This is a genomic window from Streptomyces lydicamycinicus, assembly GCF_000829715.2.
In the GTDB taxonomy this organism is placed as follows: domain Bacteria; phylum Actinomycetota; class Actinomycetes; order Streptomycetales; family Streptomycetaceae; genus Streptomyces; species Streptomyces lydicamycinicus.
In genome coordinates, this window is record NZ_BBNO01000003.1 from 230687 (window position 1) to 285003 (window position 54317).

Genomic DNA, 54317 nt, shown 5'->3' on the forward strand with positions numbered 1-54317 from the left:
CGATGACGGCGATCAGCCCGGACAGGCGGAGGACGAGGGACGGTGCGTCGCCGCCCACGATGGCGTCCACCACCCGGCCCGCGAGCAGCGGGGTGGCCACCGCGAGCATCGCGGTCACCGTGCTCAGGACGAGGAACCACACCAGGTGGCGGCGGTGCGGGCGGGCGAACGCCGTGATGCGGCGCAGGGTGCCGCGGGAGAAGCGGCGCCGTCCTTGCTGCGCGGTCATCGAACTGTGCAGGGCGTGCCAGGCGGTGACTTCCATGTCCATCGTGGCCTCCAGGGTGCCGGGGTCGCGTCACGGGATCGCCGTGAGTGACCGGCGACATAAAGGAACCTAGAACCTCAACCAATCTTGAGGTCAAGCCATTCCGGTGTACTCACCCGTCAGATGCCGGGGCCGGAGTGGCCGCCGAGCGGATGTTCCCAGGTCACGGGCGGGTGCGAGCCGTCCGGGGACCGCACCGTCAGCCGTACGCCCGGACGGCCGTCGGGCAGGGTGGCGGTGGTGTCCACGACGACCGACACCCGGGGCGGCAGCGACGGCGCCCCCACTGCCGTCAGCGCCCGGTCGAGCGCGGCCAGCAGCTCCCGGCCGGTCCGTTCGTCGACCCGCGCGTCGACCGGGCCGACGAACTGCACCGACGGGCGGCCGCCGAGCGCCGCGCCGGCCGCACGCAGCACCCGGGTGCGGAGGCCGGGCGGCGCCTCCGACGGCCCCTGCTGGAGCGCGATGATCGCCGTCCTGATCTCCTGGATCGTCGCGTCCAGCTCATCGATCGCCTCGCCGAGCCCCTCCCGCACCTCCGGCAACAGCGCCTTGCGCCGGGCGGTCTCCAGCACCATTCCGGTGGCGAACAGCCGCTGGATGACCAGATCGTGCAGATCGCGGGCGATCCTGTCGCGGTCCTCGAAGACGGCGAGCCGCTCGCGGTCCCGGTGCCGGTCGACGAGCATCAGCGCCACCGCGGCCTGGGCGGCGAACTGGGTTCCCAGCGTGCGTTCGGTATGGCTGAAGCGGCGGTCGCCGGACATCCGGCACAGCGCCAGGGCGCCCAGCACCCGGCCGTTGCTGCGCAGCGGCAGCAGCATCGTCGGGCCGTAGTGGCGCGACAGCGGGGAGACCGAGCGGGGGTCGGCGGCGAAGTCGTCGGAGAAGACCGCCAGCCCGGCGTCCAGCTGCTGGAGCACCGGGCTCGCGGGCGGTATCCAGCCGCGAAATGCCTCGGTCCGTACGTCCTCCGACAGCACGGTGGAGATCGCCACCACCTCCATACCGCCCTCGGCGTGCGGCAGCAGCACCGCTCCGGTCGCCGCCTCGGCCAGCTCCCGGCCCTGCTCCGCGACGACGGTGAGGGCGTGGGTGGCCGAGGAGCGGGTCCCGGGCTCGGCCAGCAGCGCCGTGGTTACGGAAGCCGCGCCCTCGATCCAGCGTCGTCGCTGCCGGGCGGCCGCGTGCATCCGGGCGTTGTTCAGGGCGAGCCCGGCCTCGGCGGCCAGCACCCGCGCCAGATGCCGGTCCCCGTCGCCGAACTCCTCGCCGTCGCCCTTCCCCGCGAGATACAGCGTGCCGCACACCTCCCCCTCCACCTGGATGGGCACCTCCAGCGAGGCTCCGGCGGGCGACCCGGCCCCGGGGGAGACGCCGTGGGTGATCAGCTCACCCGTCCCGCCGCCGTCCACGTCATGGAGGGCGACCGCGGCACGGTGCGCACCCGTGAGGGAGACGGCGGCCTCGGCGATACGGTCCAGCGCACGCCGAAGATCATGGTCGGAGCCGACCGCGCTCCGCTCTTCCCCCAGCTGCGGAAGCCCGGAGACCGGCCCCCCGGCCGGCGCGGGCAGGCGCTGCGCGGTCCGTTCGGGGAGATCTCCAGCGGGATCCGACGGCTTCAGGGCACACCTCACACTTTCCGGCGATTCGCCCAGTCTAATTCGCCCGAAAGCGTGCCATTAGGGCGGTCCGGGCGAGGCGTCCGGCGAGGCCCCGGGCGGGGTGCTCGGGCGGCGATCAGGGGCCGGTCGCGGGGGTGCCGGGCCGGACCGGACCGCCGTTCGGTCGCCGGGCCGGCGCGCGGCCCCGACGGCGCCGGTAGCCGCGATTTCCGGCCGCACGGTGTCCGCGGTCCTCGCGGGTGTACGTGGCGCGCCGCCCGGGCGAATGACCGGCGACCTGCGCGAAACCGCGGTCGGCCTTGCCCCGCCCCGGGGACCAGGCCCGAGGGCACTTATATCGGCCACACCCGCGAGGGTCGACTTTGAGACAACCTGTAGATGTCCCGGTCGCTGGGACTTGGAGGCCGCGGCCTGCGGGTAAGCCGTAGACAACTACGGACAGCAGCAGAAACGCAGGAACACAGCCGACACACCACCACACCACCTACGACCCGGAAACGGGCCGACCCGCCCGGAATGCGCCGGGCGCCCCCCACACCTACCGAACGTCTCCGCCGCAGACGCGTGGCCATATCCCGCGCCTCGGCACGAAAGTGGGCCGGGCCGATGGATGAAGGTCAGTACTACCCGAGACTTGTGGGACCCAGCCACGCGGCGGGCGGCACGACCGTCCTGGAACTCCGCGGTGAGCTGGACATCCTCGCCGTGTCGGTGCTGTCCGACCGGCTGGACGACCTCACCGGTGTCCAGGGCAGTGATCTCCTGCTCGATGTGCGCGCGGTGACGTTCATCGACTGCGCCGGTCTGTCGCTGCTCAGCCGCGCCCGCTACCGCACCCGGCAGCGCGGCGGCCGGCTGCGGCTGACCGGGGTCACCCACGGTGGAAGCGTCGCGCGGCTGTTGCGTATGACCGGGCTGAACGGCACCTTCGAGATCGTGTCCGACGAGGAGGCCGCCGAGGAACCGGCCGCCGGCACCGCCGGATCGGCTGAGGTCACGGACGGCGCCGGTACGGCCGTTGCCTGACCGGCGCCCTCCGGTACGCCGCCGCCCGCCCCCGCGGGACCGGCGGCGCGGTCATCGGATCAGCCCGGCAGGACCGCCTCGATGGCGGTGACCAGCTCCTCGGCCTCCGGCTCGGTCCGCGGCCGGAAGCGGCCCGCCACCGTGCCGTCGGCATCGATCAGAAACTTCTCGAAGTTCCACTGGACGTCGCCGGCCGTCCCCTCGGTGTCCTCGGTGCCCGTCAGCTCCGCATACAGCGGATGCCGGTCCGCGCCGTTGACCTCCGTCTTCTCGAACAGCGGGAAGCTCACGCCGTACGTCGCGGAGCAGAAGGTGGCGATTTCCTCGGCGGTGCCCGGTTCCTGGCCCGCGAACTGGTTGCTGGGGAAGCCCAGCACACTGAAGCCACGGTCCCCGTAACGCTGCTGGAGCCGCTCCAGGCCCGAATACTGCGGGGTCAGCCCGCACTTGGACGCCACATTCACCACCAGCAGGGCCTTGCCCCGGTAGTCGGCGAGTGAAGCGGGCTCACCGGTCAGGGTGCGCAGGGGGATGTCGTACAGACTCACGGTCATGCTCCTCGTCGCGGTTCCGCGGATAGGGACGGCCATCATCGGTCCCAACAGCGGAGCCCGCTCTGATCTTCCCCGGATCGTCCACCGGCCAGGACACCACCGGCCGCAGCTCCCCCGAGCGCCACTCCTTGAGCAGCTGGTCGAAGATCGGCGTGCCCTCCTCGGCCGGGCGGCGCGCCTGCGGAGCGGGCGGCGGCAGCGGCGGCGGCTGGCGGGGGAGCGCGATGCGCTGAAAGGGGTGCGCGGCGGGCTTCTTGGCGTCCATGCCCGGACTCAACCGGAAATCGCTTCCCCGAGTTGCGGGACGCGGCCGGGAGGGCCCTCAGATGCCCCTGCGGTGGTGACGGGCAGAAGATACGTTCGCGCGCCGACGGGACCGGCCGGACAACCGACGGAGGGGCCGGCGGATGTCCCGCCGGCCCCTCCATCCTCAGCAGCCTCGTGTGCCTCGCGGGCCGGCCCCTGCCCGTCGGTCCGGGCGGGGGCGGGCCGGTCCGGTCAGCTCCGGCACAGCAGCGAGGCGAGGACCTCCCGGAGCGCCGCCTCGGGGTCGGCCACCCGGCCCTCGGCCCGCCATGCGACGAAACCGTCGGGGCGCACCAGCACCGCGCCCTCCGGCGTCGTCCCGTGCTTCTCGGCCCAGTCGGCGCCCTCTTCGGGGGCCATGTCATCGTTCGGGCCGGTGCCGATCATGTAGCACTTGAGCCCCAGGGCGAACTCCTCGTTGGCGCCCTTGGCCGCGGTGCGCCACATCTCCCCGTCCGTGCCGGTCAGCAGGACGAAGGACTTCTCGTACAGATCGAGGGTCGAGCGGCGCTCGCCGGCCGCGTGCAGCCACATGTGCGGGGCGCGGGTGCCCGGTTCGCCGGTCAGCCGCATCTGGTCGGGCACCACCGGCAGCTCGGGATCGGCGCCGACGACCGCACCGTGCGGATAGCAGTACCCCAGGGCCACGGTGAGCACCCCGCGCTGCCGGCCGCCGCCCGCACCGGGCGCCGGGACGTACCCCGGGTGGCTGTGCTCGGCGGAGCGGGCCGAGGCGCGCGCACTGGTCTCCCGCGCCACCGGCTGCCGCTCCGCCTCGTACGACGCCAGCAGCTCGGGGCTCGCCCAGCCGTTCAGCACGGCGGCCAGCTTCCAGGCGAGGTTGTGCGCGTCCTGGATGCCGGTGTTGGAGCCGAACGCCCCGGTGGGGGACATCTCGTGGGCCGAGTCGCCGGCGAGGAAGACCCGGCCGGCCGCGTACCGTTCGGCGACCCGCTCCGCGGCGTGCCACGGCGCCTTGCCGGTGATCTCAACCGGCATGCCCGGTACGCCCGTTGCCCGGCGGATGTGGTCGATGCACCGCTCGTCGGTGAAGTCCTCCAGGGTCTCGCCCCGGTCCGGGTGCCACGGGGCGTGGAAGACCCACTCGGCCCGGTTGTCCACCGGCAGCAGGGCGCCGTCGGCCTCGGGGTTGGTCAAGTAGCAGGCGATGAAGCGGCGGTCGCCCACGGCGTCCGCGAGGGCCGGCGCGCGGAAGGTGATGCTCACGTTGTGGAACAGGTCGCCGGGCCCCGTCTGGCCGATGCCCAGCCGCTCCCGTACCGGGCTGCGCGGGCCGTCGGCCGCGATCAGGTAGTCCGCGCGGACGGTGCGCTGCTCACCGGTCTCCCGGTTCCTCAGGACCGCGGTCACGCCCTGCGCGTCCTGTTCGAAGGAGCTCAGCTCGGTGGAGAACCGCAGGTCACCACCGTGCTCACGGGCGCAGCGCACCAGCACCGGCTCCAGGTCGTTCTGGCTGCACAGGCACCAGGCGGACGGGCTGAACTTGGCCAGCCCGCCGCCCGGGTCGATCTCCTTGAACAGCCACTCCTGTTCGTCACCGGTGAGCGAACGCGCCTGGAGAATGCCGTGATTGTCGGCGAGCGTGGACGCGGCCTCGCGGATCCGCTGCTCCGCACCGGCCACCCGGTACAGCTCCATGGTGCGGACGTTGTTCCCCCGCCCGCGCGGGTGGCGGGAGGTGTCCGAGTGCTTCTCGACCAGCAGATGTCGGACACCCAGACGTCCCAGGAACAGCGAGGCGGACAGGCCGACCAGGGACCCGCCCACGATGAGTACCGGAACCCGGTCTTCGGCGGTGGGATTCATTGCGTGCTCCAGCTCCAGGGGCGTGTACGGCAGATGGAGCACGAATGCCCGGCTGAGGCCGTGTTCGATCACGGTTCACCTGCATGGCTCACAGATCTCGCGCCGCCCGTGGGTCCCGGCCACGATCGAATCCGGGACGCCCCCGGACACCGGGCGGGCCGCCCCCACCATCCGGCTCAGTCACCGGATCGCACCGGAACTGACGACGCACCACTGGGGCCGTCGGGCCCCGAAGGAGATGCGTAGACGATGACAACGCTGTCGGAACGAATATCCCAGTCAGCCTTCGACGGCTCACGGCTTCGGGTCGTGCTGCTCCTGGATCTCCACGAAGGGGCCCAGCAGGACTTCCTGGAAGCCTACGAGCACCTGCGCAACCAGGTCGCGTCCGTCCCCGGGCACATCACCGACCAGCTGTGCCAGTCCATCGAGAACCCCTCACAGTGGCTCATCACCAGCGAATGGGAGAGCGCGCCGCCGTTCCTGGCCTGGGTCAACAGCGAGGAACACGTCAAGATGGTGCAGCCGCTGCACGGCTGTGTCCGTGACACCAGGTCGCTGCGCTTCAGCGTGCTGCGCGAGACCTCGAACATCGCCAGCCTCGCGCCCGAGCCCCCCAAGGGACGGCTCCAGGCCAACCCCCGCGTCGGCGACGGAGTGGTCCGGCACGCGCTGACCTTCACCGTGAAGCCGGGCAGCGAATCGATGGTCGCGGAGATCCTCGCCGGCTACACCTCCCCGGAGGCCCGGGTCGACGACACCACCAGGCTCCGCCGCACCTCCCTCTTCATGCACGGCAACCGCGTCGTGCGCGCGGTCGAGGTGCAGGGCGACCTCGTCGCGGCGCTGCGGCACATCTCCCAGCAGCCCGAGGTCCGGGCCGTCGAGGAAGCCATCAACCCGTATCTGGAGCAGGACCGCGACCTCAGCGACCCGAACTCCGCCCGGGTGTTCTTCACCCGTGCCGCCCTGCCCGCGGTGCACCACGTCGCGGCGGGCGGACAGCAGCCCGACGGCATCCGCCGGCATGCGCTGTACTACCCCGCCAAAGAGGGCTGCGGCATGGCGCTGGCCCGGATGCTGGCCCGCCAGGACGAACTGGCCGCCGACGACCCGTCCTGTCCCGTCGCCGGCAGCACCATCTTCCAGCGCGACGACGTCGTGGTCCGGATGGTCGATCTCCGTATCCCCGTCGACAGCGACCCCATGCTGTCGCTCGGCGTGCGCGGCCCCCGCAAGACGGCCGTGCTGCGGCGCCTCATCGACACCGATGTGGCCGGCGGTCTGTCGAACGACCGCGAGATCGCGCACTTCCTGGAGCGCGCCGACATGGCCCTCATCACCGACCGCCGGGCACCGGGCGCCTGACGCCCCCGGCCGTAGGCAGGCCGCTCACCCCATTCAACCGCCGGCACCACGCCCCTGGAGGAACAGCCATGACCACGCACCGCCCACGCATCGTGGACCTCAGCGAGACCCAGCCCAACCGCCGGCGCGGAGGTGATCTGCGCGCCATGCTGACACCCAGCGCGGTGGGCGCCACGAGCGGCTTCATGGGCATGGCACTCGTGCAGCCCGGCGAGCGCATCGGCGAGCACTACCACCCGTACTCCGAGGAGTTCGTGTACGTCGTGCAGGGCATGCTCGAAGTCGACCTCGACGGGGAGCCGCACCCGCTGCGCCCGGACCAGGGTCTGCTGATCCCCCCGTACATGCGGCACCGCTTCCGCAATGTCGGGAAGGACGAGGCCCGGATGGTCTTCCACCTCGGCCCGCTGGCACCGCGCCCCGAGCTCGGCCATGTCGACACCGAGGGCACGGAAGAGAGCACACCGGCCGCGCCACCGGAACGCACGGAGCCGGTGTCATGACCCGCCGCGTGGCGGTCACCGGCGTCGGCATCGTCGCTCCGGGCGGCGTGGGTGTGCCCGCCTTCTGGGACCTGCTGTCCTCCGGTCGTACGGCGACCCGTGGCATCACCCTCTTCAACCCCGAGGGTTTCCGTTCACGTATCGCGGCCGAGTGCGACTTCGATCCCGCGGCGCACGGGCTGAGCGAGGAGCAGGTGGCCCGCTCGGACCGGTACATCCAGTTCGCCATGGTCGCGGCGGACGAGGCGCTGCGCAGCGCCGGCCTGGACACCGAGGCGGAGGACCCCTGGCGGGTCGGGGTGTCGCTGGGCACCGCGGTCGGCGGCACCACGCGGCTGGAGCACGACTATGTCGCCGTCAGCGGTCACGGTGCCCGCTGGGACGTCGACCACCGGCCGGCCGGCCGCCACCTGGAGCGGGCGTTCTCCCCGAGTTCGCTCGCCTCCGCGGTGGCGGAACGGATCGGCGCCCACGGGCCGGTGCAGACCGTCTCGACGGGCTGCACCTCCGGCCTCGACGCCATCGGGTACGCCTTCCAGTCCATCGAGGAGGGCCGGGTCGATGTGTGTGTCGCCGGTGCCTCGGACTCGCCGATCTCCCCGATCACCGTGGCCTGCTTCGACGCGATCAAGGCGACCTCGGCGAACAACGACGATCCCGCGCACGCCTCCCGCCCGTTCGACGCCCACCGCGACGGATTCGTGATGGGTGAGGGCGGCGCCGTGCTCGTCCTGGAGGAGCTGGAACACGCCCGCGCCCGCGGAGCGACCATCCACTGTGAGATACGTGGCTATGCCACCTTCGGCAACGCGTACCACATGACCGGCCTCACCCAGGAGGGCCTGGAGATGGCCGAGGCGATCAACCGCGCCCTCGGCCACGCCAGGGTTGACGCCACCCAGGTGGACTACGTCAACGCGCACGGCTCGGGCACACAGCAGAACGACCGGCACGAGACGGCCGCGGTCAAGCGGTCGTTGGGCGCCCACGCCCACAAGGTGCCGATGAGTTCCATCAAATCCATGGTGGGCCACTCGCTCGGCGCGATCGGCGCCATCGAGATCGTGGCCTGTGTGCTGGCACTCACCCACCAGGTGGTGCCGCCGACGGCCAATTACGAGACTCCGGACCCGGAGTGTGACCTCGACTATGTGCCCAAGACGGCCCGGGAGCTGCCGCTGCGTTCGGTGCTCTCGGTCGGCAGCGGCTTCGGTGGATTCCAGTCAGCGGTGGTACTGACCCGACAGGGTGGGAGGGCATCATGAGCTCCCCGGAAGAACGTCGTTCCGTCGTCACCGGCATCGGTGTCATCGCCCCCAACGGGGTGAGCACCGAGACCTTCTGGAAGGCGACGGTGGAGGGCATCAGCGTCCTCGACCGCGTCACCCGTGAGGGGTGTGAGCATCTGCCCCTCAAGGTCGCCGGTGAGGTCCGGGGCTTCGATCCGGCGGATCTGATCGAGGAGCGCTACCTCGTCCAGACCGACCGGTTCACCCACTTCGCCATGGCGGCGGCCAACCTCGCGCTGGACGACGCCCGGCTCGGCCGTGCCGACTACAACGACTCACCGTTCGCGGTGGGAGTCGTCACGGCCGCCGGATCGGGCGGTGGCGAGTTCGGCCAGCGGGAGCTGCAACGGCTCTGGGGCCAGGGCTCCCGCCATGTCGGCCCGTACCAGTCCATCGCCTGGTTCTACGCGGCGAGCACCGGACAGATCTCCATCCGCGGCGGCTTCAAGGGGCCGTGCGGAGTCGTGGCCAGCGACGAGGCGGGCGGTCTGGACGCCCTGGCGCACGCCGCCCGCACCATCCGGCGCGGCACCGACGCCGTCGTCGTAGGCGCCGCCGAGGCGCCGCTGGCCCCCTACTCGGTCGTCTGCCAGCTCGGCTACGACGATCTGAGCAAGCTCGACGATCCGGCCCGCGCCTACCGCCCGTTCACCAGCGGCGCGTGCGGATTCGTGCCCGCCGAGGGCGGCGCGATGCTGATCGTCGAGGAGGAAGCGGCGGCCGAGAGCCGCGGGGCGAGTGTCCGGGCCGTGCTGGCCGGGCATGCCGCGACCTTCACCGGGGCCTCCCTGTGGGAGGAGTCCCGGGCCGGGCTCGCCCATGCGATCCGCGGCGCGCTGGAGGACGCGCGGTGCGCCCCGGAGGAGGTCGATGTGGTGTTCGCGGACGCGCTCGGCGTTCCTGCGGCCGACCGGGCCGAGGCGCTGGCGCTGGCGGACGCCCTGGGCCGGCACGCCTCGCAGGTCCCGGTGACCGCTCCCAAGACGGGCACCGGCCGGGCGTATTGCGGCGCCCCCGTCCTGGACACCGCGGCCGCGGTGCTCGCGATGGAGTACGGCGTCGTGCCGCCCACCCCCAACGTCGTCGACGTCTGCCACGACCTTGACGTGGTGACCGGCCGGGCCCGCCCGGCCGAGTTGCGGACGGCGCTGGTGCTGAGCCGGGGACTGATGGGCTCGAACGCGGCGATGGTGCTGCGGAAGGGCTCCGGGTCCCCCTCATGAGAAGGAGAACCTCAGATGACCGCTCAACTGACGCTCAATGAGCTGGCCGCGCTGATGAAGTCCGCGGCCGGCCTCACCGTCGACCCCAAGGAGCTGGCGAACCGGCAGGACGCGACCTTCGCGGACTTCGGCCTCGACTCGCTCGGTCTCCTCGGCATCGTGGGCGAGCTGGAGAACCGTCAGGGCCGGCCGATGCCGACCGACGCGGAGCGCTGCAAGACGCCGCGCGACTTCCTCGCCCTCGTGAACACCGCCAATGACACCGTACCTACGACAGGAGCATGACATGCCCGGCCACACCGAGAACGACATCACCATCGCGGCGCCCCTCGACCTCGTCTGGGACATCACCAACGACATCGAGAACTGGCCGCAGCTGTTCAGTGAGTACGCCTCGGTCGAGGTGCTGTCCAGGGAAGGCGACAAGACCACCTTCCGGCTGACGATGCACCCGGACGACAACGGCACGGTCTGGAGCTGGGTCTCCGAGCGGGTCGTCGACCGCCAGAACCGCTCGGTCCGCGCCCGCCGCGTCGAGACCGGTCCGTTCGAGCACATGGACATCCACTGGAAGTACGCCGAGATCCCGGGCGGCACCTCGATGCACTGGACCCAGGACTTCGCGATGAAGCCCGACGCCCCGGTCGACGACAAGGGCATGACCGAGATGATCAACCGCAACTCCCGGATCCAGATGGAGCTCATCCGGGACCGGATCGAGCAGCGGGACCGCGAGCTCCGCTCCGCCACCGTCAGCTGACGGCCCACCAGGCCGCGTTCGGACCGCCTCCCGGCGGCAACGAAGGGACCCCTGATGCATCACGCTCTGATCGTCGCGCGCATGAAACCGGGTTCGGCTCCGGACATCGCCGAGGTCTTCAAGGCCTCCGACCGTACGGAACTGCCCCACCTGGTCGGCGTCTCGCGGCGGACCCTCTTCCAGTTCGGTGAGGTGTATCTGCACCTCATCGAATCCGACCGGCCGCCCGGCCCGGAGATCGCCAAGGTGACGGAACACCCCGAATTCCGCGCCGTCAGCGACAAGCTGTCCGCCTTCGTCAGTGCTTATGACCCGGAGACCTGGCGGAGCCCCAAGGACGCGATGGCCCAGCAGTTCTACAGCTGGCAGCGCGACGGCAGCAGCTGACGCGCACGCGGAGCCGAGGTGATCCCCCGGCTCTCGCGCATCCCCGGGCAGGGGCAAGGTCGCCCGGCGAGGAGCGGTCTCCTCACCGGGCGACCTGCCGTGCCCGGACCGGCTCATTCAGGGACGGTGCACTCGAAGGCGTGCAGATACGGATTGACGACCAGGATCTCGCCGACCTTCAGGCCGGCTTCGGCCATCCGGCTGACCAGGCTCGCCTTGGTGTGCTTGGCGCCACCGACATTGAGCAGCAGCAGCAGATCCATGGCGGTGGTGAACTTCATGGAGGGGCTGTCATCGACGAGATTCTCGATGATGACGACCCGGGCGCCGGGACGGGCGGCCTTGACGACGTTCCGCAGTGTTCTGCGGGTGCTCTCGTCGTCCCACTCCAGGATGTTCTTGATGATGTAGACATCGGCCTGGACCGGGATGTCGTCGCGGCAGTCGCCGGGCACGATCCGTACCCGTGCGGCCAGCGCGCCGCCGTCCCCCAGCCGCGGGTCCGGGTTCGCCACGACCTTGGGCAGATCGAGCAGAGTGCCCTGGAGCGTGGGGTACTTCTCCAGCAGGCTGGCCAGGACATGGCCCTGGCCACCGCCGATGTCCGCCACCGAGGACGCCCCGGTCAGATCGAGCAGCCCCGCGATGTCCTGCGCCGACTGCTTGCTGGACGTGGTCATCGCCCGGTTGAAGACCTCGGCGGACTCCCGTGCGTCCTCGTGCAGGTAGTCGAAGAACCCCTTGCCGTACAGGTCGTCGAAGACGCTGCGGCCGGAGCGCACCGCGTCGTCCAGCCGCGGCCAGGCCTCCCAGGTCCACGGCTCCGTGCACCACAGGGAGATGTAGCGCAGGCTGTTCGGGGTGTCCTCCCGCAGCAGCCGGGACATCTCCGTGTGGACGTACTTCCCGTCGTCGGTCTGGGCGAAGATCCCGTAGCAGGCCAGCGTGCGCAGCAGCCGGTCCAGCGGCCGCGGCTCGGTCTGCACCGCGGCGGCCAGCTCCTCCGCCGTGGTGGGCCGGTCGCCGAGGGCATCGGCGACACCGAGGCGCGCCGCGGCCCGTACAGCCGCCGCACAAGCGGCTCCGAAGATCAGCTCCCGGAGCCGCATCGCGGGTGGGGGAGTGGGACTTACGGTGGTCATTGCGCCTCTATTCAGTCGTCGCCGACGGGTTCAGCCCGTCCCGGTGCAGCCGACGGCACAGCCCGTCCGGCTCCGAGGTCCGGCAGACGTTGCGGATGAACCGGTTCCCCTTGCCGGGGAGGTCCCGGTTGGCCAGGTCCACCGGCTTGTTGTGCAGCACGATGTTGTGGCTGATGACGTTGTGGTGGTTGAGCACCTTCACGAAGCTGTGGAAGAGCACGACACCACCGGAGAGCGGGGACTTGCCGTGGTGGTCCCGGATCACGTTGCGCCGCACCAGGACGTGTTCGGCGCCGGTGAGCACGACGCCGGAGCCCTGGATGTCCGGCAGCCGGCTGTTGCCGCGGCAGAACTTGTTGTTCTTGTAGATGGAGTTGTTCCGTACCGTCAGCGCCCCGGCCTGGGGACGGGACTCGTCACCGACGACGAACACCCCACCGCAGTTCCTGGTGATGGTGTTGTAGCCGACCGTCAGGTTCCTGACCCGCCGGATCGTGACGCCGATCCGGTTCCCCGCGAGGTAGTTGTCGCTGATCACGGCGCCCCGGGTGTCGGCGCCGCCGCCCTCTTCCCTGGTCTTGTTCGCGAGGAAGATGCCCGCGTCACCGTTGTCGATGGCGGAGTTGTCGCGGAACACACCCCGGATGGACTTCTCCTGCGCGATGCCCCAGACACCGTTCTTCCGCACGGTCACGTGGACCACCGAGAGCCGGTCGGTCCCGGAGGCGAAGATCCCGTTCTTCTTGAAGCCCCTGACGGTCAGCGAGCGGATCGTGACGTCCCGCAGCGTCCTGCCCTTTCCGACGACGCAGATGCCGTTGCCGTCCTTCCCGCAGGCGTTCGCGGCCCGCCTGTTCGACGGAGTGATCACCGTCTTGCGGCCCGCGCCCACCAGGCGCAGCCGTGACTTGTTGATCAGCACGCTCTCCCGGTAGACGCCGGGCCGGAGGACGATGGTGTCGCCCGGCCGCGCCTTGTCCACCGCGCGCTGGATCGATTCGCCTGCGTGGACGACGTGGCGTCCCGACGCGTCGCACGGTGACGCGGCACCGATGCCGCCGATCATCATCGCGGCGACGCAGCCCATGTATTTCATCTGTCGTAGCACCATGAGGCGAAGCTATGGGTGATCACTCCGGCTCGCCACACGTGGTGAGCCGAACGTCACGGTGTGTGCAGCCGCCAGCTTTCGACACGCCGTCAGCTCCATTGCCCGGCCTGCCGCCGGGCCCGCCATCAGGGCCGGTCAGCGGGCTTGTCCGGGTCCCTGTCGGGGGAGCCGGCGGTGTCCGGGCGCGAGGAGCAATCGGTCGGCCCGGAATCAGCTGACCGGGTATCGGAGGGGGTGCCGGACGGCGTATCCGACGGTCCGTCGGATCCGGTGTCGGGCCGGGCATCCGACGGGGCATCAGCCGGCCCGTCCGGCCACGCCTCGGTCAGGAAAGCCGCGAGGCTGGTCGGCAGAAACCACGGACGGGCGCGGAAAACGGTCACGGAAGACCAACGCGCCAAGCCCGGCCGACGACACCGGCCCGGGCGCAGCGAGCCCCCTTGATCACCCCAACGGCCGCGGGAAAGCGGGCCGCCAGGGTGGCGCCCCCCTCAACGGCCCTGATGGATGGCCGCCTCGATGCCGTCCAGGATGACGGTGAGTCCGATGTCGAAGGTGCTCCTCGCCTCGCGTTCCAGATAGGGGACCGAGTCGCCCGGATCCGGGGCGGCGCCCTCGGTCTCCAGCCGGACCAGCAGCGGAAAGCGCTCCGCGAAATCGGGGACCATCTCGGTCAGCATGCCGGAACGGGCCTGCCACCACTCCTCGTCGGACACCCCCGTCGAGGCCGCGGCCTGCCGCGACTCGGTCACGGTCTGCGCGGCGCCGCGGATGAAGTGGAACAGCGCCCCGACCACCCGCCGCAGCACCGCCGAGCTCAGCTCGGTCGCGTACAGCAGGCGGAGCAGCGTCTCCAGGGCGCGGTATTCGTTGGGGCCGAGCACCGGACGTGCCTGGGAGACCTGGAGCACCCAGGGGTGGCGGAGGTAGAACTCCCAGGTGTCCTCGGCCCAGGAGGTCACCGCGGCGCGCCAGCCCGGCGTGAGGTCGTAGTCGGTGGGCAGCTCGGCCAGCACCTGGTCGTACATCAGGTCCACCAGCTCGCTCTTGCCGGGGACGTAGGTGTAGAGCGCCATCGCGGTACGCCCCAGCCGCTCGCCGACCGCGCGCATGGACAGCGCCGCCATGCCGTCGGCGTCCGCGACCGCCACCCCGGCGTCGACGATCGCCGCCACGCTCAGCGCCGGTTTCGGCCCCGGCCACCGCCTCGTCCGCGCTCCGGCGGTGCCTTCCGCACGCCACAGCAGCGCCATCGAACGACGGGCGTCACCCTGGCCCGCGAAAACCACCACTTGCGACTCCTTACGGCATAAAGTAACGTCCCGATCGAACTCTTTACGGCGTAAAGATAGCAGAGGGGTGGCAGCGCACATGGGGGACCGGCAGACCCGCCGAGGGCCGGACAACGGGGAAACATCCGCCGCGGACAGTCACGACCTGATCCAGGTCCGCGGCGCCAGGGAGAACAATCTCGCCGATATCTCGCTCGACATTCCCAAGCGCCGGCTCACCGTCTTCACCGGTGTTTCCGGCTCGGGGAAGTCCTCCCTGGTTTTCGGCACCATCGCCGCCGAATCGCAGCGGCTCATCAACGAGACCTATACGGCCTTCATCCAGTCCTTCATGCCGAGCCAGGGCCGGCCCGATGTCGACGCGCTGCGCAACCTGAGCGCGGCGATCGTCGTGGACCAGGAACGGATGGGCGCCAACTCCCGCTCCACGGTCGGCACCGCGACCGACGCACAGACCATGCTGCGGATCATCTTCAGCCGCCTCGGCACCCCGCACGCCGGTACCTCCACCGCCTTCAGCTTCAACAGCGCCGAGGGCATGTGCCAGGAATGTGAGGGGCTCGGCCAGGTCTCGGCGATCGACACCGGCGAGCTGCTGGACACCGAACTCTCCCTCAACGAGGGGGCGATCACCGCTCCCGGCTTCACCGTCGGCTCGTGGTACTGGCAGACCCTCGCCCACTCCGGATTCCTCGACCCGGACGTCAAGCTCAAGGACTTCACCCCCGCCCAGTGGGACGACTTCCTGCACAAGCCCCCGACCAAGATCAAGGTGGGCACCTCCACCATCAACTACGAAGGCCTGCTGGTACGGCTCCAGCGCACCTACCTCGCCAAGGACCGCGCCGCCATGCAGCCGCACATCCGGGCCTTCGTCGACCGGGCGGTGACCTTCACCGCCTGCGGTGCCTGCGGCGGAGCCCGCCTCAACCCCGCCGCGCTCGGCTCCCGGATCGCCGGCCGCAATATCGCCGAATGCGCCGCCCTCCAGATCAGCGACCTGGTCACCTTCGTCCGGGGCATCGACGACCCCGCCGTGGCCCCGCTGGTCGCCACCCTCTGCCACACCCTCGACTCGCTCGTCGAGATCGGTCTGGGCTATCTGAGCCTGGACCGGGAGTCCGCCACGCTCTCCGGCGGTGAGGCCCAGCGGGTGAAGATGGTCCGGCACCTCGGCTCCAGCCTGACCGATGTCACCTATGTCTTCGACGAGCCGACCGTGGGCCTGCACCCGCATGACATCCAGCGGATGAACGACCTGCTGCTGAGGCTGCGCGACAAGGGCAACACGGTCCTGGTCGTCGAGCACAAGCCCGAGACGATCGCGATCGCCGACCATGTCGTCGACCTCGGCCCGGGAGCCGGATCCGCCGGGGGAGAGATCTGCTTCACCGGCGACGTCGCCGCGCTCCGCGCATCCGGCACCCTGACCGGACGTCACCTCGACCACCGCGCCAGGCTGCGCGAGCGGGTCCGGCAGCCGGTGGGGGAACTGTCCATCAGCGGCGCGAACACCCACAACCTCAAGGACGTCAGCGTCGGTATCCCGCTCGGGGTGCTCACCGTCGTCACCGGCGTCGCGGGCTCGGGCAAGAGTTCCCTGATCCATGGGTCACTGCCCGGACGGGACGGCGTGATCGTCGCCGACCAGTCCCCGATCCGGGGTTCCCGGCGGTCCAACCCGGCCACCTACACGGGGCTGCTCGGTCCGATCCGTACGGCGTTCGCCAAGGCCAATGGCGTCAAGGCCGCCCTGTTCAGCGCGAACTCCGAAGGGGCGTGCCCCACCTGCAAGGGCATCGGCCTGGTCTACACCGACCTCGCGATGATGGCGGGGGTGGCCTCGGTGTGCGAGGAGTGCGAGGGCAAGCGCTTCACCCCGAAGGTCCTCACCTACACCCTGCGCGGCAAGAACATCAGCGAGGTCCTCGCCATGTCGGTGGCCGAGGCCCGGGAGTTCTTCCCCACCGGGCAGGCCCGCACCGTCCTCGACCGCCTCGCCGAGGTGGGGCTGGGCTATCTCGGCCTGGGCCAGCCGCTCACCACCCTCTCCGGCGGCGAACGCCAGCGCCTCAAACTCGCCCTCCACATGGCGGAGCGGGGCGCCGTCTATGTCCTCGACGAGCCGACCACCGGACTCCACCTCGCCGATGTGGACCAGCTGCTGGGCCTGCTGGACCGGCTGGTCGACGACGGCAACACCGTCATCGTCATCGAGCACCACCAAGCCGTGATGGCGCACGCGGACTGGATCGTCGACCTCGGCCCCGGCGCCGGCCAGGACGGCGGGCGGGTGGTCTTCACCGGCACCCCCGCCGATCTCGTCGCCACCGGCGACTCGCTGACGGCCCGCCACCTGCGGAGCTACCTCACGACGCACACCGTATAAGCCACCGCCCGCACCCCTGCTGCCCCATGGAGGACCCGATGACGGCCGTGCCCGTCGCGCTCATAGAGGTCACCGACGTCCGGCGGATCACCCCGCACATGGTCCGCGTCACCTTCGCCGGTGATGGCCTCGACGACTTCCCGACCTGGCCCGACCAGCAGCTCAAGCTGCTCTTCCCCAAGCCGGGCCGGCGCGCGCCCCGGCTGCCCGACGCCGCCGCGGACGGCGACGCGATGAGCTGGTACCAGGCGTTCCTCGCCCTCCCCGAAGACGAACGGCCGTGGATGCGCAGTTATACGGTGCGCGCCTACGACCCTGTCCGGCACCGGATCACCGTGGACTTCGTGCTTCATGGCACACCGGCGACGGCCGGCCCGGCGACCCGGTGGGCGGCCTCCGCCGCCGTGGGCGACCTCCTCGCCCGGTACGGCCCGGCCGCCGAGTACGCCAAGCCGCTGCCGCTCGACCGGGCCGACTGGCTGCTGCTGGCCGGCGATGCGACCGCACTGCCGGCCATCGGCTCCCTCGTCGAGGCGCTGCCGGCCGGCACCCGCGCGCTGGCCTGCGTCGAGGTGGCCGGTCCGGCCGACGAGCAGCACTTCACGACCCGGGCGGAGCTCACCGTGCGGTGGGTGCACACGGACGGCCGCCACGACGCCCTACCGGCCGCCGTACGTGCCCTCACCTTCCCGCCCGGGCAGGTCTTCGCCTGGCTGGCCGGGGAGGCGGGCGCGGTCCGTGCGCTCCGGCGTCATCTGGTCGACGAGCGCCGTATCGACAAGGGCCGGATCGACTTCAGCGGCTACTGGCGCCGTACGCTCACCCAGGACGACGCCCCGACCGAGGAGGACCTCGCCGAGGCCCGGGCGCGCCTCGCGGCCGCCCGGCCCCCGCAGGGCTGAGGCGGGTTCAGCCCGACCGCTCCGCCGCGCTGCGCTCCACACAGAACTCATTGCCCTCGATATCGGCCAGCGTCACCCACCCGGTCCCGTCCGTGCGCCGGTGGTCGGCCACCAGGGTCGCGCCGAGCGCCAGCAGCCGCTCGACCTCCTCGTCCCGGCCCCGGTCCTGCGGCTGGAGATCCAGGTGCACCCGGTTCTTCCCGGTCTTGGCCTCGGGCACCGTGACGAACAGCAGCGCACTGCCCGCGGCCGTGACCGTGGCCTCCGGATCACCCGGCAGATCGTCCTCGGCCAGCGAGCCGTCCAGCACCTCCGCCCAGAAGCGCGCCAGGCGATAGGCGTCGGCGCAGTCGATGGTCAGATGGCGAACCAGTGAAGTCATGGGCGTCACTATGTGGTTGGGCGGTGGGGCTGTCCACCGGAAGGGCCGTGGGCGGGGCACCGGCCGCGCGGGCACCCGCGGCAGGTGCGGGTCCGGCGTCGACGCACCTCGGGCCGGCCGGCCCGGCAACTGCGCGTGGCCGCTGTTGAGTTCGTGCGGAAAGCGGCGGGCCGGGTGGTGAGCGGGCGGACGGGGGCGCACTCCCGGCCGCCCCCGTACCGCGCCCGCCCCCGGTTTGTCCGCGACACCCATTCAAGTCGCCCGCCCCCGTCGTCTACAGTTGCAGAATTCCGCAATTCAACAGATGACGCGATGGCCGTGCGGCCTGAACGCGGAGGACATGCGTGGGCGGTTTCGCCGAATCGGCAGGGGAACGGGTGTGTGCGGCGTGGTCCGCGGCCGGTCCCGGGAGCGGGGCGCGGACATGAACGGTGCGTGGCTTCCGGTCTGTCAGGCCAAGGCCGATTTCTTCCGGATGCTGGGCCATCCGGTCCGTATCCGGGTGCTGGAACTGCTCCAGAGCGGACCGATGCCGGTGAGCGGTCTGCTCGCCGCGATCGGGGTGGAGCCGTCCGCGCTCTCCCAGCAGCTGGCGGTGCTGCGCCGCTCGGGCATGGTGACGGCCACCCGCAGCGGTTCCACCGTCGTCTACGAGCTGGCCGGCGGCGAGGTCACCGAGCTGCTGGGAGTCGCCCGCCGGGCCCTCACCGAGGTGCTCGCCGGGCAGCATGCCCTGCTCACCGAACTCCGGCAGGCCGAGCCCGGCGCCCGGCCGGCGGCCGCCGGGGTGCCGACGCCCGGCGCAGTGGGGGCGGTCTCGTGATCCGCCCGCCGCGCTCCATGGACGCCGGCCGGACGGGCACGGTCCGTATGAGCACCGGAACAGGGTGATCGCGGATGTCCGGCGCACCACGGCGTAAGGGGCCGCCGCCCTGGCGGGCGGTCCGCTCCCGCACCTGCATACCCACACTCTCCGGCCCGGGCACCGTACGGCCCTGCCGGGGACGCCCGCCCGGACGCGGGGCGGTCCGTACGGCACGCGGACACGGCGGGGTCTGCCCGGAGGGCGCGGCCCGCCCGCACACCTCGGCGCGCTGCGGCGTCCGGCGGCCCCGGGCGACCGCGATCCGCCCGGGGACCCAGCTGGCGCGGCTGCCCGGCGCGGTCCTGTTCACCCACCGGGCTCCCCGGCGCAGCCTGTGGCGACGGGTGTTCCTCTACTTCGTCGTCAGCCATCTGCTGCTGGTCTTCCTGGCGCTCGTCATCTATCTGGGCCGGCACGCCGGGACATAGCGGCCAGGCTCGCCTCGGCCCGGTCCCGGTCAGCTACCGCAGCCGGGCCGCCCGCGAGCGCCCGGACCCGCCACAGCCAGCCGACATCACGCCCGAAGGACCATACGAGCAGGGCCAGCGCCGCGCTCACCGCGAGGGCCGCCGCGGGGTGCGGCAGCACGCCGGCACCGGCCACGACCAGCACGACGCCCTGAAGCGCCGCCACGGTCTTGCGGGCCATGCTGTGCGGCAGTGCGCCACTCAGCCACGGCCAGACCCAGGACGCCGCGACGAAGACGTACCGCATCAGGCCGATGCACAGCACCCACGGGCCCAGAGGCTCCACGAGATACACACAGAGCACCAGGATGAGGAAGGCGTCGACCTCCATGTCGAAGCGCGCTCCCAGCGGCGTCACGGTGCCGGTGCGCCGGGCCACCTGCCCGTCCACCGCGTCCAGGACCAGCGCCACGGCGGCCAGCGCGACCAGCACCGCGACCGGCGTCCGCCGCTCGAAGGAGTCCGCGACCAGCGCCGTCACCCCGCCGACCAGGATGGTGCGGGCCAGGGTGACGCGGTTGGCCATGCCGAACGACGGGGTCCACGACCGGCGCAGCGCGACGGTGAGCACCACCCAGGTGGCCACGGCGAACACGCAGCCCGTCAGCCACCCCGCGGTGCTCAGACCGACGACCCGGCGGAGCGCTTCCAGCATGAGCAGCTGCACTCCCGTGCCCGCCGTAATGTCCGGTCCGAACGGCCTTGTGTCGTAACGCTCTTGTACGGCCACCATGCCTCCCGGATGTGTGGCGGAGTCGAGAGGTGCCGCGTATGGTGACGGCGTTCTCATGATCCCCAGCATCGACGAATCATCGCCGGAGCGTCCAGGAGGATTCACGATGCCGCGCGTTGCTTGTGCGTTTTGGATAACCGCTCCAGGTCAGGGTGAAATCCGGGAGGTACCCCTACGGAACCCTGATCCCGACGAGGTTCTGGTGCGCACGCTCTGCTCCGGAGTGAGCCGTGGAACGGAGACCCTGGTCTTCCGTGGCGGCGTCCCCGTGAGCCAGCATTCCGTGATGCGGGCGCCCTTCCAGGAAGGCGATTTCCCCGCGCCCCTCAAATACGGCTACCTCAATGTCGGTGTCGTCGAGGAAGGGCCGTCCGCCTTGCTGGGCCGCACGGTCTTCTGCCTCTACCCGCACCAGACGCACTATGTGGTCCCGGCGAGCGCGGTCACTCCGGTACCCGACTCGGTGCCCGCCCCACGGGCCGTACTGGCGGGCACCGTGGAGACCGCGGTGAACGCCCTGTGGGACGCCGCGCCGCTGGTCGGCGACCGGATCGCGGTGATCGGTGCGGGCATGGTGGGCTGCGGTGTCGCCGCGGTCCTCGCCCGCTACCCCGCGGTCCGGGTGCAGCTGGTGGACGCCGATCCCGCGCGGGCGGCGACCGCCAGGGCACTGGGCGTGGACTTCGCCCTGCCGCAGGACGCCCTGGGCGACTGCGACCTCGTCGTCCACGCCAGCGCCACCGAGGAGGGGCTGGCGCGCTCGCTCGAACTGCTCGCCCCGGAAGGCACCGTCATCGAGCTGAGCTGGTACGGAGACCGGCAGGTCAGCCTGCCGCTGGGGGAGGCATTCCACTCCCGCCGGCTGGTCGTCCGCAGCAGTCAGGTCGGCGCGGTCTCCCCGGCCCGCCGCGCCCGGCGTACCTTCGCCGACCGGCTCGCGCTCGCCCTGGACCTGCTCGCCGACCCCGCCTTCGACGCGCTGATCACCGGCGAGTCCGCCTTCGAGGAGCTGCCGGAGGTCCTGCCCCGGCTCGTCTCCGGCGATCTGCCGGCGCTGTGCCACCGCATCCGCTACCCGCCGGCGGACGGCTGACCGCCCCACGAAACCGCCCTGAATTCGTCCCCGGCGACCCCGCCACTGAGACCGACATCACACCGGAGGAACGGCCTTGTTCAGCATCACCGTCCGCGATCACCTGATGGTCGCCCACAGCTTCCGCGGCGCGGTCTTCGGCCCCGCGCAGCGTCTGCACGGCGCGACCTTCATCGTGGACGCGACCTTCCGCCGTGCGGAGCTCGACGCCGACAACATCGTCGTCGACATCGGCCTGGCCACCCAGGAACTCGGCGGTGTGGTCGCGGAGCTGAACTACCGCAACCTCGACGACGAGCCCGCCTTCGCCGGTATCAACACCTCGACGGAGGCCCTGGCCAAGGTCATCGCCGACCGGCTCGCCGACCGCATCGAGGCGGGCAACCTCGGCGAGGGCGCCCGCGAGCTGGCCGGGATATCGGTCACCTTGCACGAGTCACACATCGCCTGGGCGACGTACGAGCGCACTCTGTGACCCGCACCGGCGCCACCCCGGCGGAGCGGGTGGTGCACTTCGTCCTGCCCGGTGACATCGATGACCCGGCAGCACCCAGCGGCGGCAACACCTACGACCGCCGGGTGTGCCGCGATCTCCCGGCCGCGGGCTGGCAGGTACGCCCGTACGCGCTGCCCGGCAGCTGGCCGCGGCCGGACGCCACCGCCTGCGCGGAGCTGACGCGGCGGCTGGCGGCACTGCCGGACGGCGCCGTGGTCCTCCTCGACGGCCTGGTCGCCTGCGGCGTCCCCGAAATCCTCGCCCCCGAGGCGGAACGGCTGCGCCTCGTCGTCCTGGTGCATCTCCCGCTGGGCGACGAGACCGGCCTCGACCCGGCTCTGGCCGCGGAGCTGGACGCTCGCGAACACCGCACCCTGCACGCCGTGGCGGCCGTCGTGGCCACCAGCGACTGGGCCGCCCACCGGCTCGTCACCCACCACGGACTGGCGCCCGAGCGGGTCCACGCGGTCCGGCCCGGCGCCGACCCGGCGCCCCTCGCACCCGGCACCGACGGCGTCACCGGGCTGCTGTGCGTCGCCGCGGTCACCCCACGTAAGGGACAGCACCGCCTGATTGACGCGCTGGCGACGGTCAAAGACCTGCCGTGGAGCTGCGCATGCGTCGGCGGGCTCGGCCGCGACCCCGGATATGTCGCCCAACTCCGCGGCGCGGTGGCCGGGTTCGGCCTCGACGACCGGATCACCTTCACCGGGCCCCGCATGGGCGCGGACCTGGAGGCGAGCTATGCCGCCGCCGACCTGCTGGTGCTCACCTCGTACGCGGAGACCTACGGCATGGTCGTCACCGAGGCACTGGCCCGCGGGATTCCGGTGCTCGCGACGGCGGTGGACGGCGTACCCGAAGCGGTGGGGCAGGCCCCCGACGGCAGTGTGCCCGGCGTGCTCGTACCGCCCGGCCGGCCGGCGGCGCTCGCCGACGCGCTGCGCGGCTGGCTCGGCGATCCACAACTGCGTGACGGGGTCAGAAGTTCGGCGCGCGCCCGGCGTGCCATGCTGGAGAGGTGGGAGATGACGTCGCACAGTCTGGCCGGAGTGCTGGAACGGGTTCGGCACAAGCCCCGGAGCACGCGATGAGCGCGCCCGAGAGACCCCGATTCGCCCCGCGGTGGCTGGAGTTGCGGGAGCGCGCCGACGCCGCGGCCCGGGCCCCCGAGCTGCTGCGCCCGCTGCTGGCGTGGCTCGAAGCACAGCCCGCCCCCGAGGGCCCGCCCGGCGGTCCCCGCGGTCTGGTGATCCGTGATCTCGGCTGTGGCATCGGCTCGATGGGGCGCTGGCTCGGCGTCCGGCTGCCCGGACCGCAGCAGTGGGTCCTGCACGACCTGGACCCCGCGCTGCTCGCCCTCGCCGGGGCGCGGATGCCGGTAACGGCCGCCGACGGCACCCCCGTTACCGCCACCACCGCGCGCGGTGATCTGGCCGCCCTCACCGCCGACGACCTCGCCGGCACCTCGCTGGTCACCGCCTCCGCACTGCTGGATCTGCTCACCCACGACGAGGTGGAAGACCTCGCCGAGGCCTGTATGGGCGCGGGCAGCCCGGCGCTGCTGGCGCTCTCCGTCGCCGGACGGGTCGAGCTGACCCCGGCCGATCCGTTCGACGCCGAGATCGCCGACGCCTTCAACGACCATCAGCGCCGCACGGACCAGGGCCGCGCACTGCTCGGTCCGGACGCGATCGCGGCGGCGGTCGCGGCCTTCGAACGGCGCGGGGCGACGGTGCTGGTGCAGTCCAGCCCGTGGCGGCTGGGCTGTGCGGAATCCGCGCTGACCGCCGAATGGCTGCGCGGCTGGGTCGGTGCCGCGCACGCCCAGCGGCCGGAGCTGGCGCCCGAGGCCGTCGCCTACCTCCGCCGCCGGCTGGAGGAGTGCGCGGCGGGGGAGCTGACGGTCGCGGTGTACCACACCGATCTGCTGGCGCTGCCCCGGCAGCGGACCGGGAGCGTGGGATGACGCGGTCCCGCTGGGTGGCATGGCTCAGGATGCTCGCGGGACTGGGCATCCTGGTGGCGCTGGTGTGGCATCTGGGTTCGCAGGCCTTCCTGGACGGGCTGCGCCGGATCGATGCCGCCACCCTGCTGGCCGCGCTCGCCATCGGCGTGCTGACCACGGTGTTCAGCGCCTGGCGCTGGTGTCTGGTGGCCCGCGGCCTCGGCCTGCGGCTGCCGCTCGGCCGGGCCGTCGCCGACTACTACCGGGCGCTGTTCCTCAACGCGGCGCTGCCCGGTGGCGTGCTGGGCGATGTGCACCGCGCCGTGGACCACGGCCGCACCTCCGGCAACCTCGGCCGGGGCGTCCGCGCGGTGGCCCTGGAACGGACCGCCGGCCAGGTCGTGCTGCTCGTCACCGGGGCGGTGGTACTGCTCGTCCGGCCGTCGCCGGTCCTGGCGCCGGTCGCCCGTTTCCTCGCCTCACCCGCCGTGGCGCTGGCCGTCGCCGTGGTGGGCCTGCTGGTGGTGGCGGTCGCCGTCCGGTTGCGCCGCCGCCGGGGCGCCTCCCGGGGTGAACGCGCCCTGCGCACCGTGGTGGCCGAAGCCCGCCAGGGCCTGCTGGCCCGCGGCGTCTGGCCCGGGGTCGCGCTCTCGTCCGTGGCGGTCCTGGCGGGCTACCTCGGGATGTTCGTCCTGGCCGCCCGGGTCGCGGGCGTCACCGCACCGACCGCCGAGCTGGTGCCGCTGGTGGTGCTGGCGCTGCTCGCGATGGCGCTGCCGGTGAACGTGGGCGGCTGGGGACCCCGCGAAGGCGTCGCCGCCTGGGCCTTCGGCGCCGCCGGACTGGGTGCGACGCAGGGACTCACCACCGCGGTGATCTACGGCGTACTCGCCTTCGTCGCAAGCCTCCCCGGGGCCGCCGTGCTGCTGGGACCCGCCCTGCGCCGCGCCGCTCCGCTCCCCGCGGAGCAGCCTGCGGCGTCCGCCACCGTGCCTCGCCCGGCGGACGGGCACCCCCGTACCGGGAGTACGGGGATGGTCCGGCAGCGCGGTGCGGAGGTCCCGTCGGCGGTGGGCGGGGGAGCGCGGTACCAGGCGCGGACGCACGGCGAGCGGAGAGAGACGCCCTGGTCCGCCGGTCCGTCCTGACCGCTAGTCGACCGGCCCGCCCGAAGGCTCACCGGCCGACCGCAGGGCGAACTCGAAGAGCGTGTCCTCGCCGAGCAGCGCGCGCCGCAGCGGCGGGCGCAGCGCCTCCCGCATCACCGGCGTCCCGGGAAAACGGAGGCCGGGGATACCGTCGCCGAGCAGGACCGGGGCCACGGTGACATAGAGCCGGTGCAGCGCCCGTTCGTGCAGGAACCGCGACACGGTGACCCCGCCGCCCTCGATCAGCACCCGGCCCAGCCCGCGCCGCGCCAGCGCCGCGAGCAGCCGCTCCGGGGCGAACGCGGCCGCATCCGGCAGCACCAGGACGTCGACTCCGGCGCCCGGGTCCGCGGGGGCGGCATCCGGCCCCACCACCCACAGCGTCGGCGCGGCGCCGTCCGTGAACACCCCGCTGCTCCGCGGCACCCGGCCCCGCGGATCGAGCACCACCCGTACCGGGTTGTCGCCCGCACAGGCGCGTACGGTCAGCCGCGGATCGTCCGCCACGGCGGTGCCGGCCCCGACGAGCACCGCATCGGACAGGGCGCGCAGCCGGTGCAGATGGCAGCGGTCCTCCGGGCCCGTGACGAAGTCGGCATCGCCGGTACGGGTCGCGATGAAGCCGTCCAGGCTCTGCCCGAGCTGGGCGAACGAGACCTCTGGCCCGGCCAGGCAGAGCGGCAGATAGCGGCCGGCGAGCTCCGCCGCCTCGGGAGTGGCGGGCCTTCCCCAGCGCAGTCCGCCGTCTCCGTCCGGCACCATCCCGGCGGCCCTCGCCTCGTCCGTCGTGCGGATACGCCGCAGCAGGTCCCAGGCGGCCGACGCGTCGAGCAGCTCAGGCATCGGCTGCCGCCCGGTCGGCGAACAGCGCGACATATTCACCGAATGCCTCGGTGAGCCCGGCCAGCAATTCCCGCCCCTTCCGGGCGGATGCCAGCGACGGCCGCCCGATGACACCGGATTCGGTATAGGCCGACATGCCGAGCGTCAGCAGCTGCTTCCGGTCATCAGCGACGCAATCCGCCGATTCATAGCCTTCCTTGACCAATTCGGGATGGGCATGCAGCAGAATGGACGTCTCGACCTCTCCCGCATGCATATCGGTGTGCGACGGTGTCTCCACCCCCGCCCGGGTGCGCGCCGCGTCCCAGTCGGCCGAGCCGGGGAACAGTGCCATCCGCACCCCGCGCCCGGCGGATTCCTGAACGACATTGCGCAGGACGTAATTTCCGCCGTGCCCGTTGATGAGAATCAGGGTGCCGATACCGGACCGGTGGAGCGAATCGGCGATGTCCGTGACGACCGCGTGCAGGGTGCGGGCGGAAATGCTCACGGTCCCCGGCCAGTCGGCGTGCTCGTGCGAACAGGACACCGTCAGCGGCGGCAGCACCTGGACCGGCCGGCCGGCGGCCACCTCCCGGGCGATGGTGCAGGCGATGACGGTGTCGGTGGTCAACGGCAGGAAGGCGCCGTGCTGTTCGAAGCTGCCGATGGGCAGCACGGCCAGCGTCGGCCGCCGGGCCCGTACGTCCTCCGTGGTGTCCGCCGGCAGCGGTCCGGTAGCCGAAGTCGGGTGTCCCGAAGCGCTCATGGGATGCTGCGGCCTTTCGTCGCCGACTCGCGGAGTCGTGGTTGTCCCGGCATCGTTTGTCACGGCGTCGCAGCATACTTGTTGTCATGGTGAGTGAGTTCTGCCGATCATTTACCCGCGCGGGTACGATCGCCGCCATGATGGACCCCGAGGACTCCGCCGGCCCCGACCTCCGTGTCGCAATCGATGATGCCTTCGGCCAAAGGCCGGGCGTGGAACAGGTGGTGACGGTCAGGCTGCCCACGACCTACGGTGAATTTCTCGCCGTGGGCTATCTGGACCGCCGGAGCGGTATCGAGCAAGTGGCCCTGGTCCACGGCGATGTCGTGGGGGAGTCGGTGCTGACCCGGGTGCATTCGGAATGCCTGACCGGTGATGCCTTCGCGTCCACCCACTGTGAATGCGGCGACCAATTGTCCGAGGCGCTGCGCGCGATCGTGGCGGAAGGCCGCGGCATTCTGGTCTATCTCCAGGGCCATGAGGGCCGCGGTATCGGGCTGCTGGGAAAGCTCCGCGCGATGAAGCTCCAGGAGGGCGGGCTGGACACCGTCGAGGCGAATATCGCGCTCGGGCTGCCGGTCGATGCCCGTGACTACGGCGCCGCGGCGGAGATTCTCCAGGACCTCGGCGTCCGGTCCGTGCGGCTGCTGTCGAACAATCCGCGCAAGCGCGAGGCCCTGCTGCGGCACGGTATCCCCGTCGACGAGCAGGTCCCGCTGCTGATGCAGCCCCGTGCGGAGAACATCCGCTACCTCCGCGCCAAACGGGAGCGCCTCGACCACGATCTGCCGCATCTGGACAGCGTCCCCGGTCTGTAGGCCTGCGCGGCCGGACGGCGCCCACCCTGCCCACTACGCGTCGAGGGAGGGCTCGCGACGCGAAGTCGCGGACCCTCCCTCGGTGGTTGCGGCCGGCCGGCTCAGGAGACGGCGGCTGCCGCCTCGGCCGCGGGGGCCTCCTGACGGGCCGGTACGACGCGCTCCGCGAGGTGGCCGAAGAGCAGCCCGAAGGCGGTCCACAGCACCAGTTGGATGGCGAGCGCCGACAGCCGGAACTGCCAGAGCAGCGTCCCGGGGAAGCCCTCGGGCACATTGTCGTAGGCCGGCAGGAACGCATAGGCGAGGCCGATGGCGACCACGAACGCGGCGCCGGCCGCCACCGTGGCGTTCCAGTTGCCCAGCTTCGGAGCCAGCCGCCGGCCGAGGAGCGTGGCGGCGACGGCCAGCAGGATGCCGAGCAGCATCATCAGGAAGAACAGGGCGGTGCGGGTGCCGATCGTGTCGGGGTCACCGACGGCGGGCGGGTTGGCCGGGTACTTCAGGAACGGTACGAGGTACACGGCCACCAGCGCGGAGCCGGAGAGCAGCGCCGCCGTGGTGCGGGCACCGAACCGGCCGATCCGCCCCAGAGCGAAGCAGAAGACCAGTGCGGCGATCCCGCCGAGTGCCACCCCGTAGACCAGTACGCCGGTCGCCAGCCCCGCCGTGGACTGCACACCGCGGCTGACGACCTCCATCCCGTGTTCGTGGCTGTGCGCATCCTCGAACGCGATGGCGGCGTCCACCTTCGGTTCGCCCAGCAGGTAGGCGACGACGAGGGCCAGGACACCGGCGGCCAGACCGGCGAGCATCCCGCGCACCAGAAGGGTTCTGATGGTGACGGAGTTCATGGGTGCGGGGTCCGATCAGTGGCAGGGGAAGCCGAGAAGGTGGCGCCCGTCGTGGACCCACTCGTGGACCTCCGTGCCCGAGAGCAGCGAAGTGGCGCCCTGCTCGGCGCCGATGAAGTACAGCAGAACCAGCATCAGGACGCCGAAGAACAGCGCCCACGGAGCGATGGCCTTGAGGGGGATCGGAGCCGGGGTGACGGCGCCGGTGGCCGGGGGTGCGATGGTCTGAGCCATGGCCAGGACCTCCTGTGCGGGGGAACTCGCGTCCCTGTTCGTTGGAGTGCGTAACGACATGCCGGGTCTGGCTCGCCCGGTCCCGGCCCTGGGGGGCTGGTAAATAACCGGACATACAGTGGCGCGACCGCGCCGGGATCCCACCGGCTTCCGTCATGTCGTCGTCAATATCATCGGGAAGGTACCGCGAACCGACCCCCCGGCCAAGGCCACGGAGGGGGCGGAGAGGCGCAGGACGGGGCGCGCCGTCCGGGCAACTCCCTTGAGCGGGCGAGGGGTTACCGCCCCTGCGCGGAGTGAGAGAAGAGGACATGACAACTCGGGTGATGTTGGTCTCACCGGCCGCCGGCGAGGCGCAGCGCGAGGCGCGTTTCGATGACGACGGCCCGCTGAGCGAGGCCGGGCTGCGCCGTGTCCGGGCCGCCGCCGGAGCACTGCCGCCCGCCGACCGGACCTTTGCCTCACCCTCCGTCCGGTGCCGCCGCACGGCCGAGGAGCTCGGGCTTTCGGTGCTGCCCTCGGGGGAGCTGGCGGGCTGCGGGATGGGCGGCTGGCGTGGGCGGACCCTGGCCGAGGTGGCCGACGCCGAGCCGGTCGCGGTGGCGGCCTGGCTCTCGGACCCGGACTTCACCGGGCACGGCGGGGAGTCGCTGCGGCAGCTGTGCGACCGGATCGCGGGCTGGCTGGCGCGGATGGCCCTGGACGCGGGCCGGGTGCTGGCCGTCGTCGAGCCGGATGTCGTGCGTGCCGCGGCGGTGTGCGCCCTGCGGGCCGCCCCGGACGCGTTCTGGCGGCTGGATGTGCCGCCGCTGACCGTGACCGAGCTGAGTGGTCGCGGTGGGCGCTGGAATCTGGGGCTGGGGCGGGAGCTGGGCCGCAGGTGACGGCGCCACGACGGGAGAGCTTTAAAATTCACCTGGTCCGCCATCTACACATAAAGGCGACATAAGCGCAGAATAAAGATGCGTGGTTCGATGCCACGTGGAACGGCCAGGCTTGCGAACGAAGGAGGCGAGTCGCATGGCCGACGTCTCACACCACAGGGGAGATCTCGCAGGTCACCCCGACGCTTCTGAGATGCAGGCACGGTATGAGCGAGTGCTCGGCGGGCGGGATGTCGTACTCGTCGACGGCCCGGTGCTCCTGGTCGGCCTGTACTGCGCCGTCTCGCCGTGGATTCTCCACTTCTCCGGCGCGCAGTCGGCACTGATGGTGCACAACCTCATTCTCGGTGTCGCGATCGCCCTGATGGCGGTCGGGTTCACCGTGGCCCCTGACCGGATGTACGGGCTCAGCGGCGCGATGTGCGCGATCGGCGTGTGGATGATCATCTCGCCGTGGATCGTCGGCAGCTCCCCGGACGCCGGCGTGATCTGGAACAACATCGTCATCGGTGCCCTGACCTTCCTGCTCGGTGCCATGTGTGTCGCCGCGGCGTCGAAGAGCCGCCGCGCCACCTGACCGCGCCCCCACGGGGGCGTGAAAAAGCCGCCGGCCGCTTGCCTCACATGGGGGCAAGTGCCCGGCGGCTCACTTATCGGGGCGCGGCATACGGCGTGGCCGGTCCGGCGCCCCCTAGCGGTGCCGGTCGCGGCCGTACGCGGAGAGCTGTCCCAGCAGCCCGGCCAGCACCAGCCCGGTGGCGAGGAGCAGGCCGTGGGCCAGCACGACACCGGCGGCCAGTATGCCCGCCGCGGCGGCCGGCGCCAGCCAGGCGAAGCGGTGGTGCGGACGGGGTCGGGCCGGCCCGCGTAAGGCCGGGCGGGGGCGGCGGGCGGCGCCGTGCCGGAACGGCTCGGTGAGCTCGCCGAAGGCGCGGTCGTGATGCGGGGACAGGGGCGTCCCTCCTCTCCCGGTCGTACGGACGGCCGAGCCGTGGAGGCAGGGCGAAGGGCAGGGGCATCGCTCCGGTGAGCGCGCGACGTCAGGGCTGTCTGACCAAGGCGTCAACGGCGCAGTGCCGCCTGCGTTGTTGTGCCCTCTCGCGCCCTGCCCGTAACGCCGTTGGGCGGAGCGGACGGTGACGGCGCGCGGACCGCGGACGAACGGGCGGCGGAGTGTGAAGTCCGGCCGCTTCGGTGCCGTCGGGGCCGCGCCGGCTGTGAGGTGTCAGTGGGGTACCCGCGGGGCGGTCCCGGCGGATGCCCGCACGCATGCGACAACCCGGCACATTGGGTTAAATCAGTGACATGGGTCTTCCGACTGTGGCCCGCCGCCCCGGAGAGGTAGCGCCCCGTGACCGCTGTACCCGTGGATGACCACGAAGACTTCGCCGACGCCGACCGTGGCTTCATCGCCGCGCTCGATCCGCCGCAGGTCACCGCGGACGACGGCCGGGTGATCTGGGACGCCGAGGCCTATGCCTTCCTGGCCGGAAACTGCCCCGACACCGCGCACGAGGGCCTGTGGCGGCAGGGCCGGCTGGTGAGCCGGCAGGGCCTGTACGAGGTCACCGACGGTATCTACCAGGCGCGTGGTCTGGACCTCTCCCATATGACGCTGGTCGAAGGTGACCACGGCGTCATCGTCATCGACCCGCTGCTCTCCACCGAGACCGCCGCCGCGGCCCTGGAGCTCTACCGCAAATACCGCGGCGACCGGCCCGTCACCGGCCTGATCTACACCCACTCGCACCGCGCGCACTTCGGCGGCGGCCGCGGTGTGCTGCCGCCCGGCCATCACCCCGTGCCGGTGCTCGCACCGGCCGGCTTCCTGGAGCACGCGGTCAGCGAGGGCGTCTACGCCCGCACCGCGATGACCCGGCGCGACGTCTACATGTACGGCTCGGAGCTCCCCAAGGGGCCGGACGGCCAGATCGGCTGCGGCCTGGGCGCCGCCCGCTCCACCGGCACCACCACCCTCATTCCGCCGACCGTCGACATCACCCGCACCGGCCAGGAGGAGATCGTCGACGGCATCCGCCTCGTCTTCCAGCTCACCCCGGGCACCGAGGCACCCGCGGAGATGAACTTCTGCTTCCCGGTGCACAAAGCCCTCTGCCTGGCCGAGAACGTCACCCACACCATGCACAGCCTCCTGACCCTGCGCGGCGGTGCCGTCCGCGACGCCCGGGCCTGGTCCCACCACCTGGGCGAGGCGCTCGCCCTCTTCGGCGACGAGACCGAGGTCGCCTTCGCCTCCCACCACTGGCCGACCTGGGGCAAGGACCGCGTCAAGACCCTGCTGGCCGACCAGCGTGATCTGTACGCCTATCTGCACGACCAGACGGTCCGGCTGCTCAACGAGGGGCTCTCCGGCGCCGAGATCGCCGAGGAGCTGCGGCTGCCGCCGGGCCTGGAGCAGGTCTGGGCCCACCACGGCTACTACGGCTCGCTCAGCGACAACGTCAAAGCGGTCTACCAGCGTTACCTGGGCTGGTTCGACGGCAACCCCGCCCATCTGTGGGAGCATCCGCCGGCCGAACAGGCCCGGCGCTACGTGGACACCATGGGCGGCGTCGAGGCGACGGTGGACGCGGGCAAGCGCTACGCCGCCGACGGCGATCTGCGGTTCGCCGCCACCCTCCTCAACCATGCCGTCTTCGCCGCCCCGAAGAACCTCCGCGCCCGCCGCGAACTGGCCCTCGTCTACGAACGGCTGGGCTACGGCTGCGAGAACGGCACCTGGCGCAACTTCTACCTCACCGGCGCCATGGAACTGCGCGGCAGCCTCGCCGAGGCCGCACCGGACACCGTCCACCCCGACCTCGCGGTGGCCCTGCCCGTAGACCACCTCATCGACTCGCTCGCCATCCGTATCGACGGCCCCCGTGCCTGGTCCAGCGCCCTCGCCCTCGACCTCTACCTCCCCGACGAGGACCGCACCTGGCAGCTGACGCTCTCCCACGGGGCCCTCACCTACGTCAGTACACCCGGTGTCCCCACCCCGTCCGAGGAACGCACCCCGGACCTCACCCTCACCCTCACCAAACCCCAGCTGCTCGGCCTGCTCACCGGAAAGGGACCGGGAGAGGCCGCGCAAAACGGTGAGACGGGGGCACTGCACCAGTTCCTGGGCCTGCTCAGCACGCCGCATCCCACCTTTCCCGTCGTCACGCCCTGACGGAGAAGCCGCCGTCCGGCCGGCCGCCGTCAACCTCGCGCCCCGGCCCGCTGCCACCACCGGACCGCAGGACGCCGCGGCTGGGGCAAACTGGGCCGGTGGCGAGCAACATTCCCGAGGAGTCGACCAGCTTCGTCGGCCGGCAGGCCGAACTGCGGCGGATCGATGACGAGTTGACGGAGCACCGGCTGATCACGCTGACCGGGGCCGGTGGTGTGGGCAAGACCCGGATCGCGATGCGGGCCGCCCGTGCGGCGGCGGCCCGGTTTCCCGACGGCGTCTGCTGGGCCGATCTGTGGCCCTTGCAGGGGGACGGGCTGCTGGTGGCCAGCGTCTGCGATGCCGTCGGGCTGGCCGACCACACGGCGCGGACCCCGGTGGCCGCGCTGTGCGAATGGCTCGCCGACAAGCGGCTGCTGCTGGTGCTGGACTCCTGCGAACACCTCGTCGACGCCTGCCGCGACCTCCTCGGGGATCTGCTGACCGCGGCCCCCGCCGTGACCGTGCTGGTCACCAGCAGACAGCCGCTGGACATCGTCGGCGAGTGGACCACCGAGATCGGCCCGCTGCCGTGCACCGGCGACAACGACGCGCTGGCCCTGTTCACCCAACGGGCCGGCACCGCGGCCCCCGGACTGCGGCTCACCACCCCGCTGCATGCCCAGGCCGCCGCCGTCATCTGCCGCCGCCTCGAAGGCATCCCGCTGGCCCTGGAGCTGGCCGGTGCCCAGCTGGCGCACAGCTCCGTCGAGAGCATCGCCGAGCGGCTCACCTCCCGCTTCGACACCCTCGACCCCGCCGACGGCCCGGTACGGCTGCCGCGGCACCGGACCCTGCGCTGCGCCATCGGCTGGAGCCATGAGCTGTGCGCACCGCTGGAACGGCTGCTGTGGGCCCGGCTGTCCGTCTTCCGCGGGACCTTCGACGAGGAGTCCGCCAGCGCCGTGTGCGCCGGGGGACCGCTCACCGGACCAGAAGTACGCAGCACCCTGGCCGCCCTGGCCGCCAAGTCGGTGCTCACCCGCGAGGGCACCCGCTTCCGCATGCTCGACACCCTGCGCGAGTACGGCCGGATGTGGCTGGCCGAACTGGACGAGGTGACCGCCCTCGCCGACCGGCACGCCGCGCACTTCGCCGACTTCGGCCGCCGCGCCGAACTGGGCTGGCTGGGCCCCGAACAGGTCAGCTGGTACCGCCGGGTCGCCGACGCCCATGTCGACCTGTGCACCGCACTGGACCACCTCCTGGTCACCGACCCGGAACGCGCCCAGCAGCTCAGCGCCTCGATCGGCCTCTTCTGGAGCTGCTGCGGCCATCTGCACGAGGCCCGCGAATACGTGGCCCGGTCCCTCGCCGCCCAGCCGGAGCCGAGCCCGGCCCGCACCCGGGCGCTGTGGGCGCTCGGCGTCGCCGTACTGCTCCAGGGCGATCTGGCGCTGGCCGACGCCCTGGGCCTGGAGTGCGCCCGCGCGGCGCGGGCGTTCGACGACGCGGAGGCGGTACTGGCGGCCGGCTACCTCATCGGCCTCACCCATCTGATCGCCGGCCGCCCGATGTCCGCGCACACCGTCGCGGAACAGGTGCTGGGCCCGCCGCCCTACGACCCGTTCGACTCTCCCGGGCGGTTGCGCTGCCAGCTCGTACAGATCTTCGCGCTCACCGGACTGGGTGAGCTGTCCCGGGCCCGTGCCGAGGCGACCGCACTGCGCCGCGGCTGTGTGGAGCGCGGCGAATACTGGACCCGCTCCTACACCGACTACCAGCTCTCGCTGATCTCGCTGCTCCAGGGCCGCCCCGAGGAATCGGCGGAGCACGCCCGCGCGATGCTCTCGGCCAAGCAGGGCATCGGTGACAAATTCGGGATCGCGCTCGGTCTGGATCTGCTCGCGGCCGCGGTCGCCGCCCAGGGCGACGGTGCCGCGGCCGCCCGCGTCTACGGAAGCGGCCAGGCCATCTGGCGCACCGTCGGGCATCCGCAGCGCGGCACCCCGGAACTGCGCGCGGTACGCGAGGAGTGCGAGCAGCGGGCCCGCGCGGCGATCGGCGACGCGGCGTACGCGGAGCTCTTCCACCGGGCCAGCGAGGAACGCCCCGGGACCTCGCTCGCCCGGATTCTGGCGGGCGACCTCTGACCGGTGGCGTTCCCCGTTCAGGGCGCGGGGTCGGCGGCCAGCGCGTACAGCAGCTCGTAGGCGGTGCTGATCATGTGGCAGGTGCGGCCGCGGCGGGTGGCCAGCGCGACCAGGCCGGTCTGCGTCGCCGGGTGGTAGCCGAGGAACGCCTGCTGGCCGAAGGTCGCCCCGACATGGAAGAGCAGCGGGCCGCGGGCGGCCGGATGCTGGTACCACGTCAGGGTATGGGTGTCGCGCTTGCGCAGGCCGCGGCGCAGCAGCGGCACCTGCACGTCGCGCAGCGGCCCGGCCAGCGGTGTGTCCTCGGGGGAGAGGTGCGCTTCGAGGTAGCTGAGCAGATCGCCGGGGGTGGCACGGACCGAGCCGGCGGCGATGAAGGCCCCCATGTCGGCGCTGCGCACCGGCGTCACCCCGTTCGTCCGGTGGCCGATGGCGTCGGTTCCGGTGGTGCCGGGGCCCAGGGCCGTGTCCTTGAGGTCGAGCGGTTTCAGCACCCGGTCGGTGAGCAGGGTGGCGTAGCCGGCGCCCGCGGCACGGGACATGGCCGGGCCGAGCAGTGCCAGCCCGAAGTTGGAGTAACGCCAGCGGGTGCCCGGCCGGTGCCGCGGCCGGGTCCGGGCGAAGGTGCGCAGCAGCCGCTCCGTGTCGTAGCGGGCATAGCCGTTGGCGTACGGGTGCACCAGCGCCCCGGCGATCAGATCGGCGGGGATCCGGGGCAGTCCCGAGGTGTGGGTGGCCAGATGCCGCAGGGTGATCCGGCGGGAGTTCGGATGCGGCAGCGGCAGCTCCGGCAGATGCGCGGCGAGCGGATCGTCCAGGGACAGCACACCGGACCGGGCCAGATCGGCCAGCAGCAGCACGGTGAAGGTCTTGGACAGCGACCCCAGCTCGTAGCGCAGGGCATGCCGGGGGGTGGGCGGTGCCATGGCCGAACCGCCGGTCATCACGGTCCGCCGGCCGCGCCGGGTCACGGCCACCACGATGTCCGGGGCGTCGATCAGGGAGACCGCGTCCGCGAGACGGTCGGCGAGCCCGGCTCCGGGGCGCTCGGGGCTCATCCGACGGCGGACAGGGCCCGGGACGTGGCCATCGCGGAGGCGAACGCGGCGACCAGGGTGGGGTGGTGGACCAGGTCGAAGACCCGCGCCGCGTCGCCCTGCGGCATCCGGCGCTGGATGGGCATCGCGCCGGTGGCGGACTGCGCGGCGGCGTAGCGCTCCCACAGCTCCGCGTCCAGGGTCGGCCGCGGCAGACAGGCGTCGACGACCAGGAGTTCGCCGAGCAGATCCCAGTGTTCGAGGTCCGCCCAGTCCTCCATCCAGGCGGGCAGATACCGCATCAGATAGTCGGCGATGGCCGGCGGGATCTGCTCGGGGGCCTCGCCCCAGTTGGTGAGGTGGAAGACGGTGTGGGTGAGGTCGTAGGCGATGTGCAGCTGCACCGTCCACGGCTCCGGCAGCTGTCCCAGCCAGGTGCGCGCCACCGCCTGGTCGAAGTCGCTGCTGGGCGGCAGGCCGAGCTTGCGTTCCGCGTTGAGCACGCCGAGCCGCCGGTTGGGCATCATCTCCAGCGCCGTCCAGGTGCTGGTGCGCCGGCACACCTCCAGCGCGGACTCCAGCCCCGGATGACGGTGGCCCAGTTCGTGGAAGGTGGCGTAGACCTCCAGGGGCACCGGGGAGAGCGGCTCGTCGTGCTGGAGCCGGGCCAGTACGTTGCCGCCGTCCAGCAGCTCCCGCCAGGTGAAGTCCAGCAGCTTCCCGGCCCGCTCCTTCTGCCGTGAACCGGCCACGCCCTCGCGGAACAGCACGTGCATATTGAGTGCCAGCTCCCCGATGGGCTTGAGCCGCTCGACGACCGCACCGTTGTTGGCGAAGTCCTCAGGGGTCAGCCGGAAGTGCTCACGGTGGTCGTCGAGCCAGGTCAGGGCCCGGTCGCCGACGCGGTGCAGCAGGGCGGGGGATGCGGCCGTCACGGTCACGGGGCAGTCTCGCTTTCGCAGGGGGTCCGCCCGCCCGCCGTCGCCGCGTTCCCGGCCGGGGGACCGGCCTCGGCCTCGTCGGAGGCGATACGCGCGAGGGTGGCGGCGAACGCGGTCACCAGGGTGGAGTGGTAGCAGGCCGTGAACGCCTCGGCCCGGTCGCCCGTGGACGGTGCGGCACCCAGCTCGGGCACACTGCCGTCGGCCGCCTGTGCGCCGGCCAGCCGCTGCCAGGCCTCCGCATCGTAGGGAGCCGCGGGCAGACAGGCCGTCACGGCCAGCAACTCACCGACCAGGTCCCACAGTTGCTCCTCCAGCCAGTTCTCCATCCAGGAGGGGACCCACAGCCGCAGGTAGTCGGCGAGTTCGGGGGCCAGCCGCTGCCGGTTGCGCCCCCAGTCGGTGAGGTGGAAGACGTCATGGGTGATGCCGTACGCCGCCTTGCGGTCCAGCGCCCAGGGCTCCGGGAGCCGGCCGAGGCCGGTCAGGGCGAGCACGGCGCCGAAGTCGGCGTGCTGGCGCAGCCCGATCCGCCGCTCCGCGTTGAGCACACCGAGCGTGCGGGTGTGGTCCTCGCGGGCCACCCGCCAGCCGCGCAGCCGCGTCGTGGTCCGCGTCAGCGCATCGGCCTCGGCATGGCGCAGCCCGGCCTGGGCGAAGACGCCGTAGAGCTCCACCGGATAGGTGGCGAACGGCTCACCGCGGATCAGCTCGGCGAACAGCTCACCGTCGCGGGTCTCGTTCCAGGCGAACGCGAAGAGACCGCGGGCCGTCTGCCGGATGTCGTCCCGCGGGTGCAGTACTCCGATCAGCTGAGTGAGTTCGGCCAGCTCACCCAGGGGTTTGAGGGTCAGATTGGGATCGGCGTCCGTGGTCACGTTCGAGGGCAGGCGGAAGAACGGGCGTGCCTCGTCCAGCCACCCCAGGCTGTCGCGGACCATCCGGTCCAACAGCCCGGGGTCGCCGCCCCGGTCCCCGGTCACCAACCCCGTCCGTAGAAACGCTGGGCGGCCGCGACATGCAGCGCCACCCGGGGGTCACCGCCACCCATCTGGCGGACGAACGCCAGCCCGCTGTCGAGCCCCAGGCTCTGTGGCGCCTCGGGCAGCCGTGCCAGCCAGCGGCCCAGGCCGGCCGCCTGAAGCCAGTCCCGGCGGCGGACCGCCCGGACGAAGCCGCGGGCCAGATCGTCGGTGCGGGTGGCCAGCTGCTCGGTGAGACCGGGCGCCAGCCCGGGCAGTGCGAGCGCGGCCACTTGGGACACCCGGTGCGAAAGCTTGGGCCAAGGATCGTGGTCGACCCAGCCGGCGGCGGCCTCGGGCGGCGACGGCCAGTGCTGTGCGCCTCCGGGGAGAAACGCGTGCGAGGCCTCGACCAGGCCCCGGTAGCTCCACACCGAGACCTCCGAGGCATCCGCTCCCGGCGGATAGGCCGCCAGCGCCTGCCGGACCACCGCTTCGTCGTCCGCGCCGATGGGCGCGCCGAGCTGGTCCATTGCGTACGGCGCGAGCGCGTCGGCGCCGAGCACCCGGATGGCGGCCGGAGTCAGCGCATCGCTCTGCCGAAGAATGCCGGACAACGCATAAGGGTCGCCCTCACCCCGCAGGGCGAGGGCGACCCCGGTTGCGGCATCGGCAATCACAGCGCTCAGCGGGACTGCTCCCTGCGTCTGTTCAGCCAACGCTTTCCCCTCAGCCTTAGCGAATGTCAGTCTTGGGCCGGGGGGTGGGGGGCGAGATCAGGAGCAGCGCGGCCAGCAGCAGCGCACCTCCACACTCGCGGGTATCGCGGAAAACACCGTCGGCCTCGGCGGGTTCAAGCAGTCCCTCGACCTCGGCGGCCAGGGCGGCCGTCTCGACCGGCGCTGTGCGATCCGTAACCATGCGATCAACTCCTTCGACGAATGGGATACCAGATTCACATCGACATAATTCGGGCGCAAGGGGAGAAATGGTGCAAATCGTAATCTTTCGGGTTGGTGTGATGGGTGTTCAGCGAGCCGCGCGCGCACCAACTCCCTTGATCCGCACAGCAGATAGCGACTCATCGGGCTCGGCAGCCGGGGGTATGGCGCGCTTGCGCCAAGAGTGAGGAAGACCCGCTGATGGCGGATCGGACTGCTCTGTTCGGATGTCCGCACGCGACACGGACGGCCCCCCGAGGGCGGCGCCGGGGCGGGCCCCCGGGCGACGGAATCGGGCCCGTCGCTCTCCGACTGCCGGACGGCGGCCGCCTCCCCCTCGCACCCCCCTGCGTCTGATGCAGGCCGCCTTCCTCCGCACGGGTGACCCGGCCCCGTCCTGCGAGGGATGTCCCGGGCCACGGGCGGCAGCGACCGTGGGAGAGCACAGGCACTGACCGCTCCCGGATCGGAGCAAGCACACGCACTCCGCGCCGACCCGCGCGAGGACGAGGAGATTCCCCATGCCCGCTCGCACCATCCTCACCACGCTGCACGGCCGGACGGTGCCGGGCGTGCCCCGCTGGGCAGAGCGGACCGCCTACGCCATCACCCTGCTCGCACTGCCCTCCTGCGTCTGGCGCATCGCGGCAATCAACCTCAACGCACCGCTGCTGGACCACGACGCGACGGCCCCGGCCGGCCCGGAGCCGTTCGACGGCGAGTGGTGGTACCTCATCGGGCTCAGCGTGTTCAGCGAGGCACTGGCGTTCCTGGCGGTCGGGCTGGTCGCCCGGTGGGGCGAGGTGTGGCCGCGCTGGGTCCCCGTCCTGCACGGGCGCCCCGTGCCGGTCCTGGCAGCCGCCCTCCCCGCCGGCCTCGGCTCGGTGGCGTTGCTGGTCTTCCCCTACGCCATGGTCATGTCCGCCCTCGGCCTGAAGATCACCGGCGAACCCGAAGGGATGGCCGCCCACGGCTGGCAGGTCGTCGCCTTCTGGATCGCCTACTTGCCGCTCACCGCCTGGGGCCCGCTGCTCGGCATCCTGACGGTGCACTATTACCGGCGCCGCCGCTCCGCCCCCAGCGGCCAGGTGGATGTCGCGACAAGGACGCCCCTGCGTCCGGTCAACCGTCGCGCGGGCACTGAGGGGTCGTCCCGGCCGCTGCCCTAGAGTGCGGGGGTGCCCACGTACAGCATTGGTCAGGCAGCGGGGCTGCTGGGTGTGAGTTCGGAGACGGTCCGGCGCTGGGCCGATGGCGGTCAGCTGCGGATGGAACGGGACGGTGTCGGAAACCGGGTGCTCGACGGGGTGAGCCTGGCGGCGTTCGCCAAGGAGCGAGCCGCGGGCCTGCACGCGGTGCCCGGCGAGGTGCTGACCTCCGTGCGGAACGCGTTCGCGGGGATCGTCACCCGGGTGACCCTCGACGATGTGATCGCCCAGGTCGAGATCCAGTCCGGACCGCACCGGGTGGTGTCCGTGGTCAGCCGGGAGGCGGTCGAGGATCTGGGGATCGAGGTCGGGGCGACGGCCACCGCCCGGGTGAAGTCCACCCATGTGCATATCGACCTGACGGACAACCGGCGCTGAGCCGTCCATCCGTGCGCCGACGGGCGCCCGGCCCACCGCGCGGCGCTCAGCGGCAGAGCAGCGCCGCTTGTAGATCGAGTTTGTGCTCCAGCCGGGACAGGTCGCGGCCGGTGAGCACCTCGATGCGCTGGATGCGGTAGTGCACCGAGTTCACATGCAGCTGGAGCGCCGCGGCCGTCCGCGCCCAGGACCCGTGATGCGCGAGGAAGACCTCCAGCGTCTCCAGCAGCATCCGGTGCGAGCCGTCGCGCGCCAGCGGCCCCAGCACCCGGCTCCTGAAGGCCGTACGGACCTCCTCCGGAACTCCGGCGAGCAGGGCACCCAGGGTGCTGAGTTCCTCGACAGCGGTCACCCGGGCCTTCTCCGGGGCCTGCGCGCGCGCCGCCGCCAGCGCGTAACGTGCTTGTCCCAACGCGGAGTTGAGGCGCTCCGGGCTGCGCACCGGGCCGCTGACCCCGGCGTGCAGCGGTATCTGCGGCCGGCGGGCATACAGCGCCGGCCACAGCTCGGCGAGCGACAGCCGCGGCTCGGTGTCGGGCTCCGCCGGGACGATGGCGACTGCCTCACCGTTCGGGAGCCGCCCGGTCGCACCCGGCTCACCGGGGGAGTGCCGTAGCGCCTCCGCCAGCGCATTCGCCGCCCGGTCGCTCTCCTCGTCGACCGTCGTGGCCACCACGACCCGGTACGGACCGGAGACGGGCAGCCTCCAGGCGCGCAGCGCGGCATCGAGCGCCGCGCCATCGGCCGGGTGTGCCGCGGCGAGCGCCCCGAACGAGTCGAGCTGGAGGAGGTCGTGGACGTGCATGTGCGGGCTCCTTGGGCGGCTGCCGGGCGCGGTCCCGGCACCTCACATTCACCAGGGGAAAGCGAGTTCCCACATGGTAAATGCCAGACGATCAAGGTCATAGTCCTGCTTGGGTGACCACCCGGAGCCGGGGTGGGGGACGAGGTGTTTCCGGCAGGCCGCGCCGGGCCCCGCCTTCGACGCCCGGCGGCGCGAGGACCGCTCCCGCTGTCCGGTGCCCGAGCTGTCCTCCGGTGAGCTGGTGGACAGCTCCTGATCCCCCGTCACCGCAGGGCGTCCATAGGTGCCGGGCTCAGGAGGCGGCGAGTGCGATCTCGGTCGACTTGATCAGTGCGATGACCTCGGAGCCGGCGGCCAGGCCGAGGTCCTCGGCCGCGTCCCTGGTGATGGCCGCGGTCAGCTCGCCGCCCGCGACGGCCACCTTGACGCCCGCCATCGCGCCGCCGGTGGCCACCTCGGTGACGGTGCCGGGGATCTGGTTGCGGATGCTGAGGCCCTCGACCGCGCCGGTGGCGAGCGCGACCTCGGTGGACTTGATCAGCGTGCGCACCGCGGAACCCGCCTCGATGCCCAGCTCCCGCACCGCCTCCCGGGTGATGGCGGCGGTGATCTCCTGGCCGCCGGCCAGCCGGACCCTGACGGCCGCCATGACCTCGCCGGGGGTGACGGAGGCGACGGTGCCGGGAATCTGGTTACGGATGCTCAGGCTCATGGCCATGCCTCACCGGGGAGTGGGAATGTGAACGTAGTGGGGGAGACGCGGGCGTAACTCCCGCTCTGGTCCGCACTGTAGTCACGGTTCGCGTGGCCGCCGGGATGCCTTGCGGCGCCGGACGGGTGTCCGTGGGCGTCGGCCGGAACGGAGCAAGTGAGCCCCCAACGGGGGGCCGGGCCCGGCTGCCGGTCCTCGTTCTTTCCTCTAAGGTGACTGGTATTTGCTACAGAGCTGCGCCCTATTGGTTGCAGATGCGAGCCAATGTTGCCTACCTTGGCGCACATGCAGTCCTATACGATCGGCCAGGCGGCGCGGCTGCTGGGCGTCAGCCCCGACACCGCGCGCCGCTGGGCGGACGCCGGCAAGGTCGCGACCCATCGCGACGACGGCGGCCGCCGTCTCATCGACGGCCGTGATCTGGCCGCCTTCTCCATCGAGGTGGCGCAGAACGGCACGGGTGAGGACGACGCCTCGTACACCTCCGCGCGCAATGCCTTCCCGGGCATCGTCACCGCCGTCACCCTCGGCGATGTCGCCGCCCAGGTCGAGATCCAGGCCGGTCCGCACCGGCTGGTCTCCCTGCTGACCCGGGAAGCGGTGGAGGAACTGGGCCTGGAGGTCGGCATGCAGGCCACCGCCCGCGTGAAGTCCACCAGCGTGCACATCGACCGCACCTGACACACCGCGGTAGCACCACAGCCGATCCGCGACCACCGTCCCCCACCGGCCGGCTGCCTCATCTCAGCGGCGTCGCCCGTCCACGGCGCGGCTTTTCCCATCCGCTAGGACGACCCCCGTCGTCCTGGGTCCCAAGGAGTCCCGCCTCATGTCCCAGCTCTTCACCGCGCGCCGCGCCACCGCCGGGCTCGTCACCGCCGCCCTGCTCTTTCCCCTCACCGCCTGCGGTGGCCACGACGACGGCACGAAGGACAAGGACGCCGAGAAGTCCGGCAGCGCCGTCCCCAAGGCGGAGCTCACCGTGCTCGCCGCGTCCTCGCTGACCGATGTCTTCAAGAAGGCCGGTGCGGTGTACGAGAAGGAACACGCCGGCACCAAGGTGAACTTCTCGTTCGCCGGGTCCCAGGAGCTGGCCGCCCAGGTCCGGGAGGGGGCCCCCGCCGACGCCGTGGTCACCGCCGACACCAAGACCATGGACGGGATCAAGGTGGACGTCGGCAAGCCCACCGTCATCGCCAGGAACCGCCTGGTCATTGTCACCGGTGAGGGCAACCCCAAGAAGATCGGAAACCTCAGGGACCTCGCCAACAGCAAGCTGAAGGTCGTACTCGCCGCCTCCCAGGTGCCGGTCGGCCGCTACAGCCAGCAGGTCCTGGACGCGCAGAAGCTGCACATCAAGCCGGTCTCCCAGGAGCCCAATGTGCGGGCGGTGCTCAGCAAGGTCGAGCTCGGTGAGGCCGACGCCGGGCTCGTCTACAAGACGGACGCCGCCACCGCACCGAAGAAGGTCGATGCCGTCGGCATCCCCGACGCGCAGAACGCTGTCGCCGCCTACCCGGCCGCGACCCTGAAGGCGTCCCAGCACGCCGCTGCCGCCGCCGCGTTCGTGAAGTGGCTGAGCACGCCCGAGGCGCAGCAGATCCTTCAGCGGGCGGGTTTCCAGAAGCCGTAATCCGGCCGGGCGCGCACGGGACTGTCCAGCTCGGGGGAGCGGACAGCCCCGGGCGCGCGCCACCGCACCCGCCCCGAGCCGAGGAACCCCGATGAGACGCACCCTCACCCCGCCTCCGGCAGGCAGGTTTCGCGCGCCCGGTGCCCGCACCCCGGTCGTGCTGGCCGTGCCCGCGCTGGTCGCCGTCGCCTTTCTGCTGCTGCCGCTCCTCGGCATCCTTGCCCGCACCAACTGGAGCGACCTCGGCACCCACCTCACCAGTCCGGGTGTCCTCGAAGCGCTCCGGCTGTCGCTGCTGGTGTCCTTCTGGGCGCTCGGGCTCGCGCTGCTGCTGGGCGTTCCGCTGGCCTGGCTGCTGGCACGGGTCAGCTTCCGCGGCAAGGCGCTGGTCCGCTCGCTGGTGCTGCTGCCGATGGTGCTGCCGCCGACCGTCGGCGGTGTCGCGCTGCTTCTCGGCTTCGGCCGCCGTGGCCTGCTCGGTCCCTGGCTGGAGGACACCTTCGGCATCGTGCTGCCGTTCCACACCTCCGGCGCGGTGGTCGCGGCCACCTTCGTCGCGATGCCGTTCCTCGTCATCAGCCTGGAGGGCACGCTCGCCGGACTCCGCCCGAGTTACGAGGAGACCGCGGCCTCCCTGGGCGCCTCCCCCGTACGGGTCTTCTGCACCGTCACCCTCCCCATGGTCGCCCCCGGCCTCGTCGCCGGCGCCGCGCTGACCTGGGCCCGTGCGCTCGGCGAATTCGGCGCGACGATCACCTTCGCCGGGAATCTGCCCGGCACCACCCAGACCCTGCCGCTCCAGGTCTATCTGCTGCTCCAGGACTCCCCGGAAGCCGCCACCTCGGTCTCGTTGCTGCTGCTGGTCATCGCCATGGCCGTGCTGGTCTGTCTGCGCGGCCGCTGGACCGGCGCCACCGGCACCGACCGCGCGGCTCGCCGGGTACCCGCCGCCGACACCGGGGCCCCGCCCCCGCGCCCGGCCGCCGAGGAGCCCGGCCCACCGTCCGCGGCGCACCGGGAGCGCTGGCCGCTGCACGCCGAGGTCACCGGCTTCAACCGGCTGACCCTCGACGCCGACCCGGGGACCACCATCGCCGTCGTCGGCCCCAACGGCGCCGGCAAGACCACTCTGCTGCGCGCCCTGCTCGGCCTCACCCCGCGCGCCCGCGCCGCGCTCCGCCTCGGCGACACGGACGTCACCGCGCTGCCCCCGCACCGCCGCGGCGTCGCCTGGGTCCCCCAGGACGGTGCGCTCTTTCCGCATCTGAACGCCCTGCACAACACTGCTTACGGGCTGCGCGCGCACGGCACCCCGCGCGGTGAGGCCCGCCGCACGGCACAGCAGTGGCTCGACCGGCTCGGCGTCGGCCACCTCGCGCACCGCAAGCCCGCTCAGCTCTCCGGAGGTCAGGCCCAACGCGTCGCCCTGGCACGGGCGTTGGCCGCCCGACCCCGTCTGCTGCTGCTCGATGAGCCGCTCGCGGCGCTCGACCAGACCACCCGTGCCCGGGTCCGGCACACCCTGCGCAGCCATCTCGCGGAGTTCGGCGGAGTCTGTCTGATCGTCACCCATGACCCGGTCGAAGCGGTCTCCCTCGCCGACCGGGTCCTCGTCCTCGACGGCGGGCGAGCCCTCCAGGACGCCCCGCCCGCCGAGGTCACCCGGCACCCGCGCTCGCCCTGGGTCGCCCGGATGCTCGGCCGTAACGCCTGGCCGGGCACCGTCACCGGCGACGCCCTCGCCCTCACCGACGGCGGCCGGCTGGTCATCGCCGACCCGCTCCCCGACGGTGCCCGAGCGCTGGCGATCATCGCCCCCGAGGCCGTGTCCGTACACCTCGACCGGCCCACGGGCAGCCCCCGCAACGTCTGGCCGGGCACCGTCCGCGAACTCACCTCAGCGGGCAGCCGGCTGCGGGTCCTGATCACCTCGACCGAGGCGCCCGACCTGGTGGCCGAGATCACCCCCTCGGCGGCACTGGAACTCGGCCTGGCCGACGGTGTGTCCGTATGGGCCAGCGTCAAGGCCACCGAGGTCTCCCTGGTGACCCTCTGAGCATGCAGGCGGCAGGTCAGTGTGCCGTAGCCGCCGGTTCCAGCACGAAGACCGGGATCTGCCGCTCCGTCTTCTTCTGGTAGTCGTCGTAATCGGGGAAGGCCTCGACGGCCCGCCCCCACCACAGCGCCTTCTCCGCCCCGGTGACCTCACGGGCCGTCATGTCCTGGCGCACCGGGCCGTCCTGGAGCTCCACCCGCGGATCGGCCACGAGGTTGTGGTACCAGACGGGGGGCCGGGGCGCACCGCCCATGGAGGCCACCGCCGCATACGCCCCGTCATGCTCCACCCGCATCAGCGGGCTCTTGCGGATCTTGCCGCTTTTGGCGCCCCGGGTGGTCAGGATGACAACCGGCATCCCGCGCATCGTCGTGCCTTCCCGACCGCCGGAGGTCTCGTACTGCTCGACCTGATCGCGTACCCACTGCGCCGGGCTCGGCTCGTACTCACCCTGAAGAGGCATGCGGTCCGTCCCATCTCCGTAGACAACGTGACATCGCCGGTGTCCGGGGGGCGTCGGCGCCGCCCGGCACGGCCCTGACAATCCCTCAACAACCGGGGCGGGTGCAATATTCCGGGCTCCACCGTCGTGTCCGTGCGAGCCCCTGGTGTGCCTCCCGCGCGGTCTACCGTATGAGCCGCGCCACGCCTACGTTCTCGCGCATGAGCACCCCGCCGGCCACCGCCGACACCCCCGCGCCGGACACCGCACACACCCTCGGACGGAATGCCGTCGGCGCCGGTGACCTGGTGTTCTTCGTGGTGGCCGCGGCTGCCCCGCTGACCGTGACGGCCGGCGCGGCGCCGGTGGCGATCGGGATGGCCGGCCAGGCGGCACCGCTCGGCTATCTCCTCTCCGGGCTGCTGATGATCGTCTTCGCCGCGGGCTTCACCGCGATGAGCCGTCACGTCCGCAACGCCGGTGCGTTCTACGCCTGCATCGGGCGCGGACTCGGCCGGGTGACGGGGGCCGGCTCGGCGTATGTGGCCGTGCTCTCGTACAACGCCATCGAAGTCGGGCTGCTGGCGGTCTTCGGCTGGTTCACCGAGTCCGGCTTCCGGAACCTCACCGGTGTTCATGTGCCCTGGGGGGCCTGGGCGACGGCCGGGATCGTCGCGATCGGTGTCCTCGGGTGTCTCAAAGTAGCCCTCAGCGCCAAGGTGCTCGCCCTCGCGCTCGCCCTCGAAGTGCTGATCCTGCTGGTGTTCGAGACCGCGGTGTACGCGCACGGGGGCGGGCCGGAGGGCCCGCAGTTCGGCGCGCTCTCCCCGGCGCACCTCGGCACCGCGGGCGCCGGCGGTATGTTCGTGCTCTCGGTCGGCGCGTTCATCGGCTTCGAGGCCACCGCGGTCTACGCGGAGGAGGTGCGGCGGCCGGAGCGCTCGGTGCCGCGCGCGACCTACATCGCCGTCGGCTTTCTCGCGCTCTTCTACACCTTCACGGTCTGGACGGTGCTCAACGCCTATGGGGCGGACCGCGCGCAGACGGTCGCGCAGGGCCCCGCCGGCAACGGAATGGTCTTCGCCGCCACCGCACGGTTCGCCGGGGCCTGGGCCGCCGACGCCATGCACCTCCTCATCATCACCAGCGCCTTCGCCGCTACCCTGGCCTTTCACAACGGCGCCACCCGCTACTTCTACGCCCTCGGCCGGGAACGCCTGCTGCCGCACCGCCTCGGCACCGTCACCGCCCGGCACCGGTCCCCGGTCACCGCCGTCGCCCTCCAGTCGGGCATCGCCCTCGCCGTGGTGCTCGCCACGAGCATCTCCGGCCGGGACCCGTACGCCGTCACCTTCCTGTGGAGCAACGGCACCGGCATCGTCGGCATCATGCTGCTCCAGGCGCTCGCCGCCCTCGCCGTCCACCGCTTCTTCCGGCGCGACCGCCGGGGGCTGCCCGCCCGGCGGGTGGTGGCCGCACCGCTGACGGCCTGCGCCGGTCTGGCCGTCCTCCTCGTGCTGGTCTGCCGCAACTTCGGCCTGCTGACCGGGGCATCGACGGGTGTCAACCTCGCACTGCTCGCGCCACTGCCGCTCGCCTTCGCCCTCGGGGCCGCCGTGGCACTGCGCCTGCGCCACCGCGCACCGCGGACATACGCACGGCTGACGACGGTGGACGCGGAACGCGGCTGAGCCCCGGCCGTCGGTGGCGGCACGGCGCCGGCCACCGGCGGCTGCCCCGGGACGCCTCATCGGCGGGTACGGGAACAGCCGGACCGGTGGCCGGCGCACGGGGTCAGGGCTGCCCGCCCGCCAGCCGGCGGCACGGGCAGACCGGTGGTCAGGACACCAGTTCCACCTCACGGGCGCTCCGACGGTGCTGCTCGGCCCAGTTCGTGAGCGCGGAGCCACAGGCGTGGTCGAGATGGCGCAGCCCGCTCAGGTCGAGCTCCACGTCCCGGTCCGCGGGCAGCGTCTCCAACTGGTCGAGGATCTTCGGCAGCCGCAGGAAGGTGGCGTTGCCGACGGCCCGCACCAGCACCGGCTCCGCGGTGTCGTCCGGCACGTCGATCTCCAGGTGGACATGGGAGGTCTCCCAGGCCGTCTTCGCGACGGCCATCAGCAGACCGATGAGCACGCCCTCGAACATATTGACCGTCACGATCGCGATCGCGGTGACCAGGAGCACCACGGCCTCGCCGCGGTGCTCGCGCCACAGCGGCCCCATTGCACGCACCGGGATGAGCTTGCAGCCCGCGTGCACCAGGACACCCGCCAGCGCGGCCACCGGAACGACACCCAGCGCGGCCGGGAACGCCGCGGCGAACACCAGCAGCCAGACACCGTGCAGCACCCGTGACGCCTTGGTTTTCGCGCCCGCCTGCACATTGGCGGCGCTACGGACGATGACGGCGGTCATCGGCAGGGCACCCAGGACACCGCAGACGGCGTTGCCCGCACCCTGGGCCATCAGCTCCTTGTCGTAGTCGGTCTTCGGCCCGTCGTGCAGCCGGTCGACCGCGGCGGCGCTGAAGAGGGACTCGGCGGACGCGATCAGCGCGAAGGCGAGGACCGTACCCAGCACACCGACGCTGCCGAGCCGGCCGAGGTCGTTGAGGCCGGGCGGCTGAATCGCGTCCAGCAGCCCGCTGACCTGGACCCGGGCGACGGGCATGTCCAGCGCCCACACCGCGGTGGTGGCGAGCGCCACCGCGGCCAGCGGCGCGGGGAGGACCCGTGCGGCCGGCCGCCAGCGCGGCCACAGCACCAGGACGGCGATGGTGCCGGCGCCGATGGCGAGCGCGGCCAGCGCGTCCTGCGACCCCGCGGTGGAGGTGACCAGGCCGGGGAACCCGCCGATGTTGGCGAGCCCGCTGCCCGGTGCCTTGGCGTCCGTGAGGGCGTAGAGCTGCCCGGCGATCAGGACCAGGCCGATACCGGCCAGCATGCCCTGGACCACGGCGACCGAGATCGCCCGGAACCAGCGCCCCAACTTCAGTGCACCCATGACCAGTTGAAGCAGACCGGCGGCCAGTACCAGCGCACCGAGCGTGCCGAGGCCGTACTCCTTGACGGCTTCGAAGACCAGCACCGTCAGACCGGCGGCGGGCCCGCTGACCTGGAGGCTGCTGCCGGGCAGCAGACCGGTGAGCAGGCCGCCGACGACACCGGTGACCAGGCCCAGTTCGGCCGGGACACCGGAGGCGACCGCCACCCCGACACACAGCGGGACGGCCACGAGAAAGACGACGAGGGAGGCGGTGAAGTCCGCCCGGAAGGAGGTGAATCGCTTCATGAGATCCGGCCCCGCCATCAGAGGGGGAGGAACAGGTCGGACGCCGGGTGGTGCGCCGCCACCATGCCGGTGTGCACTTCGTAGAACCAGCCGTGCAGATTCACCTCTCCGGCAGCCAGCCGCTCCTGTACACAGGGGTAGTCGCGCAGCCGGTTGACCTGCTGGCGTACATGCTGCTGGACCGCGGCGGCGACTGTCGGTTCCTCGTCGCTGGGCAGTTCGTCGGACAGCGCCTGCGCCAGCCAGTCCCGTACGGCCGGAGCGCCGGTCAGGTCCTCGCCGCGGGCCTTGGCACCGACCGCGCCGCAGTGCGAGTGGCCGCAGACCACGATGTCGGCCACGCGGAGCACGCGCATCGCGTACTCGATGGTCGCGGCCTCCGCGCAGGCCGCCATGTCGTCCTGGTATACGGGAACGGCGTTGCCGGCGGTCCGGAGCTCGAAGAGTTCACCGGGCCGTGCTCCGGTGATCAGGGACGGTACGACCCGGGAGTCGGAGCAGGTGATGAACAGGGCGAGGGGCGACTGACCGGCTGCGAGGCGGCCGTAAGTCTCTTGTTCGTCGCGGCCCTCGGCGATACGGGCCATCAGGCCCCGGGCATGCTGGATGAAGGTCTCCACGAGGAGGTCTCCTGCTGATGAGTGGTGCCACTGTGGGGGTGGTGGCGGGAAGGTACGAGGCGCGGCTGGTGGGGCAGGCCACCACGGCGCCCTCAGCAGCGGAAGACGCAGTGGAGAAGCGGGATTTCGACCGGTCTGGATGCGGCCTTGGTGGTGCTGCCGGCCTTGGGGTGGCCCGATGCCGGGAGGGTGTGCGGCGCCGCGATGCCGCTGAGCGGTGGCAGCGGACGGCCGGTGTGGTGCGGGACGCCGGCGGCGGTCCGGACGGTGCGCCGGGGCTGGCCGCGCTCGGCCGCGCGCTTGGACTTTTCCTCGGTGCTGTCGAAGCTCGGCTTGACGGCCGGCAGGGCGCTCGCGGACTTCTCGGCGTGCGGGCCGGAGAACGTGGCCCGGTCCATGTCGGGATCCGCCGCGCTGCCCAGCAGGAAGGTCAGGATCACCAGGACGGCGAGCAACGGCGTGCGGAACCGACGCAGCGCCGGTGTGCCCTGCATGCAGGTGTCCTTCCGCATCGTTGCCCCCCGTGGCTCGTTCACACGGTCCACCCTGCCCCTACAGTGCAGCATCAAGGTTTCCGGCGTGATAACGAGAAATGACGCCAAGTTTCAAGATGTCCCCAATTTCGATTCGGGCACATCTGTGTGACGAACGGGCGTTCATTCAGGTTCCGGCTCCGCGGGGGAAGTTGCCGGAGCGGGTTCGGTGTGCGAGGGCCGGCGGACCGCCCAGGCGACCATGGGTACGACCGCCAGCGCGAGCACCGCACCCGCCAGAGCCAGCGTCGGATAGCCGCCCAGGACGACGACCAGCCCCGAGGACATGCCCCCGGCCGCGCCCGCGAGAGCGATACCGACATCCACCAGGCCCTGGGCCGATGCGCGCCGGGCGGGCGGCAGCGCGTCGGTGACGATGGCGGTGCCGCTGACCAGCCCGAAGTTCCAGCCGAGGCCGAGCAGTACGAGTGCCGTGGCGAGCGCGGGCACGGAGTGCGGCGGGGCCACGGCGGCCAGGATCCCGGCGGCCGCCAGCGTCAGACCGGAGGCACCGGCGATCCACAGCCGGCCGACGCGGTCGACCAGCAGCCCGGTGAGCGGGGACGGCAGGAACATCGCCCCGACGTGCAGGGCGATGACCAGCCCGGCCGCCTGGGTGTCATGGCCGTGCGCCTGCATATGGACCGGTGTCATCGTCATGACCGCGATCATCACGAGCTGAGTGAGGATCATGACCGTGGTGCCGATGACCACCTCGCGCCGTCGCGGAGGGGCGTCGGGCTGGTCGCCGGTGTCCTCGGCGGTGCGCTCGCCGGTCTCCGTGGCCCGAGTCGCCGCCAGCTTCTCGGCCAGACGCAGCGGATCGGGGCGCAGCAGAGCGGCCAGGGCCACCGCCGCCGACCCGAACGCGGCGACGGCCAGCAGGAACGGCCCGGCGAGACGGGGGATGCCCCAGGAGTGCGCCACCTCTCCCGTCCAGGTCACCAGGTTGGGGCCGACCACCGCGCCGAGCGTGGTGGCGAACAGCACGGTGCTCACCGCCCGGCCTCGCCGCTCGGGCGAGGCCAGATCCGCCCCGGCGTAACGTGCCATCAGATTCGTTGCGGTGCCCGCCCCATAGACCAGCAGGGACGCGAACAGCAGCAGGGCACTGCCGAGGGCGGCCGCCACGACGACCCCGAGGCTGCCGAGCGCTCCGACGGCGTATCCGAGCGCCAGCCCGGGGCGGCGGCCGTATCGCCGGCAGATCTGGCCGATGCCGAGGGCGCCCAGCGCCGCCCCGGCGGTGAACAGCGCACTGGGCACGCCGGCCAGTCCGGTCGAGCCGAGCATCTCCTCGGCGAGCAGCGCCCCGACGGTGATGCCGGCGGCGAGGCCCGCGCCGCTGAGGATCTGCGAGAACACCAGGACGGACAGAATCCGCCGCTGTTCGGGTACCTCGTGGCCGGCTGTGACGTCGTTCCGGTCCCTCATGATTCCTTTCGGTTCCCGTGGGTGCGGGAGCGCCCTCAGGTGGTCGCCGCCATGGGTTCCAGCGCCGCGATGGCCGCGAGCGACAGGCCCATCTGCTCGTGGAGGAAGCGCACGATCGTCCAGTGCGGCAGTGCCCCCTCGTCGAACGGGCCGAACTCCTGGCAGTACAGCGGAATCCAGCGCAGGGCCTCTTCGAGGGCCTGCTCGCGGCCCGGCTCCTGCTGGTAGTCCTCGTAGGCGATGCTGCGGTGCTCGATGAAGAACTGCCCCGGCAGTCGTTCCTCACACAGCGCCCGGTATTCGCGGGTCTGAAGGATGAGGTAGTGCCAGATCTCGTCGATGTCCTGCTCGACCGGCAGGAAGAGACCGCCGAGCCGGTCGTGGTGCCGGGAGACGAGGTAGAGGTAGCGCAGACACTCGGTGACCTGGCGCTCCACGAACTCCCGTGGCGCGGCGGTCTTCTCGTCGAAATACGTCACCACTTCGGCGTGCAGCGCCGCACCGAGCAGTTCCTTCAGGTCATCGGCGGATATCCGCGGCTGGCTGGTCATGCTTCTCCTGTCCGAGTGGCGCGGTCGTCCGGGAACGCGGACGTCCGGTGGGTCAGCTGCCGGTCGTGAGCCAGGCGTACTTCCCTGACTTCCCGATGGGGAGGTGCGTACGGTGGGCGAGCCGGCAGCGCCGCCCGGTCAGTTCACCGATGCCCTGTTCCAGCGCCGAGGCCTGTGGGAGTTCGACGGGCGCGCCGTGGAATGTCGTGTACATCAGCTGTGCCTCGGCATCGCCGGTCAGCCGCAACTGGTACCCGAAGATGTCCGGGGAGGTCTCCGCGATGCACCGGTCGAGGTCGCCCTGGGCGACCGGGCCGTGCGGAGTGCTGAGCAATTCCTTTTCCCGGCCGCAGAATTGGGCGATCTTTCCGGCATCGGGCGAACCGTCCAGGGTTCGTACGCAGTCGCCCGAGCGGTAGCGGATCAGCGGCATATAGGGATTGCGCACGCTCGACACGATGAGCTGGTAGATGGTGCTTCCGGCGGCGACCGGCTGGAGCTCGACACTCATCTTGTCGAGATGTGGCCAGTAGGTGCCACGGCGGTCGCTGTAGTAGAGGTATCCGAGCTCGGTGCTGCCGAAGAGGTCGATGACGGGGCAGTCGAAGTGCTGGTGCAGAAAGCGCCGGACGTTCTCCGGGGTGTATTCGTAGGCGTGGATGATGCTCGCGGGCGGCGGGAAATCGTCCCACAGCCCCCATTCTCCGACCTTTCGCACCAGATGCGCCAGGTGATAGCCGGAGCAGTCGAGGTGGTACCAGCCGCGCGGGTGTGCCTGCCGGGCGGCCCGGATCTCCGCGAGCATCCGCACCACCTCGTCCCGCTCCCACAGGGCCGGGTCCAGCCGCAGGTTGACGTAGCAGGTCCGCTCGTCGAGCCGGCGGTCATCGAGGGCGGGGACCGGCTCCGGCGTGGTACCGCGCCGGGCGGCATTGACCCGGGCCACATGTTCCGTCGCCAGCACCGTGGTCAGGGACACCCGTCGGCAGCCGGCTTCCCAGGTCTCGGCGATGTCGGGGTGTTCGCTCCAGAGCTGGTAGTAGGAGCGCAGCAGGAAATACGGGGGCCGGATGATCTGCATCCGGGCGTGGTGGGTGCCGGTGGAGAGGACGAACTCCGCCTCGCCGGACTCCAGCGCCGCGGCCAGCCGGGGCGTCATCCAGTTGTCGGGAAAGCCGCGCGCGATCTCCGGCTTGTCGAGTATGGGGAAGTAGCCCTTCGCCAGCGACTCACGGTAGATCGGTATGTCGCGGATCTGCTCGATGACCTCGGCGGTCGGCTGACCATCCATGGAAATCCTCGTCGTTGCTCGGGAAGCGGTGCCACACGGGGAATTCAGGGCGCGAGGCCCGGGAGCGGGCGGCGGCAGGGATGCTCACCGCCACCGGCCCGCTCCCGGGCTTCTGGGTGGCGCGAGGGTCAGGAGATACAGCCGGCCTTGGGCGTGGCGCTGATGCAGCCCGCCTTCGGGGCGGCGCTGATGCAGCCGTTCTTCGCCGCCTGCTGTGCGGAGTTGGCGGCGAGCCAGTTCTGCCAGACGTTGTCCTGAGCCATCTTCTTGATGAGCTGCTCCATGGGAACCTCCGAGAGAGAGTGCGGAAGACGGACGGGGCACACGGCGCTGACCTGCGCTGATGCCGCGCAATGAAAGTAAAAGTATGACCAAGCAGATGTCAATTAAAGGCAATGTTCTGGGGTGCGGTTGTGTGGCCGGTGCGCCAACTTTGGCGGGATCCTGACGAGATGATCGCTAACGGAGCTCCTTGACGCTCCATCAGTTGACGGCGGCCCCGTGCCGGTGCCCCGGCGGTTCGGGCGCCGCATTGCGCCGCACGGCGGCCGTCGATCGGGTGACCCGTAGCGCGGCTCCGGAGCCCGGCGGCCACCGGTGCGGGACGATCCAGCCATCCGCCCATCGGTCCCAGCTCCAGGGGAGTCTGCTGTGCGCATTCTGCTCATCGCCGGCGCGTTCAAC

At 71.8% G+C, this 54317-nt stretch carries 60 protein-coding genes (2 of these 60 running past the window's edge); 30 read left to right on the plus strand and 30 right to left on the minus strand.

Features of this window, described 5'->3' with window-relative positions; genetic code table 11:
* Positions 1-271, minus strand: partial view of an ABC transporter ATP-binding protein gene (locus TU31_RS09925; RefSeq protein ID WP_042152321.1) — the 5' end (the start) only. It extends 1673 nt beyond the left edge of the window; the window shows 271 of its 1944 coding nt (coding positions 1-271); it begins with the start codon at positions 269-271; its stop codon lies beyond the left edge, outside the window.
* A gap of 116 nt (positions 272-387) precedes the next feature.
* Entirely contained in the window at positions 388-1908 is a 1521-nt protein-coding gene (locus TU31_RS09930; RefSeq protein ID WP_052718873.1) for a GAF domain-containing protein, read from the minus strand.
* Positions 1909-2532: 624 nt separating this feature from the next.
* Here TU31_RS09930 and TU31_RS09935 point away from each other — a divergent pair.
* Entirely contained in the window at positions 2533-2922 is a 390-nt protein-coding gene (locus TU31_RS09935; protein ID WP_052718874.1) for an STAS domain-containing protein, read from the plus strand.
* 59 nt (positions 2923-2981) lie between these two features.
* Here TU31_RS09935 and TU31_RS09940 read toward each other — a convergent pair whose 3' ends face one another.
* The 3 genes from TU31_RS09940 to TU31_RS09950 all read right to left on the minus strand — a co-directional run bounded on the left by TU31_RS09940 (position 2982) and on the right by TU31_RS09950 (position 5609).
* Positions 2982-3470: a glutathione peroxidase gene (locus TU31_RS09940; protein ID WP_078885674.1), complete on the minus strand. Its 489-nt coding sequence runs from the start codon at positions 3468-3470 to the stop codon at positions 2982-2984.
* Complete coding sequence (locus TU31_RS09945) at positions 3430-3741, minus strand: hypothetical protein (RefSeq protein WP_042152329.1); 312 nt, start codon at positions 3739-3741, stop codon at positions 3430-3432. The genes TU31_RS09940 and TU31_RS09945 overlap by 41 nt, the downstream gene beginning before the upstream one ends.
* Positions 3742-3974: 233 nt before the next feature.
* The gene (locus TU31_RS09950; RefSeq protein WP_042153680.1) at positions 3975-5609 is read right to left on the minus strand and encodes an FAD-dependent oxidoreductase; all 1635 of its coding nucleotides are present in this window, start codon (positions 5607-5609) and stop codon (positions 3975-3977) included.
* Between the two features lie 249 nt (positions 5610-5858).
* Here TU31_RS09950 and TU31_RS09955 point away from each other — a divergent pair, with 249 nt between their 5' ends.
* The 7 genes from TU31_RS09955 (at position 5859) to TU31_RS09985 (ending at position 11139) form a co-directional block, all read left to right on the plus strand.
* A complete protein-coding gene (locus TU31_RS09955; RefSeq protein WP_042152332.1) occupies positions 5859-6977 on the plus strand; it encodes a SchA/CurD-like domain-containing protein in 1119 nt (372 codons plus the stop codon).
* Between the two features lie 68 nt (positions 6978-7045).
* Positions 7046-7480 carry a cupin domain-containing protein gene (locus TU31_RS09960; RefSeq protein ID WP_042152337.1) on the plus strand — a complete coding sequence of 145 codons (435 nt, stop codon included), beginning with the start codon at positions 7046-7048 and terminating at the stop codon, positions 7478-7480.
* Complete coding sequence (locus TU31_RS09965; protein WP_042152338.1) at positions 7477-8745, plus strand: beta-ketoacyl-[acyl-carrier-protein] synthase family protein; 1269 nt, start codon at positions 7477-7479, stop codon at positions 8743-8745. The genes TU31_RS09960 and TU31_RS09965 overlap by 4 nt, the downstream gene beginning before the upstream one ends.
* A complete protein-coding gene (locus tag TU31_RS09970) occupies positions 8742-9992 on the plus strand; it encodes a ketosynthase chain-length factor (RefSeq protein ID WP_042152341.1) in 1251 nt (416 codons plus the stop codon). Before TU31_RS09965 ends, TU31_RS09970 begins: the two co-directional genes overlap by 4 nt.
* 15 nt (positions 9993-10007) lie before the next feature.
* A complete protein-coding gene (locus TU31_RS09975) occupies positions 10008-10277 on the plus strand; it encodes an acyl carrier protein (RefSeq protein ID WP_042152343.1) in 270 nt (89 codons plus the stop codon).
* A 1-nt stretch (position 10278) separates the two neighbouring features.
* Positions 10279-10752 carry an SRPBCC family protein gene (locus tag TU31_RS09980; RefSeq protein ID WP_042152345.1) on the plus strand — a complete coding sequence of 158 codons (474 nt, stop codon included), beginning with the start codon at positions 10279-10281 and terminating at the stop codon, positions 10750-10752.
* Between the two features lie 54 nt (positions 10753-10806).
* Positions 10807-11139, plus strand: coding sequence for a TcmI family type II polyketide cyclase (locus TU31_RS09985; RefSeq protein WP_042152347.1), 333 nt, complete (start codon positions 10807-10809; stop codon positions 11137-11139).
* Positions 11140-11252: 113 nt separating this feature from the next.
* On the opposite strand, the gene TU31_RS09990 is transcribed toward TU31_RS09985, so the two are convergent.
* The 3 genes from TU31_RS09990 to TU31_RS10000 form a co-directional block, all read right to left on the minus strand.
* Entirely contained in the window at positions 11253-12281 is a 1029-nt protein-coding gene (locus TU31_RS09990) for a methyltransferase (protein WP_042152349.1), read from the minus strand.
* Between the two features lie 7 nt (positions 12282-12288).
* Entirely contained in the window at positions 12289-13392 is a 1104-nt protein-coding gene (locus TU31_RS09995; RefSeq protein ID WP_245698480.1) for a right-handed parallel beta-helix repeat-containing protein, read from the minus strand.
* Between the two features lie 491 nt (positions 13393-13883).
* A complete protein-coding gene (locus tag TU31_RS10000) occupies positions 13884-14684 on the minus strand; it encodes a TetR/AcrR family transcriptional regulator (protein ID WP_042152355.1) in 801 nt (266 codons plus the stop codon).
* A gap of 79 nt (positions 14685-14763) precedes the next feature.
* On the opposite strand from TU31_RS10000, the gene TU31_RS10005 reads away from it, so the two are divergent.
* Positions 14764-17073, plus strand: a complete 2310-nt coding sequence (locus TU31_RS10005) for an ATP-binding cassette domain-containing protein (protein ID WP_042152358.1) — start codon at positions 14764-14766, stop codon at positions 17071-17073.
* A 38-nt stretch (positions 17074-17111) separates the two neighbouring features.
* Entirely contained in the window at positions 17112-17975 is an 864-nt protein-coding gene (locus TU31_RS10010; RefSeq protein WP_042152362.1) for a siderophore-interacting protein, read from the plus strand.
* Positions 17976-17982: 7 nt separating this feature from the next.
* Here the strand turns inward: TU31_RS10010 and TU31_RS10015 are convergent, their stop codons facing one another.
* Complete coding sequence (locus TU31_RS10015; RefSeq protein ID WP_042152364.1) at positions 17983-18357, minus strand: VOC family protein; 375 nt, start codon at positions 18355-18357, stop codon at positions 17983-17985.
* A 424-nt stretch (positions 18358-18781) separates the two neighbouring features.
* Here TU31_RS10015 and TU31_RS10020 point away from each other — a divergent pair, with 424 nt between their 5' ends.
* Together TU31_RS10020 and TU31_RS10025 are read left to right on the plus strand one after the other, a co-directional pair.
* Positions 18782-19180: an ArsR/SmtB family transcription factor gene (locus TU31_RS10020; RefSeq protein ID WP_042153681.1), complete on the plus strand. Its 399-nt coding sequence runs from the start codon at positions 18782-18784 to the stop codon at positions 19178-19180.
* A gap of 74 nt (positions 19181-19254) precedes the next feature.
* A complete protein-coding gene (locus TU31_RS10025; protein WP_042152368.1) occupies positions 19255-19650 on the plus strand; it encodes a DUF6126 family protein in 396 nt (131 codons plus the stop codon).
* On the opposite strand, the gene TU31_RS10030 is transcribed toward TU31_RS10025, so the two are convergent.
* Positions 19619-20419: a CDP-alcohol phosphatidyltransferase family protein gene (locus tag TU31_RS10030; RefSeq protein ID WP_370682726.1), complete on the minus strand. Its 801-nt coding sequence runs from the start codon at positions 20417-20419 to the stop codon at positions 19619-19621. The two genes, TU31_RS10025 and TU31_RS10030, sit on opposite strands and share 32 nt — an antisense overlap.
* 109 nt (positions 20420-20528) lie before the next feature.
* On the opposite strand from TU31_RS10030, the gene TU31_RS10035 reads away from it, so the two are divergent.
* The 5 genes from TU31_RS10035 (at position 20529) to TU31_RS10055 (ending at position 25107) form a co-directional block, all read left to right on the plus strand.
* The gene (locus TU31_RS10035; RefSeq protein WP_042152376.1) at positions 20529-21515 is read left to right on the plus strand and encodes a zinc-dependent alcohol dehydrogenase; all 987 of its coding nucleotides are present in this window, start codon (positions 20529-20531) and stop codon (positions 21513-21515) included.
* Between the two features lie 76 nt (positions 21516-21591).
* Positions 21592-21990 carry a 6-pyruvoyl trahydropterin synthase family protein gene (locus TU31_RS10040; protein ID WP_042152378.1) on the plus strand — a complete coding sequence of 133 codons (399 nt, stop codon included), beginning with the start codon at positions 21592-21594 and terminating at the stop codon, positions 21988-21990.
* Complete coding sequence (locus tag TU31_RS10045; protein WP_107070661.1) at positions 21987-23105, plus strand: glycosyltransferase family 4 protein; 1119 nt, start codon at positions 21987-21989, stop codon at positions 23103-23105. The genes TU31_RS10040 and TU31_RS10045 overlap by 4 nt, the downstream gene beginning before the upstream one ends.
* Positions 23102-23980 (plus strand): class I SAM-dependent methyltransferase, encoded by an 879-nt coding sequence (locus tag TU31_RS10050; protein ID WP_042152383.1) that lies wholly within the window; start codon positions 23102-23104, stop codon positions 23978-23980. Before TU31_RS10045 ends, TU31_RS10050 begins: the two co-directional genes overlap by 4 nt.
* Entirely contained in the window at positions 23977-25107 is a 1131-nt protein-coding gene (locus TU31_RS10055; protein WP_042152387.1) for a lysylphosphatidylglycerol synthase transmembrane domain-containing protein, read from the plus strand. The genes TU31_RS10050 and TU31_RS10055 overlap by 4 nt, the downstream gene beginning before the upstream one ends.
* A 3-nt stretch (positions 25108-25110) precedes the next feature.
* Here TU31_RS10055 and TU31_RS10060 read toward each other — a convergent pair whose 3' ends face one another.
* Both TU31_RS10060 and TU31_RS10065 read right to left on the minus strand, forming a co-directional pair.
* Positions 25111-25950 (minus strand): RibD family protein, encoded by an 840-nt coding sequence (locus TU31_RS10060; protein ID WP_107070670.1) that lies wholly within the window; start codon positions 25948-25950, stop codon positions 25111-25113.
* Positions 25943-26698 carry a creatininase family protein gene (locus TU31_RS10065; protein ID WP_042152392.1) on the minus strand — a complete coding sequence of 252 codons (756 nt, stop codon included), beginning with the start codon at positions 26696-26698 and terminating at the stop codon, positions 25943-25945. The genes TU31_RS10060 and TU31_RS10065 overlap by 8 nt, the downstream gene beginning before the upstream one ends.
* Before the next feature lie 140 nt (positions 26699-26838).
* Here TU31_RS10065 and ribA point away from each other — a divergent pair, with 140 nt between their 5' ends.
* Entirely contained in the window at positions 26839-27516 is a 678-nt protein-coding gene (gene ribA / locus TU31_RS10070; RefSeq protein ID WP_042153685.1) for a GTP cyclohydrolase II, read from the plus strand.
* A 101-nt stretch (positions 27517-27617) separates the two neighbouring features.
* Here ribA and TU31_RS10075 read toward each other — a convergent pair whose 3' ends face one another.
* The gene (locus TU31_RS10075; RefSeq protein WP_042152395.1) at positions 27618-28367 is read right to left on the minus strand and encodes a CbtA family protein; all 750 of its coding nucleotides are present in this window, start codon (positions 28365-28367) and stop codon (positions 27618-27620) included.
* Positions 28368-28382: 15 nt separating this feature from the next.
* Positions 28383-28601 carry a CbtB domain-containing protein gene (locus TU31_RS10080; protein WP_042152397.1) on the minus strand — a complete coding sequence of 73 codons (219 nt, stop codon included), beginning with the start codon at positions 28599-28601 and terminating at the stop codon, positions 28383-28385.
* Between the two features lie 311 nt (positions 28602-28912).
* Here TU31_RS10080 and TU31_RS10085 point away from each other — a divergent pair, with 311 nt between their 5' ends.
* Together TU31_RS10085 and TU31_RS10090 are read left to right on the plus strand one after the other, a co-directional pair.
* Positions 28913-29485, plus strand: coding sequence for a histidine phosphatase family protein (locus TU31_RS10085; protein WP_042152400.1), 573 nt, complete (start codon positions 28913-28915; stop codon positions 29483-29485).
* A 136-nt stretch (positions 29486-29621) separates the two neighbouring features.
* A complete protein-coding gene (locus TU31_RS10090) occupies positions 29622-30062 on the plus strand; it encodes an SPW repeat protein (protein WP_042152404.1) in 441 nt (146 codons plus the stop codon).
* 114 nt (positions 30063-30176) lie between these two features.
* Here the strand turns inward: TU31_RS10090 and TU31_RS38515 are convergent, their stop codons facing one another.
* Positions 30177-30551, minus strand: a complete 375-nt coding sequence (locus TU31_RS38515; RefSeq protein WP_158894334.1) for a hypothetical protein — start codon at positions 30549-30551, stop codon at positions 30177-30179.
* Positions 30552-30836: 285 nt separating this feature from the next.
* On the opposite strand from TU31_RS38515, the gene TU31_RS10095 reads away from it, so the two are divergent.
* Together TU31_RS10095 and TU31_RS10100 are read left to right on the plus strand one after the other, a co-directional pair.
* Positions 30837-32663, plus strand: a complete 1827-nt coding sequence (locus TU31_RS10095; protein WP_042152407.1) for an alkyl/aryl-sulfatase — start codon at positions 30837-30839, stop codon at positions 32661-32663.
* Between the two features lie 98 nt (positions 32664-32761).
* Positions 32762-34795, plus strand: a complete 2034-nt coding sequence (locus TU31_RS10100; RefSeq protein ID WP_042152410.1) for an ATP-binding protein — start codon at positions 32762-32764, stop codon at positions 34793-34795.
* A 17-nt stretch (positions 34796-34812) separates the two neighbouring features.
* Here TU31_RS10100 and TU31_RS10105 read toward each other — a convergent pair whose 3' ends face one another.
* From TU31_RS10105 to TU31_RS10125, 5 genes are all read right to left on the minus strand, one after another.
* Positions 34813-35853, minus strand: coding sequence for a serine hydrolase domain-containing protein (locus tag TU31_RS10105; RefSeq protein ID WP_042152414.1), 1041 nt, complete (start codon positions 35851-35853; stop codon positions 34813-34815).
* The gene (locus TU31_RS10110; RefSeq protein WP_042152416.1) at positions 35850-36773 is read right to left on the minus strand and encodes a DUF6895 family protein; all 924 of its coding nucleotides are present in this window, start codon (positions 36771-36773) and stop codon (positions 35850-35852) included. Before TU31_RS10110 ends, TU31_RS10105 begins: the two co-directional genes overlap by 4 nt.
* The gene (locus tag TU31_RS10115) at positions 36770-37756 is read right to left on the minus strand and encodes a DUF6895 family protein (protein WP_042152420.1); all 987 of its coding nucleotides are present in this window, start codon (positions 37754-37756) and stop codon (positions 36770-36772) included. Before TU31_RS10115 ends, TU31_RS10110 begins: the two co-directional genes overlap by 4 nt.
* A complete protein-coding gene (locus TU31_RS10120; protein WP_245698482.1) occupies positions 37753-38352 on the minus strand; it encodes a hypothetical protein in 600 nt (199 codons plus the stop codon). Before TU31_RS10120 ends, TU31_RS10115 begins: the two co-directional genes overlap by 4 nt.
* 118 nt (positions 38353-38470) lie before the next feature.
* Positions 38471-38656: a hypothetical protein gene (locus TU31_RS10125; RefSeq protein WP_042152426.1), complete on the minus strand. Its 186-nt coding sequence runs from the start codon at positions 38654-38656 to the stop codon at positions 38471-38473.
* Between the two features lie 541 nt (positions 38657-39197).
* On the opposite strand from TU31_RS10125, the gene TU31_RS10130 reads away from it, so the two are divergent.
* Complete coding sequence (locus TU31_RS10130; protein ID WP_078885676.1) at positions 39198-39845, plus strand: hypothetical protein; 648 nt, start codon at positions 39198-39200, stop codon at positions 39843-39845.
* Positions 39846-39854: 9 nt separating this feature from the next.
* On the plus strand, positions 39855-40262 hold the full coding sequence (locus TU31_RS10135) for a TOBE domain-containing protein (protein WP_042152428.1): 408 nt from the start codon (positions 39855-39857) through the stop codon (positions 40260-40262).
* A 46-nt stretch (positions 40263-40308) separates the two neighbouring features.
* Here TU31_RS10135 and TU31_RS35845 read toward each other — a convergent pair whose 3' ends face one another.
* Complete coding sequence (locus TU31_RS35845; protein WP_052718875.1) at positions 40309-41067, minus strand: PucR family transcriptional regulator; 759 nt, start codon at positions 41065-41067, stop codon at positions 40309-40311.
* Positions 41068-41176: 109 nt separating this feature from the next.
* Between TU31_RS35845 and TU31_RS38520 the strand changes: the two genes are divergently transcribed.
* Positions 41177-41323 (plus strand): hypothetical protein, encoded by a 147-nt coding sequence (locus tag TU31_RS38520; RefSeq protein ID WP_158894337.1) that lies wholly within the window; start codon positions 41177-41179, stop codon positions 41321-41323.
* 36 nt (positions 41324-41359) lie between these two features.
* Here the strand turns inward: TU31_RS38520 and TU31_RS10145 are convergent, their stop codons facing one another.
* Complete coding sequence (locus tag TU31_RS10145) at positions 41360-41779, minus strand: TOBE domain-containing protein (RefSeq protein WP_042152431.1); 420 nt, start codon at positions 41777-41779, stop codon at positions 41360-41362.
* A 285-nt stretch (positions 41780-42064) separates the two neighbouring features.
* Between TU31_RS10145 and TU31_RS10150 the strand changes: the two genes are divergently transcribed.
* The 3 genes from TU31_RS10150 (at position 42065) to TU31_RS10160 (ending at position 45468) form a co-directional block, all read left to right on the plus strand.
* On the plus strand, positions 42065-42460 hold the full coding sequence (locus TU31_RS10150) for a TOBE domain-containing protein (RefSeq protein ID WP_042152434.1): 396 nt from the start codon (positions 42065-42067) through the stop codon (positions 42458-42460).
* A 148-nt stretch (positions 42461-42608) separates the two neighbouring features.
* Positions 42609-43412: a molybdate ABC transporter substrate-binding protein gene (modA, locus tag TU31_RS10155; protein ID WP_042152435.1), complete on the plus strand. Its 804-nt coding sequence runs from the start codon at positions 42609-42611 to the stop codon at positions 43410-43412.
* Between the two features lie 91 nt (positions 43413-43503).
* Complete coding sequence (locus tag TU31_RS10160; protein WP_042152438.1) at positions 43504-45468, plus strand: ABC transporter permease; 1965 nt, start codon at positions 43504-43506, stop codon at positions 45466-45468.
* A gap of 16 nt (positions 45469-45484) precedes the next feature.
* Here TU31_RS10160 and TU31_RS10165 read toward each other — a convergent pair whose 3' ends face one another.
* The gene (locus TU31_RS10165; protein WP_042152439.1) at positions 45485-45931 is read right to left on the minus strand and encodes a nitroreductase family deazaflavin-dependent oxidoreductase; all 447 of its coding nucleotides are present in this window, start codon (positions 45929-45931) and stop codon (positions 45485-45487) included.
* Positions 45932-46131: 200 nt separating this feature from the next.
* On the opposite strand from TU31_RS10165, the gene TU31_RS10170 reads away from it, so the two are divergent.
* Positions 46132-47601 (plus strand): APC family permease, encoded by a 1470-nt coding sequence (locus TU31_RS10170; protein WP_042152441.1) that lies wholly within the window; start codon positions 46132-46134, stop codon positions 47599-47601.
* A 148-nt stretch (positions 47602-47749) separates the two neighbouring features.
* Here TU31_RS10170 and TU31_RS10175 read toward each other — a convergent pair whose 3' ends face one another.
* The 7 genes from TU31_RS10175 to TU31_RS39095 form a co-directional block, all read right to left on the minus strand.
* Positions 47750-49204 (minus strand): SulP family inorganic anion transporter, encoded by a 1455-nt coding sequence (locus tag TU31_RS10175; RefSeq protein ID WP_042152443.1) that lies wholly within the window; start codon positions 49202-49204, stop codon positions 47750-47752.
* Positions 49205-49221: 17 nt separating this feature from the next.
* Positions 49222-49824, minus strand: a complete 603-nt coding sequence (locus TU31_RS10180; RefSeq protein WP_042152446.1) for a carbonic anhydrase — start codon at positions 49822-49824, stop codon at positions 49222-49224.
* A 92-nt stretch (positions 49825-49916) separates the two neighbouring features.
* The gene (locus tag TU31_RS10185) at positions 49917-50318 is read right to left on the minus strand and encodes a hypothetical protein (protein WP_158894340.1); all 402 of its coding nucleotides are present in this window, start codon (positions 50316-50318) and stop codon (positions 49917-49919) included.
* Positions 50319-50480: 162 nt separating this feature from the next.
* Positions 50481-51791, minus strand: coding sequence for an MFS transporter (locus TU31_RS10190; protein ID WP_042152449.1), 1311 nt, complete (start codon positions 51789-51791; stop codon positions 50481-50483).
* Between the two features lie 35 nt (positions 51792-51826).
* Positions 51827-52342 carry a glycine-rich domain-containing protein gene (locus tag TU31_RS10195; RefSeq protein ID WP_042152451.1) on the minus strand — a complete coding sequence of 172 codons (516 nt, stop codon included), beginning with the start codon at positions 52340-52342 and terminating at the stop codon, positions 51827-51829.
* Positions 52343-52394: 52 nt separating this feature from the next.
* Positions 52395-53633, minus strand: coding sequence for a hypothetical protein (locus TU31_RS10200; RefSeq protein WP_042152453.1), 1239 nt, complete (start codon positions 53631-53633; stop codon positions 52395-52397).
* 128 nt (positions 53634-53761) lie between these two features.
* On the minus strand, positions 53762-53917 hold the full coding sequence (locus tag TU31_RS39095) for a hypothetical protein (protein ID WP_018091721.1): 156 nt from the start codon (positions 53915-53917) through the stop codon (positions 53762-53764).
* A 367-nt stretch (positions 53918-54284) separates the two neighbouring features.
* On the opposite strand from TU31_RS39095, the gene TU31_RS10205 reads away from it, so the two are divergent.
* Positions 54285-54317: the 5' end (the start) of an enoyl-CoA hydratase-related protein gene (locus TU31_RS10205; RefSeq protein WP_042152456.1), read on the plus strand. Its footprint extends 1662 nt past the window's final position; 33 of the gene's 1695 nt are visible here — the first part of the coding sequence; it begins with the start codon at positions 54285-54287; its stop codon lies off the right edge, out of view.

What these genes read in the sequence shown, in the direction of transcription:
- TU31_RS09945 (WP_042152329.1), bottom strand. Translation starts at nt 3,741, where the DNA reads ATGGACGCCAAGAAGCCCGCCGCGCACCCCTTTCAGCGCATCGCGCTC.
- TU31_RS09950 (WP_042153680.1), bottom strand. Translation starts at nt 5,609, where the DNA reads ATGAATCCCACCGCCGAAGACCGGGTTCCGGTACTCATCGTGGGCGGG.
- TU31_RS09955 (WP_042152332.1), top strand. Translation starts at nt 5,859, where the DNA reads ATGACAACGCTGTCGGAACGAATATCCCAGTCAGCCTTCGACGGCTCA.
- TU31_RS09960 (WP_042152337.1), top strand. Translation starts at nt 7,046, where the DNA reads ATGACCACGCACCGCCCACGCATCGTGGACCTCAGCGAGACCCAGCCC.
- TU31_RS09965 (WP_042152338.1), top strand. Translation starts at nt 7,477, where the DNA reads ATGACCCGCCGCGTGGCGGTCACCGGCGTCGGCATCGTCGCTCCGGGC.
- TU31_RS09970 (WP_042152341.1), top strand. Translation starts at nt 8,742, where the DNA reads ATGAGCTCCCCGGAAGAACGTCGTTCCGTCGTCACCGGCATCGGTGTC.
- TU31_RS09975 (WP_042152343.1), top strand. Translation starts at nt 10,008, where the DNA reads ATGACCGCTCAACTGACGCTCAATGAGCTGGCCGCGCTGATGAAGTCC.
- TU31_RS09980 (WP_042152345.1), top strand. Translation starts at nt 10,279, where the DNA reads ATGCCCGGCCACACCGAGAACGACATCACCATCGCGGCGCCCCTCGAC.
- TU31_RS09985 (WP_042152347.1), top strand. Translation starts at nt 10,807, where the DNA reads ATGCATCACGCTCTGATCGTCGCGCGCATGAAACCGGGTTCGGCTCCG.
- TU31_RS09990 (WP_042152349.1), bottom strand. Translation starts at nt 12,281, where the DNA reads ATGACCACCGTAAGTCCCACTCCCCCACCCGCGATGCGGCTCCGGGAG.
- TU31_RS09995 (WP_245698480.1), bottom strand. Translation starts at nt 13,392, where the DNA reads ATGGTGCTACGACAGATGAAATACATGGGCTGCGTCGCCGCGATGATG.
- TU31_RS10005 (WP_042152358.1), top strand. Translation starts at nt 14,764, where the DNA reads ATGGGGGACCGGCAGACCCGCCGAGGGCCGGACAACGGGGAAACATCC.
- TU31_RS10010 (WP_042152362.1), top strand. Translation starts at nt 17,112, where the DNA reads ATGACGGCCGTGCCCGTCGCGCTCATAGAGGTCACCGACGTCCGGCGG.
- TU31_RS10015 (WP_042152364.1), bottom strand. Translation starts at nt 18,357, where the DNA reads ATGACTTCACTGGTTCGCCATCTGACCATCGACTGCGCCGACGCCTAT.
- TU31_RS10020 (WP_042153681.1), top strand. Translation starts at nt 18,782, where the DNA reads ATGAACGGTGCGTGGCTTCCGGTCTGTCAGGCCAAGGCCGATTTCTTC.
- TU31_RS10025 (WP_042152368.1), top strand. Translation starts at nt 19,255, where the DNA reads ATGTCCGGCGCACCACGGCGTAAGGGGCCGCCGCCCTGGCGGGCGGTC.
- TU31_RS10035 (WP_042152376.1), top strand. Translation starts at nt 20,529, where the DNA reads ATGCCGCGCGTTGCTTGTGCGTTTTGGATAACCGCTCCAGGTCAGGGT.
- TU31_RS10050 (WP_042152383.1), top strand. Translation starts at nt 23,102, where the DNA reads ATGAGCGCGCCCGAGAGACCCCGATTCGCCCCGCGGTGGCTGGAGTTG.
- TU31_RS10055 (WP_042152387.1), top strand. Translation starts at nt 23,977, where the DNA reads ATGACGCGGTCCCGCTGGGTGGCATGGCTCAGGATGCTCGCGGGACTG.
- TU31_RS10060 (WP_107070670.1), bottom strand. Translation starts at nt 25,950, where the DNA reads ATGCCTGAGCTGCTCGACGCGTCGGCCGCCTGGGACCTGCTGCGGCGT.
- TU31_RS10065 (WP_042152392.1), bottom strand. Translation starts at nt 26,698, where the DNA reads ATGAGCGCTTCGGGACACCCGACTTCGGCTACCGGACCGCTGCCGGCG.
- ribA (WP_042153685.1), top strand. Translation starts at nt 26,839, where the DNA reads ATGGACCCCGAGGACTCCGCCGGCCCCGACCTCCGTGTCGCAATCGAT.
- TU31_RS10075 (WP_042152395.1), bottom strand. Translation starts at nt 28,367, where the DNA reads ATGAACTCCGTCACCATCAGAACCCTTCTGGTGCGCGGGATGCTCGCC.
- TU31_RS10080 (WP_042152397.1), bottom strand. Translation starts at nt 28,601, where the DNA reads ATGGCTCAGACCATCGCACCCCCGGCCACCGGCGCCGTCACCCCGGCT.
- TU31_RS10085 (WP_042152400.1), top strand. Translation starts at nt 28,913, where the DNA reads ATGACAACTCGGGTGATGTTGGTCTCACCGGCCGCCGGCGAGGCGCAG.
- TU31_RS10090 (WP_042152404.1), top strand. Translation starts at nt 29,622, where the DNA reads ATGGCCGACGTCTCACACCACAGGGGAGATCTCGCAGGTCACCCCGAC.
- TU31_RS10105 (WP_042152414.1), bottom strand. Translation starts at nt 35,853, where the DNA reads ATGAGCCCCGAGCGCCCCGGAGCCGGGCTCGCCGACCGTCTCGCGGAC.
- TU31_RS10125 (WP_042152426.1), bottom strand. Translation starts at nt 38,656, where the DNA reads ATGGTTACGGATCGCACAGCGCCGGTCGAGACGGCCGCCCTGGCCGCC.
- TU31_RS10130 (WP_078885676.1), top strand. Translation starts at nt 39,198, where the DNA reads ATGCCCGCTCGCACCATCCTCACCACGCTGCACGGCCGGACGGTGCCG.
- TU31_RS35845 (WP_052718875.1), bottom strand. Translation starts at nt 41,067, where the DNA reads ATGCACGTCCACGACCTCCTCCAGCTCGACTCGTTCGGGGCGCTCGCC.
- TU31_RS10145 (WP_042152431.1), bottom strand. Translation starts at nt 41,779, where the DNA reads ATGAGCCTGAGCATCCGTAACCAGATTCCCGGCACCGTCGCCTCCGTC.
- TU31_RS10150 (WP_042152434.1), top strand. Translation starts at nt 42,065, where the DNA reads ATGCAGTCCTATACGATCGGCCAGGCGGCGCGGCTGCTGGGCGTCAGC.
- modA (WP_042152435.1), top strand. Translation starts at nt 42,609, where the DNA reads ATGTCCCAGCTCTTCACCGCGCGCCGCGCCACCGCCGGGCTCGTCACC.
- TU31_RS10160 (WP_042152438.1), top strand. Translation starts at nt 43,504, where the DNA reads ATGAGACGCACCCTCACCCCGCCTCCGGCAGGCAGGTTTCGCGCGCCC.
- TU31_RS10165 (WP_042152439.1), bottom strand. Translation starts at nt 45,931, where the DNA reads ATGCCTCTTCAGGGTGAGTACGAGCCGAGCCCGGCGCAGTGGGTACGC.
- TU31_RS10170 (WP_042152441.1), top strand. Translation starts at nt 46,132, where the DNA reads ATGAGCACCCCGCCGGCCACCGCCGACACCCCCGCGCCGGACACCGCA.
- TU31_RS10175 (WP_042152443.1), bottom strand. Translation starts at nt 49,204, where the DNA reads ATGAAGCGATTCACCTCCTTCCGGGCGGACTTCACCGCCTCCCTCGTC.
- TU31_RS10185 (WP_158894340.1), bottom strand. Translation starts at nt 50,318, where the DNA reads ATGCAGGGCACACCGGCGCTGCGTCGGTTCCGCACGCCGTTGCTCGCC.
- TU31_RS10190 (WP_042152449.1), bottom strand. Translation starts at nt 51,791, where the DNA reads ATGAGGGACCGGAACGACGTCACAGCCGGCCACGAGGTACCCGAACAG.
- TU31_RS10195 (WP_042152451.1), bottom strand. Translation starts at nt 52,342, where the DNA reads ATGACCAGCCAGCCGCGGATATCCGCCGATGACCTGAAGGAACTGCTC.
- TU31_RS10200 (WP_042152453.1), bottom strand. Translation starts at nt 53,633, where the DNA reads ATGGATGGTCAGCCGACCGCCGAGGTCATCGAGCAGATCCGCGACATA.
- TU31_RS39095 (WP_018091721.1), bottom strand. Translation starts at nt 53,917, where the DNA reads ATGGAGCAGCTCATCAAGAAGATGGCTCAGGACAACGTCTGGCAGAAC.